Below are 57,671 nucleotides of genomic sequence, written 5' to 3'. Positions count from 1 at the left end.
TCCTTGTGCTTGAAGTTGACCACGCGGGCGCTCTTCGTCTTCACCTCATCGCCGAGGCGTTCGAAGTCCGCCTTGCCGAGCTCCTTCTCGTAGAACTCGAAGATGTCCTTGGCATCGGCCTTCGCCTTGACGACGAGACTGACCTGCTCGGGCAGCTTCTTGTCCTTGTCGTTGTGAGCCTTGACGCTCGACGCGGAGAGCACCTCGGAATCGGGGTACGGCTTGATGTACTCGGGCAGATCCTTCACATCGTTCGATGTATCGGGGTCCGAGCCCGTGGCCTCGGTCGATGCTTCGGACGAGGCAGTCTGGTCCTCGGTCGGGGACGCGGAAGCCGAGGCCTCCTGAGAAGCCGAAGGGGTCGATTCGGCCTTGTCTCCACCGTTTCCCGAACAGCCCGCGAGAGCGAGCGCGGCAACGATGGGCAGTGTCATGACAGCGGTGCGCGATACCATGCTTCAAGAGTACCTGGACTGTTCGGCGGAGCCGAAAGAAACGAGGGCGAGGGGCAGGCGATGAGTCGGAAGCAGCTGGCACGATCCGGAGGTGATCTGACCCGTTTGGGCACGGACGACACCGGTGCCACCATGCTCCACCTCGACATGGACTCGTTCTTCGTCTCCGTCGAGCTGCTCAGCCGCCCGCACCTCGTCGGCCGCCCGGTCATCGTCGGCGGACGCAGCGGACGCGGAGTCGTCGTCTCGGCCAGCTATGAAGCCCGCGAGTTCGGTGTGCATGCGGCGATGCCGATGTCGCGGGCCATGAACCTGTGCCCCGTCGCCGAGGTGATCCCACCGTCCCACGGCCTGTATTCCTCGTACTCCCGCCAAGTCTTCGATCTCGTCGCCGAAGTCACCCCCGATGTGCGGCAGGTCAGCGTCGACGAAGCCTATATCGATGTCTCCGGAGCCGTGCGCCGGCTCGGCTCTCCGGTGGAGATCACCACGCAGCTGCGCGCCCAGATCCAGGAGCGCACCGGTCTGAGCGCCTCGGTCGGCATCGCCGTCAGCCGCGTCGTGGCCAAACTCGCCTCGACCAGGGCGAAGCCGAACGGTCAGCTGCTCGTGCCCTCGGCCGCGACCCAGGAGTTCCTCGACCCGATGCCGGTCGAAGCGCTGCCCGGAGTGGGGGAGAAGACTCAGGAGGGGTTCTTCCGCTACGGAATCCGCCTCATCGGCGACCTCGCCGCAGTCGACGAGGATTGGGCCGCACGTGTCTTCGGTGCGCACGGTCATCAGCTGTGGCGGGCTGCCCACGGTCAGGACTCGTCCGGTTTCGACCACCAGGCCAAGGAGCACTCGATCAGTGCGGAGAACACCTTCGGCGAGGACATCTGGGACATCGCCGTGCTCGAGCACGAACTGCTGCGCCTCGCCGACAAGGTCGCCTACCGAGTCCGTGCGGAGGGAAAGGTCGCCACAAGCCTCGGACTGAAGTACCGCCTCGGCGATTTCACGACTCTGTCGAGGTCGGTGACTCTCTCGGCACCGACTGATCTTGCCCGGGAGATGTACGAGGCGCTGCGCCCGGCTCTGCGCAAGCTGCGTGAGCAGCGTTCCCAAGGAGTCAGGCTGCTCGGCGTCCGCGCCGCCGGCCTCAGCGATTTCGCCGTCACCGGGCGGCAGGCCACCTTGGACGAACCAGTTCGTTCCGGACGCGAAGCCGAGGTCGCCCTCGACGAGGTGAGGCGGCGATTCGGCAGCGAAGCGATCTCTCAGGCCTCGCTTCTGCGCAAGCGTCCCGAGGCCTGAGAGCGGGTGAGCGGGAGCACAGTCTGAAGACCCCGTGGGAATCCGGCTCCTGACGGCCCCCGGAGATGTTTTTTCGGCCCTCAGAGACTATGATTGGGGGAAAGACTTGAGAAGCGAAACGGGGGTTCGAGATGCCACTCTCCGATCACGAACAGCAGCTGTTGGATCAACTGGAGAAGCAGCTGCGCAGTGAAGACCCTCGTTTTGCCCGGAATATCTCGGAAACCCAGGCAGCTGCCACGGGTCCCGGGTTCTCGGCGAAGCGCTTCGTCCTCGGCATCCTCATCGCCCTCGCCGGGCTGGCCGCGACGATCCTCGCGATCTCGCTCGTCTCCAGCTCCGCCTGGTGGATCGCTCTCGGCGTCGTCGGCTTCGGCCTCATGGTCACCGGAATGTACTGGGCGTTCAGCCGTCCCGGCCATGTGCACACGACTCAGACGGACTCCCGGAACTCCGGAGCGAAGACCGAGTCCAAGGGCAACTCCGGATTCATGAGCCGAATGGAAGACCGGTGGGAGAAGCGCCAGCGCGGCGAATGATCCTGCTCTCTGCGATCAAGGCACTCTCGACATGAGGGTGCCTTTTTCAATGCCGGTCCGCGTACTCGCCGGTTCTGCCCTTGCGGTCTTTGCCGGCATCTCCGCCTTCGCCGAGGCAGCGCACTGGCGATCGAGCCACCGTCGGCTGGGAGACTGTGATGCCTCGGGTGGCCAGCGACCACGGAGCGATCGACGGTCGATTCCAGGCGTTCGGGCCCTGACCGCGGCAGGCAGAGACGAGAACACGGCCGACAGCGACCAGATCATCATCGTCCTCGGATATGCCAACCGCGGTCTGCGACCGAACGCAATCAACCGGTTCCGGGTCCGCGCGGGTCTGCGGTCGATCGTTCCGGCAGCCCGGTCGACTCTCCTCATCTTCTGCGGAGGCGCCGTCACAGGACGAACACCGGAGGCCCTCATCCTCGAACGCTTCGCCCGGGACGAACTCGGCTACACCGGCCGAGCTGTGCTGGAGGAGCAGAGCATAACGACGTGGGAGAACATCGCCAACGCGATCCCCATCATCGACCGCGAGCTCACCCCGGCCACGACGATCAGCATCGTCTCGAACTCCCACCATGCCGAGAAAGCCCGTGACCACCTGTGGCAGATGCGCCCGGACCTGGCCAGGCGGTTGGTCCGCGGGGGAGACTACCGATTCGGTGAACAGCCGCTGGTGAAGCCCATCGCCGCCGTGCGCGGCCTGCTCGCCCTGCGTGCACTCGATCGAGAGAACGCGAAACGCGCGGCAGGGCGCTGAGGTCCCAGACTCTCGCACTGAGCGTCCAAACTCTGCGAGACAGCGAAGAGGCGCCCCCGCAGGACCGCCCCTTCGCACATCGACCAGGACCGTCGGGTACCGGCCTGGTTCGTCAGCTCCTCGTCATTTCGGACGATTGAACAGGCTGGCCGGCCAGATCTTCGCAGAGATCCGACTGCCCGGCGTGGTCCTCTCCGACAGGTCCGTCCTCACCTCGTCGACGAGCGCACTTACCTCCGAGTCATCGAGCGACTCGGGAGCGGCACCGTAGCGCTGAGCTTCGAGGGCATCGACGAACGCTCCGAGCGCAGAGTCATCATGACCCGACTCGGACGGACGTGACGGGGCCGGACTGCTCAAGCGCCGCAACCGTTCGTCCGAACGATCGAACGTCGAGGAACCGGCTGCATTTTCACCGGCGGCACCGGAACCGGCTGCCGCCTCGGCGGCGGACTTTCGGATCGGTTCGCCGGTGTCCGCATCGATCTCTGGTGCCGTTGAGCCGGCTTCCGCATCGGTCGGGCTCGAGGCATCCGCAGCCTCGGTGCCACCACCGCCGGCAGCTCCGGCAGCTCCGGCCGCTGGGACGGCACCGGCGAGCACGAGCTCGTTGAAGCGCAGCGTCCGGCTCGAATCCAAGCTCTGCCCGTAGTCGGTGGCCAGAGCACGGACCTCTGTCCACACCGCCTCGAGATTCTGCGGATCCTTCGTCCGGCGCGAGCGCAGGATCGACCGCCAGATCGCGGGCAGTGCGGCGAGCAGCAGCAGGACGAGCACGATGGCTGCGATGCCGAAGACAGTGCCGAAGTTCGAACCGGCCGGCTCTGCGGCCTGAGTGCTCGTCTCCTCCTCGGTGGGTTCCTCGGAGTCACCGGTCGGCGAAGCAGATTCGGTCGGCTCTTCGCTCGGGCTCGCAGACTCCGACTCGTCGCCCTCCTCCTGTTGGTCGGCGCCATCGGCGAGAGTCCACTTCGGCGGATCACCGGCGGGACCGCCGGGGGTGGGTTCGAAGCGCACCCAACCGGCACCTTCGAAGTAGAGTTCCGGCCAGGCATGCGAATCCTGCATGCTCACGTCGACGCCGTTCTCGGCTTCGTCCCCGCCGGCGTATCCGACGCCGATGCGGGCCGGAATTCCCATCGTCCGAGCCATGATCGTCATGGCCGAGGAGAACTGGACACAGTAGCCCTGCTTATCGGCCAGGAAGTCCGAGATCGCGTCGCCGCTGGCCCGTTCGGGGGCATCGAGCGAATACTCGAAATCGCCGCCGCGGAAGTACGCCTGCAGCATGACTGCGGCCTCCCACTGGTTGTCCGCATCGGCGGTGACCCGCTCTGCGGTCTCCTTCACGCTGGTCGGCAGGGAATCGGGGACGGCGAGTTCGGTCTCGAAGTCGCTCTCGGACACCGGAGTCGCCGACTGCAGATCCTTGACGTCGGGATTCGGGGACAGATAGTCCATCGAATACTGCAGTCCACCGGTCTTCTCGCCATTGCCGACGACCGTCAGGGTCTTCTCGTCGAAGATCCACCGACGACTCAGATCCTTCGGCTGCTGCGGAGCATACGGAGACGGCAGGTACTGCTGGTCGTAGTTGTCGCCGACGGCGACGCTGATCGTCTGCTCCTTGAAGTTCTTGTCCCGCGGCATCCCCGCGGGCCATGGCATTCCGTCGGCGGCGATCGCGAACGGATCGAGGCTGAACGGGCTCGGTGCCCAGTTCTCACCGTCGAAGTCGTCGATCGAGGTCAACCGGATCGGATCCGCGTCCTCGTCCGTCGTCTGGTAGCTGAACAGCGTCGTGTCATCCCGGTCGCCGAGGTTCTGGCGCAGGTTGAGGAATGGGTTCGTCACCGTCAGATCGCCCTGACCCTTCGACGCCCGATCGGGCAGCGTGGGCACCGGGGGCAGCAGAATGGGCAGGCCGATGCCGATCGCCAGAGCCAGAGCGCCGGCGAGGATCGCCGTCATTCCTCCGCGCCACCGAGTTGCGGGCAGATAGGGGCTGAGCATGAGCAGCAGGAACGCCGCGAGGATCGCGACGATGTGCCACCACTTCACCTCCTGAGCGGCGAAGTAGACGGGAATCATCCACAGCACCAGCAGCAGCACACCGCCGACCTTCGGCGCCCGCAGATCCGAGACGAGGCCGTCGATGAGGATCGTGATGAGGGTGAAGGCGATCGTGAGCATAGCGATGAAGCCCGGTGTGCTCGCCGCCGGGGGAGCGGTCGCGTAGAGGTCGCTGACCCCCTCGGAGAGCAGATCGATCACCGTTCCGAAGGACTCACCGGTCGGGATGAACCCGAGCAGCAGCGAATCCCCGGCGCAGACGATGAAGACCGCGATGAGACCGGCCACGCACTGGGCGATGACCGCGGTTCCGGTCGAGCGCAGTGCCGGAACGGTGCGGAACACGGCGCCGACGATGACGACGACGGCGACGGCGACCAGGACGGGCGAGACCCAGGCGAAGTCCTTGAACACCGCCGATACGGCGACAGCGGTCAGGGCCATGGCGACGAAGACGACGATCGCCTCGAGCCAACCCGTGCTCGGACGCTCATCGCCCGTCGACACGGGTGCCGAATAGTCGTTCGCCGGAGACTCGGAATCGGCTCCGCGCGGACGTGTGTCAGGAGTATTCAGACTCATCGGCGCACCCCCTGCGGAGTCGAGCTAGCGCCACCCGGGGCCGCGGACGCGCTGCCGGCGCCGGCAGTTCCCGGTCCGGGTTCGGCCGAGGTCCGACCGGCGCCGCTGCGAGAGCGCTTGGACTCGAACGTCGTCCACGACTCCGGCAGGTCCTCGCTGAGACCGAGCATCGTCAGATCGTCGATCTCGCTGAGAGTGCGCAGAGTCACCGGCACGCGGCGGGAGAAGTGCGAGGCGAGTTCCTGCCCGCGCTGATCGCCGACGGAGCAGATGACGATGTGGTTGGGGTTGTCGTGTGAGGGCAGTTCGACCCTGCCCGGGCGCACAAGGGCGGAGAGCAGACGCAGCTTGTCGATCTCGCGAGCTCCTTTGAATCTGATCTGGTGTCCGGGAGCGACGACGTTGACCTCGTAGTCGGCCTTGAGGAACGCGGTTCCGGCCGCGGTCGCCGCGGCCAGCAGGAACTCGATCTCGAGATCGCTCGGCTCCTCGGCGCCCTCATCGGCGACGAGGTCGATGAGGATGAGCGAATGGAGCGTCTCCTCATCGGCTTCGTGTCGGACCATGAGCTCGCCGGACTTCGCCGTCGAGGGCCAATGCACGTGCCGGAGGTCATCGCCGGGCACGTACTCACGTGTGTGGAAGTCCCGAGTGGTATGACCGGTGCGGACCTTGCCGTCGTCGAGGCGGGCGGGCCGGATCGACGAATCCTGCGGGATGCGCGCGGGCAGGATCGGCACGGACACGGCCACGGGGAAGGCCCCGTGAACCTTCTTCTTCATCTTCACCAGGCCGAAGGGGCCGAACACGGTGATGAGGACCGAGTCGATTCCGGAGACACCGCGGCGATTGGGGGTGAACGACGTCAGCACCGTCTGTGATGCCCCGTGGGCCAGAGCCGGAACATCACCGGAGGTGGAGTCGCCGAACCCTTCGGCCGGAGTGAAATCGATCGTCGCGGCAGGGATCGCGAGCTGGCCGATATTGGTCACACGCGCCTGGACTTCGACCTCTTTGCCTTCGGCGGCCAGCGGGTAGCGGTCTCCCGAAGGAGACAGCGCCACCTCGTGGAGGTTCGTGCTCATCGCGATCGACACCCGGCGGGTGCCCCACAGGATGAGCAGAGCCGAGAGCAGGACAAGGCCGAGCAGCAGCAGACCGGCCGGCAGCAGGCCGGGCAGCGCGAAGCGGTAGGCCGTGATGATCAGGGCCGCCCCGGCCAGGACGAAGATGATGCCCGAAGTGCTCAGTCGCATGCGGTCACTGGTTCGCGGAGACGGGCACGCGGGACAGCACCCGACCGATGAGGTCGGCAGCCAGGTCTGCGTCGTCTCCGTCGCGGGGGATGATGCGGTGGGCGAGGATGTACGGGGCCAGGGCCTGCACATCGTCGGGGGTGACGAAAGTGCGACCCGACAGGGCAGCGCGAGCCTTCGCCGCCCGCAGCAGATGGACGCCGCCGCGCGGGGAGCTGCCGAGCAGGATCGCCTGATCGTTGCGGGTGGCGTGGAGGATCGCCACGATGTACTCGCGCAGCTGCCTGCTCGCGGAGACATGGCGGACGATGGTGCGGGCCTGAGTGATCTGTTCGAGGTTCGTCACCGCGGCAGCGGTCTCGAGGGGATCGTTCTGGATCTGGTTGTCCAGCAGATCGACCTCATCGGACGTCGCCGGGTATCCCAGGGAGATGCGGGTGAGGAAGCGGTCGCGCTGGGCCTCGGGCAGAGCGTAGGTGCCCTCCATGTCGATCGGGTTCTGAGTGGCGACGACGATGAACGGTGTGGGCATCGGATAGGTCTGCCCGTCGATCGTCGCCTGGCCCTCGGCCATGCACTCGAGCATCGCCGACTGCGTCTTCGGGGACGCGCGGTTGATCTCGTCGGCGATGACGATGTTCGCGAACACCGGTCCCTGTCGGAACTCGAAGTGACGAGTCTCCTGGTTGAACAGGTTCACGCCCACGACGTCGGTGGGCAGCAGGTCAGGGGTGAACTGGATGCGGCGCACGGAACCGTCGACGACCTTGCCCATGGCACGGGCCAACAGGGTCTTGCCGACGCCGGGGACGTCTTCGAGGAGGACGTGTCCGCCGGCGAGCAGTGCGATGAGCGAGAGCCCTACGGCGTCATCCTTGCCCTCGAGCACCGAGTTCATCGCGGTGCGTGCCCGCGAGGTCAGATTCTGCACCCACTCGATGTGTTCGGCGCCGATCACGGAATTGGTCTGTGTACCTTCTTGGCTGGTCGACATACCCTCCATTGTCCCTTAAAGCCGGCACCCCAGCCACACGAGTTTCTTTCAGCTTCGTCACTGCCTTCCCCTCCCCGCTCCCATTCCCTCCCCGAGGTGCCCCACCCCACTCCCCACCACCTTCCCCACTTTTCTCCACGCGGACCCTCCACTTTCCTCCCCACTCGCCTCCACCTCGGTGCGGGAAATCGCCTGCGATCCCCGGATTCTCGCGGATCTGTGCCGTTTTCATCGTCCTCGCCGAGGCGGCCCACCGCCTCGGCGGACCCTCCGTTCTCCCCGCGACCGACACTCCCGCGACGCGCCTCTGAGAAATTTTCCCCACTTTCCTCCACTTGTCTGACCTGGGAAAACAATTGGTCCGGAGCATCGGTAGGGCGAAAAGCTGGAATCTGTGGAGGGAAGTGGAGTACTGTGGTTGCTATCGGAGCCGATGGGTTTCGAAAGGGGTGAGACGACATGTTCTTGGGCACTCATATGCAGAAGCTCGACGACAAAGGTCGCCTCATCCTGCCCGCAAAGTTCCGCGAGGAGCTGTCGCCCGGACTCGTTCTGACCCGTGGCCAGGAGAACTGCCTCACCCTGTTCCCCACCACGGAGTTCGAAGCCGAGCACGCGCGAATCCAGAACGCGCCGAAGACGAATAAGGAAGCCCGCGATTACCAGCGTGTGTTCCTGTCGGCGGCATCTGCGGAACAACCGGACAAACAGGGACGCATCACGGTCCCGAACATATTGCGGCAGTACGCATCACTTGATCGGGAAGTCGCAGTGATCGGCATGGGCAACCGGGTCGAGATCTGGGATGCACCGACCTGGGAGGACTACCTCGTCGGCGCTCAGCAGGCTTTCGCCGAACGCGAGGAGGAGGTGATCCCCGGAGTGATCTGATTCTGCTCGGGTTTGATCCTTGCCCGCCGTGCTCGAGTTTCGGGGAACTTCCCCGTTTCCGAAGCTCGGACGTCCTGACACACTTCCCCGGTGGCAGGGCCACGGCGGTCAAGGTTCTGGCTCCAGCAGCGCACCCCCGACCACCCCCGTATGAAGGACCCACGAATGACAGCTCAGCACGTACCGGTGCTCCTGACGCGCGTGGTCGAACTCATCGGCGTCGGAGTCGAAGCCGCCAGGGACGCCGGACTCACCCCGGTCGTCGTCGACGGCACACTCGGCATGGGCGGTCACGCCGAAGCCGTCCTCACGGCCTTCGACGATGTCCACCTCGTCGGCATCGACCGTGATCTGCAGGCCATCGACATCGCCACGAAACGCCTGGCCCCCTTCGCCGACCGCGTCGATATCGTCCACGCAGTCGACGACGAGCTGCCCGATGTCCTCGACGATCTCGGCATCTCAGAGATCAGCGCGATCCTGCTCGACCTGGGAGTGTCCTCGCTGCAGCTCGACGAGGACGAACGCGGATTCTCCTACTCCCGACCGGCGCCTCTGGACATGCGCATGGACCGCACCCAGGAGCTCACTGCTGAGAAGGTGCTGGCCACCTACTCGGAATCCGAGCTGCGCCGCATCCTCCGCGAATACGGCGAGGAGAAGCTGGCCGGCAGGATTGCGAAGATCATCGTCACGGACCGGGTCGACACCCCATGGAAGACCTCGGACCAGCTCGCGGCCATGCTCTCGCGGGTGATCCCGCAGACGAAGAAGAAGTCGCATCCCGCCAAACGCACCTTCCAGGCCCTGCGCATCGAGGTCAACGACGAGCTCGGGGTGCTGCGCACCGCACTGCCGGCGGCACTGGAGGCGCTGCACATCGGGGGAGTGGCCGTCATCGAGTCCTACCAGTCATTGGAGGACACGATCGTGAAGAAGACCTTCCGAGCGGCCACGACCTCCTCGGCGCCGCCGGATCTGCCGGTCGTGCCCGAAGAGCACCAGCCCTGGCTGACCGAGATCATCCGGGGCGCCGAAATGGCTGATGAGCAAGAAGCAGAGACCAACCCGCGGGCGGCAAGCGTCCGGCTGCGGGCAGTGCAGAAGATCAGGGAGGCACGATTGTGAAGAATTCCCAGGCGACCGCGGGTCAGCCCCACTTCACCGAACGCTCCCGCCGGCTCGAAGAGGCCGGTGGTCAGCAGGGCGGAGCCAAGCTGCGGCTGCTCAAGTTCGAACTGCCGAAGTCCCGTCTGCCCTTCTCCATGCTGTGCGTGGGGATCCTGCTGGCCACTCTCGTGGCCGTGCTGCTGCTCAACATCTTCGTCGCCAACACCTCCTACAAGGTCGACCAGCTGACGAGTGAGAAGGAAGCCCTGGCCGAACAGAAGGACCGCCTCGTCGAGGACAACTCGTACCGCGAGTCCCCGCAGAACATCGCCCTGGCCGCCGAAGAGCTCGGCCTCGTCCGTGATTCCTCACCGGAATTCCTCGACGCGAAGACCGGGAAGATGATCGACGCCCCGGGGATCGACGTCAGCGGTGAGAAAGAGCCCACAGTCGTGCCCGGCCCGCGCGCCGATACACGCGATGACATCCGACCCAATCTACGATCGGATGAGAAGCTCCCGGTCGTCGGGGGCAGCCCGAGCCAGGACGTGGCGGCTCCCAGCCAGGAGGCGCCGAAGTAGTCCGAGCTCACCGGGACCAGGGAACGGCCTGACCGAAACATTCGCCGACCACACCAAGGACCGAGGACTCCAGCTATGGGCTCAGCCAAGACCCGACTGAAGAAGAAGCGCAAGGGCGGTGGCCCCAATCTGCGTTGGCGGATGGGCTTCATCGCCGCGGTGTCGGTCCTCGTCCTCCTCATCACCTCCGTCCGCCTCGTCTCGATCCAGGGCATGGACTCGATGAAGCTGGCGGAGAAGGCGCTGTCGAATCGACTCGTCACCCGCACTCTGCCTGCCGATCGCGGACAGATCCTGGCCGCCGACGGCACCGTGCTCGCCGACAGCGTCTCCCGCTACCAGCTCGTCGTCGATCAGCAGAATGTCGCCCAGTACGAAGTCGACGGCAAACTCGTCGGAGCCTGGGGTGCGGCCGAAGCGCTGTCGAAGCCGCTGAAGACCGACCCCGGTGTGCTCTATCCGAAGCTCGTCGGCGACAAACGCTGGAACCCCGTCGCCAAGGGGCTGACCTCGGAGACCTGGCGTGCAGTGAAGAAGCTCGAGGTCCTCGGCATCTCCGCCGAGGAGTACTCGGTGCGCTCGTACCCTGCCGGAGGCGTCGCCGGCAACCTCGTCGGGTTCCTCAGCTCCGACGGCACGGCCCAGGCCGGTCTCGAGACTGCCTATGACGAACAGCTGTCGGGCAAGGACGGCCAGCAGCAGTACGAACGCGGAGCACGCGGAGAGATCATCCCGCTCGGCGACAACAACATGAAAGACGCCGTCGACGGCCAGGGTCTGCAGACGACGATCGACCCGGCGATGCAGTACTACGCTCAGCAGGCGATCGAAGAGCAGAGGAAGAAGCACGAAGCCGAATCCGCGTCGATCGTCATCAAGGAGGTCAAGACGGGACGCATCATCACCGCCGCGGATGCTCCCACCGTCGACCCGAACTCTCCGGGCAAGGTCGACGGCCCCGACCGCGGATCGCGCATCTTCACCGACATGTTCGAACCCGGTTCGACCGCGAAGATGGTCACCGCCGCAGCGCTGCTCGACAAGGGACTCGTCACTCCCGAACAGGAGTTCACCGTCCCTGACAAGTGGAAGGCACCGAACGACGAGGAGTTCCGTGACTCCCATGAGCACCCCGATGAGAAGCTCACCTTCGCCGGAATCCTCGCCGAGTCCTCGAACACCGGCACCGTGCTGGCGGGTAAGGAACTCACCGAGGCCCAGCGCTACGAATACATGAAGAAGTTCGGCTTCGGCACCAGCTCGGGCATCGACTTCCCCGCCGAGACCTCGGGCATCCTGCATCCGTATGAGGAGTGGGACGGACGCACGAAGTACACCGTGATGTTCGGTCAGGGTGTGGCCGCGAACGCGATCCAGACGACCGACGTCATCTCCACCATCGCCAACGGGGGAGTCCACGTGCCTTCCCGCCTCGTCGACGGAATGATCTCCCCGAACGGAGGGACCATCTCCACCCCCGCAGGAGAGAAGGAACGGGTCGTCAGCAAGAAGGCTGCCGACGAGACCCTGCGGATGCTCGAAGGCGTCGTCGCCGAAGGCACAGGAAAGTCCGCCCAGGTCTCCGGCTACAGGGTCGCCGGAAAGACCGGCACCGCGCAGGCACCGGCAGCCGAGGGCGGAGGCTATGACGGATACACCGCCTCCTTCGTCGGCGTCCTGCCCGCCGAAGATCCCGAACTCGCGATCTCCGTGACTTTGCAACGTCCTCGGAACGGCTACTACGGTGGACAGGCCGCAGCCCCCGTCTTCTCCGACGTCGCGGGCTTCGCCATGCGGCATCTCAAGATCCCACCGTCGACGCAGAAGCCCGACCTGCCCGCTCGAGAATGGAAATGATGCGCTTTTCACAGCTGCTGCCGATCGCACCCGGCACCCTCCACGGTGACCCCGAGACAGAGGTCGCCGGAGTCTCCCACGACTCGCGTGCGGTCTCACCGGGTCAGCTCTACGCTGCCCTGCCGGGAGCGAACGTCCACGGTGCGAAGTTCGCACCCGAGCTGATCCGCGGCGGGGTCGACGCCATCCTCACCGACGACGCCGGCTGGCAGCTCATCACCGAAGCGCTGAGCACGGACGAGGCGGGCCGGGACCTGCTCGCCGGAGTCACCGCTCTCATCGTCGAAGCACCCCGCGCCGTGCTCGGGTTCGTCTCCGCCGCCGTCTACGGGACCACCTCGGTGCCGGAGCTCATCGGAGTCACGGGAACAAACGGGAAGACGACGACGACCTATCTGGCCGACGGGATGCTCGCGGCACTGGGCCATCGCACCGCCGTCATCGGCACGGTCGCCATCCTCATCGCCGGCGATACGGTGCCCAGCGTGCGCACGACTCCGGAGGCCCCCGAACTGCACGCCCTGTTTGCGAAGATGCGTGCGGCCGAGGTCGACACCTGTGCGATGGAGGTCTCCTCCCACGCGCTCAGCCAGCACCGCGTCGACGGGGCTCATTTCAGCGTGGCAGGGTTCACGAATCTGTCCCAGGATCACCTCGACTTCCACAACACGATGGAGGAGTACTTCGAGGCGAAGGCCCAGCTGTTCACCCGCACTTTCTCCGACAAGGCCGTCATCGTCGTCGAAGACGAATGGGGCGAGCGGATGACAGAGGCCGCGCAGGTGCCCGTGCGCACTCTGGGACGCGACGAACGCAGCCAGTGGCGCATCGAACACACCCCGGGCGAAGCGGACTTCGTGCTCCACCTCGACGCCGGGGAGAGCATCAGGCTCCGCTCACCGCTGCCGGGCGATTTCAACGTCACGAATACGGCCCTGGCGGCCTCGATGCTCATCGAGGCCGGCGTCAGTGCCGAAGAGATCGATGCGATCGGTCGCAGCTTCGCGGCCACGGTGCCCGGACGGATGGAGATCATCGACGTCTCCGGACCGCGGGCGCTGGGCGAATCCCACCCGGAGATCCTGCCGCGGGCCATCGTCGACTATTCGCACACCCCCGACGCGATCGCGAAGGCGCTGGCGACGCTCCACGCCGACTCCGATGAGCTCATCATCGTCTTCGGCGCCGGTGGCGACCGCGACCGCGGCAAGCGCTTCGGCATGGGTCAGGCAGCGGCGCGTGAAGCCGATGTGATCGTTCTCACCGACGACAATCCGCGCACCGAGGATCCCGACACGATCCGGGCTGCCATCAGGCAGGGAATCGACGCCGAGGTGGATGCGGGACGGGCACGTGTGAAAAAGATCATCGAGGTCCCCGACCGCGGTGCCGCCATCGACGAGGCGATTGCCGAAGCAGACGCCTCGGCGACCGTGCTCGTCGCGGGCAAGGGGCATGAGACAGGCCAGACCGTGGGCACCACGGTCACCGATTTCGACGACCGGGCGAGGACACGCTCAGCGCTGTCCATGCGACTGGGCGGCGCACAACCAGGTAAAGTTCACAGATGATATGAAGCGACTGACTGCAGCCGAAATCGCAACCGCCCTGAGCGGCGAGTTGTACGGCATCGACCCCGAGACCCCATTGACCGCCGGTGTGGTGACCGACTCGAGAGAAGTCGGACCCGGCGATATCTACGTCGCCCGCCGAGGCGAGAGCTTCGACGGCATCGAATTCGCCGCCGCCGCCGTCGAGGCGGGAGCGGCCCTGATCATCGGCGAATCCGTCCCCACCATCGACGACGACCCGCTGCCGGTCGTCGTCGTCGCCGATGCCACCGAAGCGCTTGGCCAGCTGGCCAAGCACAGCATCGAAGGCCTGCGCACAGATGGCGAACTCACCGTCATCGCGATCACCGGATCCGTCGGCAAGACCACGGTGAAGGACCTCGCCGCGGATCTGCTCTCGGGTGAGGCAGAGACCGTGTGGCCGCCGAACTCCTACAACAACGAGGTCGGAGTCCCGCTGACGGCTCTGCGGGCGGTCGAATCCACCCGCTTCCTCGTCCTCGAGATGGGGGCTCGGTCGATCGGCAACCTCGCCTATCTGACGAGCCTCATCCGCCCCGACATCGCGGTCGAACTGGCCGTGGGCACCGCCCACTCCGGAGTCTTCGGTTCGATCGAGAACACCGCACGGGCTAAGGCCGAACTCGTCGAGTCACTGACGGCCGGATCCACTGCTGTGCTCAATGCCGACGACACCCGCGTGTCGGCGATGCGCGAGGTGCTCGCTCCGGATGTCACCACCCTGTGGTTCTCACAGCGTGAGTCCCTGCCCGAATGGGTCGGCGCCGACGACCTCGTCGTGCGCGGCACCTCGGTGTCCACGGATTCCTCCGGTCATCCGACGTTCACCCTCGCCCTGCCCGGTGAGGAGCCCCGCGATGTGCGTCTGGCGCTCATCGGCGAGCACCACGTCGGCAACGCTCTGGCGGCAGCAGCCATCGCCCACGCCTGCGGCGTCGCGGCCAGGTCGATCGTCACCACCCTGTCGACCTCCTCGGCGGCCAGCCGCTGGCGGATGGAGCTCATCGATTCGCCGTCGGGCGTGACCGTGCTCAACGACGCCTACAATGCGAACCCCGAATCCATGCGGGCCTCGCTGAAGACCCTGGCCTCGATGGGCCGCGGTGATGAGGAGACCAGCCCGCGACGCACCTTCGCCGTGCTCGGCGAGATGCTCGAACTCGGGTCCGAATCGGTGTCCGCGCACTCGGATATCGGCGAACTTGTCGTGCGCCTCAACATCACTCGCACCATCGTCGTGGGAGAAGGCGCGAAGCCGATCTTCAACGCCGCGAACCTCGAAGGCTCCTGGGGCAACGAGGCGGCCTGGGTCGCCACAGCGGCTGAGGCGAAGGACTTGCTCAACGCCGAACTCGCTCCCGGCGACATCGTTCTGTTCAAATCCTCCCGCGACGCCGGTCTGCGCTACCTGGGAGACGAAATCGCCGGAGTATCGGGGGCCCAATGATTGCCGTACTGCTTGCAGCCTGCCTGGCTCTCATCTTCGCCCTCGTCGGGACCCCGCTGTTCATCCGGGTGCTCGTCAAGAAGGGGTACGGCCAGTTCGTCCGTGACGACGGTCCGACCTCGCACGCGACGAAGCGCGGAACCCCGACCATGGGCGGAGTCGTCATCATCGGCGCCGCAGTGCTCGCCTACCTGCTCGGACACCTGTTCACCGGTTCCGTGCCCACGGCGTCGGGCCTGCTCGTGCTGTGGCTGGCTGCGGGACTGGCTGTCGTCGGATTCCTCGACGACTTCATCAAGATCAAGAAGCAGCGGTCACTGGGTCTGCGCCCGATGCCGAAGCTCATCGGGCAGGCCTTCGTCGGAATCTCGTTCGCCGTGCTCGCGCTGCAGTTCCCGAACTCCTTCGGCGAGACCCCGGCGTCGACGAAGGTGTCGTTCATCCGCGACACGAACCTCGATCTCGCGTTCGGCTCGGCGATCCTCGGCCTCATCCTGTTCGTCATCTGGGCGAACCTCATCGTCACCGCCGTCTCGAACGCGGTGAACCTCACCGACGGTCTCGACGGACTCGCCGCCGGCGCCTCGGTGGTCGTCTTCGCCGCCTATGTCGTCATCGGCACCTGGCAGTCGACCCAGAACTGCAACCTCATGTCCGAGGCCACGAACGCCTGCTACTACATGCGCGACCCCCGCGACCTCGCCATGGTCGCCGGCGCCATGGCCGCGGCCTGCTTCGGCTTCCTGTGGTTCAACACCTCGCCGGCGAAGATCTTCATGGGCGACACCGGTTCGCTGGCCATCGGCGGTGCCTTCGCCGGACTGGCGATCATGTCGCGCACCGAGCTGCTCCTCATCGTCCTCGGCGGACTCTTCGTCATCATCACCCTGTCGGTGATCATCCAGGTCGCTTCCTTCAAGACCACCGGCAAACGCGTGTTCCGCATGGCACCCCTGCAACACCACTTCGAACTCAAGGGCTGGGCCGAAGTGACGATCGTGGTGAGGTTCTGGATCATCGCGGCACTCTTCGTCATCGCCGGAATCTGCCTGTTCTACGCCGATTGGGTGGCGCGCATTGGCTGATGAACCGACCACCAAGGAGATCCCGGCCGCACTGCACGGGCCGAGTTCATCCCTGGCAGGACTGCGGATCCTCGTCACCGGTCTCGGGGTGACGGGATTCCCCGCTGCAGTCCACCTCGGCGAACGCGGAGCCGATGTCATCGTCATCGACGGCGACGCCACCGCCGATGTGAGCGAGAAGGCGCAGATCCTCGAGGTCTTCGACGTCGACATCCGACGGGGACCCGAACACGTCGAAACGCTGCCCGAGGGCGAACTCGACCTCGTCGTCACCTCACCCGGATGGCGTCCGGACCAGCCCGTGCTCGCGGCCGCAGCGAAGGCCGGCATCCCGGTCATCGGCGAAGTCGAACTCGCGTGGCGGATCCGCGGCACCAACGACGCCAAATGGCTCGCCATCACCGGCACCAACGGCAAGACGACGACCACGACGATGCTCGAATCGATGCTGCTGGCCGCCGGGCTCAAAGCCAAGGCCTGCGGCAACATCGGCACCCCGCTGCTCGAAGCCGTGCTCGAACCCGGGCTCGAGGTCCTCGCGATCGAACTCTCGAGCTTCCAGCTGCACTGGCAGGAGTCGATGAGCGCCGACGCCGCAGCCGTGCTCAACATCGCTCCCGATCACCTCGATTGGCACGGCAGCGCCGAGGCCTATGCGGCAGACAAAGCGAAGATCTTCCACAACGCGAAGCTCGCCTGCGTATACAACTGCGCCGACGAGGTGACTCTGCACATGGTCGAGGACGCCGACGTCATCGAAGGGGCAAAGGCCATCGGCTTCACCACCGGAGTGCCTCGCCCCGGCGAGCTCGGCGTCGTCGAGGACCTGCTGGTCGACCGAGCCTTCATTCCGCAGCGCTACTCATCGGCCGCCGAACTCGCCTCGCTCGACGACGTGGCGACGGCCACCGGCGTCGCGGGTTCGCGGCCCGCCCCGCACCAGGTCGCCAATGCTCTGGCCGCAGCGTGTCTGGCCCGCGCCATCGACGTGCCCGGTCAGGCGATCGCCGCGGGACTGCAGAACCATTCGCTCGGCGCCCACCGCATGGTCACCGTCGCCGAGGCGGACGGCATCCGCTGGGTCGACGATTCGAAGGCGACGAACACCCACGCGGCGAATGCCTCTCTGGCCGCCTTCGACTCGATCATCTGGATCGCCGGCGGACTGCCCAAAGGCGCCGACTTCACCTCGCTGTTCGCCGACCACCGCGAACGGCTGAAGGCACTCGTGCTCATCGGCTCGGACGATTCGGCCTACCGAGAGGCCATCGCCGCGACCATCCCCGACCTCGAAGTCGTCCGGATCGAACCGGCCCTGGCAGTGGACTCCGGAGTCCCGAAGCGCCGCGGAGAGGCCGTCGCCGCAGCCGCCGTCGACGCGGCTGCGCGGTTGGCCGAAGCCGGAGACACCGTTCTCCTGGCACCGGCGGCCGCGAGCATGGACCAGTTCCTCAACTACAACACTCGCGGCGAACTCTTCGCCGAGGCCGTCAACTCGCACCTGGAGCGCTGAGATGGGACGGCAGACCACCGCGAAGGCGGATGAACGTCGCCGTCGCAAGCTTGCGAAGACGACTGTATCCGCATCCGCTCCGACGACGTCGAAGACGTCCGGAGCGTCGACCGCGACGAAGTCCTCGACAGTGAAGACCGCCGAGAAGACCAGCGTCCCGAAGTCCGCCGCACGTGACTCCGCGTCGAAGACCGCGGGCGTCAGGACGTCGGCGAAGAAGCCCGCGAAAGCCAAGGGAACGCAGAACCCGGCGAAGAAGCCCGCAAAAGCCGCGGGGAAGAACAAGACCGCCTCGGTGCTCAAGAAGGCATGGACCCATCTGCGCGGTGACATCTCCAGCCTCTCCGCGCACCCGCTGACGACCTACTTCCTCATCCTCGCCTCCGTCGTCCTGCTCACGGGACTCGGCCTGGTCATGGTGCTCTCGGCCTCATCGATCACCTCCTACGACGGGGGAGCGGGCTCCTCATTCGCCTACTTCAACAAGCAGGCGATGTTCGCCGGGGTCGGTCTCGTCCTCATGTACATCGCCAGCCGGATGCCGCTGCAGTTCTGGAAGCGGATCGCCTGGTTCGCCCTCATCGGCGGACTCCTCATGCAGGCGGCGGTCTTCGTCCCCGGGCTCGGCAAAGAGACGAAGGGCAATGCGAACTGGATCGGGTTCGGCGGATTCCAGATCCAGCCCTCGGAGTTCCTCAAGGTCGCCCTCGCCGTGTGGCTCGGCTTCATCCTCGCCCAGAAGGCCGGGAAGATGACCACCTTCGGCCACGCCATGATCCCCGTCGTGCCCGGCGTCCTCGGCGCCGCCGGACTCGTCGTGGCCGGCAACGACCTCGGCACCGGCTTAGTCATCATGGCCATGGCCGTCGTCTGCCTGTTCGTCGGCGGATTCCCGGCGAAGTACTTCATCCTCCTGGCCGGCGTGCTGGCCGCTGCGGTCACCTTCTTCGTGCTCAGCTCCCAGAACCGGCTCGACCGCATCCAGGCGATGCTCACCGGTCACGCGGATCAGAGCGCCGCGGACACCATGGGCCAAGCCTGGCAGTCCAACCACGGACTGTTCTCGCTGGCCTCCGGCGGATGGCTGGGGGTCGGGCTCGGCGCCAGCCGTGAGAAATGGTCCTGGCTGCCCGAAGCCCACAACGACTTCATCTTCGCCATCATCGGAGAGGAGCTGGGCCTCGTCGGCACCCTCGTCGTCATTCTCATCTTCGCCGTCCTCGGCTTCGCCATGGTCCGCGTGGTGATGCGTTCGAACAGTCTCATGGTCCAGGTCGCCACTGCCGGCTTCTTCGCCCTCATCATCGGGCAGGCCGGAATCAACATCGGCGTCGTCACCGGACTGCTGCCGGTCATCGGTCTGCCGCTGCCGTTCGTGTCCTACGGCGGCTCCTCGATCATCGCCTCTCTCCTCGCCGTGGGAGTGGTGCTGTCGTTCGCTCGCACCGAACCGGGCGCCGAGGCGGCCATCGCCGCCAACAGGGATCGCCTGCGATCCTCACTCGCCGTGCTTGCCCGCAAGAAAAGGAAATGAGATGACGAGTATCCTCCTCGCCGGTGGAGGCACCACCGGCCATATCTCGCCGATGCTGGCGATCGGCCGTGAGCTGCGCCGGCAGCACCCCGACTGGGACGTCGTGGCGTTGGGCACCCCCGACGGACTCGAAGCCGAAATCGTTCCACGCGCCGGGTTCGAACTGCTCACCATCGACAAGGTGCCCATGCCGCGGTCGATCAGTCCCGCCCTGCTGAAATTCCCGGGACGCTTCCGCGGCAACATCTCCGCCGTCAAGCAGATCATCGCCTCCCGCAGCATCGATGCCGTCGTCGGCGTCGGCGGCTACGTCTGCCCGCCGGCTTTCCTCGCCGCCAAACAGGCGAAGATCCCGCTGATCGTCCACGAAGCCAATGCGAAGCCGGGAATGGCCAACCGTCTCGGCGCCCGACTGACCACCACCGGGCGCGTCGGGATCACCTTCCCGGACACGGAGCTGCCGGGCTCCACCCTCGTCGGCATGCCCATGCCCACGGAGATCACGGATCTCGACCGCAGCGACGACGATCAGCGTGCCGGCTTCCGTGCCGATCTCGGGCTGCGCGACGACCGTCCGGTCCTCGTCGTCACCGGAGGTTCCTCCGGTGCGCAGAAGATCAACGAAGCGTTCCTGGCCACCGCGACCGCGTGTCAGGAGGCCGGCATCCAAGTCCTCCACATCACGGGAGCCGGGAAGGGCGAGGCCCTGCGGGAGGCCGCGGCCGAACTGCCCGACTACCACGTCGTGGACTACGTCGACGGAATGCACCGAGCCTATGCGGTCGCCGATCTGCTCGTGGCCCGCTCCGGCGCCGCCACGGTCTCCGAAGCCACGGTCGCCGGAGTCCCGGCGGTATACGTGCCCCTGGCCATCGGCAACGGCGAACAGCGCCTCAACGCCTCCGGAAGCGTCTCGGCCGGTGCCTCGCTCATGGTCGACAATGCCGAATTCTCACCGTCGACGGTCGTCGACACCATTCTGCCGCTGCTGGCCGACGAGACCCGTCTGACGCAGATGAGCCAGGCGGCTCTGCATCTCAACTACCCCACCGATGCCGCGGCCCGCATGGCCGCCATCGTCAACCGCGCGCTGGAAGGCTGATCATGACCTCTGCGAACACGAGCCCCGCGAACATCGTTCCCGTCGGCGAACTCGGAGCCGTCCACTTCATCGGCATCGGCGGTTCGGGAATGTCCGGAATCGCCCGGATCATGGTCATGAACGGAGTCACCGTCTCAGGTTCGGATGCGAAGGAATCCAACGTCGTCGACGTCCTCCGGACCCTGGGAGCCACGGTCACGATCGGACATTCGGCCGACAACCTCGGCGAGGCCGATACCCTCGTCATCTCCTCGGCCATCCGCAAGGACAACCCCGAACTCGTCGAAGCCCAGCGCCGGGGACTGCGCATCCTCCACCGCTCCGGAGCCCTCGCGTCCCTCATGGTCGACCGGCGGGCCGTGGCCGTGGCGGGCACTCACGGGAAGACCACGACCACGTCGATGACGACCGTGGCGCTGCAGGCCTGCGGTGTCGACCCGTCCTTCGTCATCGGGGGAGTGCTGTCGACGACGGGCACGAACGCCCACCTGGGCACCGGTGACGTCTTCGTCGCCGAAGCCGACGAATCCGACGGATCGTTCCTCCTCTACGAACCGGCCATCGGCATCCTCACGAACGTCGAAGCCGACCACCTCGATCACTACGGAACCCCGGAGAAGGTGCGCGAAGCCTTCATCGAATTCTGCGACGGCATCCAGACCCGGGGCGGAACGATCATCGCCTGCGCCGACGATCCCGGATCCCACGACGTCGCCCTGCACTCCCGCCGCCAGGGAGCCGATGTCGTCCTCTACGGCACGTCCGAGGATGCCGATATCGTGCTGCGCGACCTCGACTCCGGAATCGGCTCGACCTTCGTCCTCGACCTGCCCGGCCGGGACGACGAGCTGCGAGTCGAACTGCGGCAGCCGGGAATGCACAATGCCCTCAACGCCACCGCCGCGATCGCCGTGGCGCACAGCCTCGGTGCCGATGTCGAACGCGCGGCCACGGGTCTCGCCGGCTACGGAGGCACCCGCCGTCGCTTCGAGGAACGCGGAATCGCCGCCGGCGTGCGCGTCATCGACGACTACGCCCATCACCCGACCGAGGTGCGCGCGGTGCTCAGCGCCGCCCGCGGAGTCGTCACCGACGAAGGACGGGTCTGGGCCGTCTTCCAGCCCCACCTGTACTCGCGGACGATGGAATTCCGGGAGGAATTCGGACAGGCCCTCGGTCTGGCCGATGAGGTCGTCGTCCTCGACGTCTTCCCCGCGCGCGAAGATCCCGTGCCCGGAGTCACCGGCGCGCTCATCGCCGACCGGGTCCCGCACGAGAACGTGACATTCCTGGAGTCCTTCGCCGAGGCGGTCCCCTTCGTCGCCGCTCGAGTGAAGCCCGGCGACCTCGTACTCACCGTCGGAGCCGGTGACGTGACCATCCTCGGGCCCGAGCTGCTGAGCGCACTGGAGGGCTGACACCCATGGTGCCGCTTCCCCCGGCCCAGGCCGGTGACAACTCCACCGCGGATCTCACCGGAGTCATCCGGGCCCGCCGCCTCAGGACCTGGCGTCGACGCCTCTTCGCCATCGGCATCGTGGCTGCCCTCATCGCCCTTGTCGCCGTCGCCTGGTTCTCGCCCCTGCTGTCCCTGCAGAAGGTGCAGGTGAGCGGCAGTCGACTGGTCGACACCGATAAGGTCAGCAATTTCGTGCTCGACGACCAGGGCAGCCGACCGCTGCCGCAGGTGCGCCCCGGCAGCGTCGAGGACGCCGTGCTGAAGGAATTCCCGAAAGCCGAAGCGGCCTCCGTCCACTACGCGGGACCCCGGTCGCTGAAGATCGAGATCACCGACCGCACCCCCGTTATCGCCATCAGAGGCGAATCCGGCTATCGCCTCTACGACTCCGAAGCCGTCGACCTCGGCACGGTCGACACAGCACCGAAGAAGCTCACGGTGCTCAGCGGCGGCGGACACCAACCGGACAGAGAGACCGTCTCCGCGGTCATCCGATTCATGGGCGAACTGCGACCGGAGCTGAGGCGTCAGCTGGTGACGATCGAGGCCAAGGACGCCATGAGCCTCAAGGGACGGCTCGACACCGGAAAGCAGAAGGCCACGGTCGTCTTCGGCGATTCCTCCGACTCCAGCCTCAAGGTGCGCACCGCCGCCCAGCTGGCCGCCGAGGGCCGCACCGAGATCGATGTCTCCGTGCCCTCGGTGCCCGTGACCGACTGAGTCCCGCCCGACCAGTCGTCGGCCCGAACCGGTCTCGAACACCCCGCCGCGGCCGGACCGGGCCTCAAAGAGCTGCCCAGGATGGGCCAGCCGCTGCGATTGCCTCCGTTTGGCCCCGACACACCGGGTGTGAAGTTTGGCCGAACCCCGACACTCCGGCGAGAATGGTTGCAGTGAGATTGCCCCGCCCAATAGCCTCAGGGCAGAGAACACAGACCGAATGCGCACGCAGACCCTGCGGAGCGCAAGCGCTTGAGACGAGGAACCGACTTGGCTGAATTCCCACAATCCGGAGCGGACATCAAAGTTGCCGGAACCGGCGGCGGCGGCGTCAACGCTGTACAGAGGATGATCGACGTCGGCCTGCGCGGCGTGGAGTTCATCGCGATCAACACCGACGCCCAGGCACTCGTCCTCTCCGACGCCGATGTCAAGCTCGAGATCGGCCGTGACCAGACCCGAGGCCTCGGCGCCGGCGCAGACCCGGAGATCGGCAAGAAAGCCGCCGAATCCTCCGAAGACGCCATCCGCGACGCCCTCGAGGGCGCGGACATGGTCTTCGTCACCGCCGGCGAAGGCGGCGGCACGGGAACCGGCGCCGCCCCGGTCGTGGCCCGCGTGGCCCGGTCGCTCGGCGCACTGACGATCGGCGTCGTGACCCGCCCCTTCACCTTCGAGGGACGCCGTCGTTCCGCGCAGGCAGAAGCCGGAATCGCGGCGCTGCGCGAAGAGGTCGACACCCTCATCGTCATTCCCAACGACCGTCTGCTCTCGATCTCCGATCGCAGCGTCTCCGTCGTCGAAGCATTCCGCTCCGCCGATGAGGTCCTGCGCTCCGGTGTCCAGGGCATCACCGACCTCATCTCGGTCCCGGGTCTGATCAACCTCGACTTCGCCGACGTCAAATCGGTTATGCAGGATGCCGGGACCGCGCTCATGGGCATCGGTGCGGCAACCGGCGACGACCGTGCCGTGCAGGCCGCCGAATCCGCGATCGCGTCCCCGCTGCTGGAAGCCAGCATCGACGGCGCCCACGGCGTGCTCTTCTGCATCACCGGCGGCGGCGACCTCGGACTCTTCGAGGTCAACGAGGCCGCACGCCTGGTCCAGGAAGCCGCGCACCCCGAGGCGAACATCATCTTCGGCGCCGTCATCGACGACAACATCGGCGACGAATGCCGAGTGACCGTCATCGCCGCCGGATTCGACAACACCTCTCCGAATGCGGAGGTCGCCGGATCCGACCAGGTCCCTGCACCGATCCCGGCCGCCGCTCCGGCCGAGACCGAGTCCGAGTCGCCCGTCATCGCCGAGTCCCCCGAAGCCGACGAGCCTGCGCCTGCCCCGCGCCGCAGCGAGGAACACCAGATTCCCGCTTCGCTGCCGGGCGAACGCAGCAGCTCGAATTTCGACTCCGACCTCGATATCCCGGACTTCCTCAAGTAATATGCTGCGCTCGAGGTTCGTCATCCCGGGCGGGCGCACCGCCCACGTCGCCTTCACCGACCGGCACGGCGGATACTCGAGCGGGGACTTCTCCTCGTTCAACCTCGCCCGCCACGTCGGAGACGATGCCGAACTCGTCGCAGCCAACCGAGCCGCTCTCGCTCAGGTCATCGGCCTGAGCGGCGAGCGGCTCTCGTTCGTCTCCCAAGTCCACGGCACCGATGTCCACATCATCGGCGACGAAGCTCAGCTGCGGCAGACTCCGGTGGAGGCCGATGCCCAGCTGACGGCCGTCCCGGGACTCGGGCTGGCGATCATGGTCGCTGACTGCACCCCGGTCATGCTCGCCGATGCCGACGCCGGAGTCATCGCCGCCGTCCACGCGGGTCGCCCGGGAATGGCCGCAGGAATCGTCGGCAGAACGGTGGCCGCGATGCACGACGCCGGTGCACGGGACATCCACGCGGTCATCGGTCCCTCGGTGTGTCCGCGCTGCTACGAAGTCCCAGCCGAGCTGAGGAGCGAGGTCGCGGCGATCGAGCCGACAGCCGCCTCGGTGTCGGTGACCGGAACACCGGCACTCGATGTCGCCGGGGCCGTGGCCGAACAGCTGCGCCGGGCGGATGTGACCATCGATCATTTCTCGCGCACCTGCACGAAGGAATCCGAGGACCTCTTCTCCTACCGCAGGCAGAAGCGCACGGGCCGTTTCGCAGGGATCATCTGGCTGCAGGAAGAAAACACCGCGACACACCCATAGGACTCACAGGCCCAGATGCTCGCGTGCGATAGTTTGGGCGACAGGTGAGCAAGTGCCGAAGTCCGAGGAGCTTTAGACATGTCAGCAATCAAGAAGACGCTGGAATACCTGGGTTTCGTCGAAGAAGAGGACGAGACCACCCAGCACACCGACCGTCGTGAACCCGCCCGCCGGGACCGCGAGGTCGTCGAGACCTTCGACGAGGACGACCAGTACGACGAACCGGCCGCAGCCGAGGAACGGACTCCGGCTCCGGTGACACCGATCCACCCGTCACCGATCCGTCCCGTAGACACCCCGGCGCCAGGAACCTCAATGAACCGCATCAGGACCATCCACCCCCGCAGCTACAACGACGCCATGGTCATCGGTGCCGCCTTCCGTGAGGGCACCCCAGTGATCATGAACCTCTCGGAGATGGACGAGAACAACTCCAAGCGCCTCGTCGACTTCTCCGCGGGTCTCATCTTCGGCCTCCACGGGTCGATCGAGCGCGTGACGAACAAGGTCTTCCTGCTCACCCCCGAGAACATCGAAGTCGCCGGCGAGGGCGAAGCCGATTCGGATACTCAGGCCAGCTTCTTCAACCAGAGCTGAGTGCGCTGGAGAATCTCTCAACTCGTCCTCAGCTGGAGCCGATAGGCTGAAGCCTCAGAACTCAAGCAACAACGAAAGGCGCGGGGGACCCACGTGGCCATCATCTTCTACATCCTCGGTACTGCTCTGAGCCTCTACGTCTATGTGCTCCTGGCGCGAGTCGTGCTCGATCTGGTCCAGGTGTTCTCCCGCGATTGGAGGCCCACCGGTTTCCTCCTCGTTCTCGCCGAGATCGTGTACACACTCACCGATCCGCCGCTGAAGCTGCTGCGCAAGATCATTCCGCCGCTGCGTCTGGGACAGGTGTCGCTCGACCTGGGATTCATCGTCCTGCTCATCGGCATCCAGATCATTGCGTCGGTGTTCTTCAACCTTTCGCACACCACCGCCTGATGCCCGCCAACACAGTGTTCTCCGCGGAAGAACCACTGTGAATGGATATGGGGAACGGCGTGAAGAATGTGCCGGTCGATTAAGGGTATTCGATTGATCGAATACCGGATAAATGGTGAATATGCTCACCAGAATTGGCTGTCTGTGTGCTCGAGTTGTTAGCCTCGAATGCGGAAAACTTCGTCATTGAATGCGAGACACGCCATTACTGCGGGACAAAACTGCAGGTGTTACGCTAATGTGACGTTGAAGCCGTCCTTCTGGGCGGCAGCGTAATGAATGTAGATCGACCGAAGGTGACCTCATGGCGCTCACGCCTGAAGACGTAGTAAACAAGCGGTTCCAGCATGTGAAGTTCCGCGACGGGTACGACCAGGACGAAGTCGACGATTTCCTTGATGAGGTCGTCGTTGAGATTCGCCGTCTCTACCAGGAGAACGACGAACTGCGTCAGAAGCTCTCCACCGCCGAACAGCGTGTGAAGGAACTCGAAGCCGGCGGCGCCTCCGCCGCACCGGCACAGGACATCGACGCCACTCAGGCGATGCCCGCCGCTGTTCCTGCTCCCGAAGAGAAGGAAGAGGCTCCGGCTCCGGCCGAGGCACCTGCCGCCCCGGCACCGGTCGAAGAGACCCCGGCCCCGGTCGTCAAGGAAGCTGCTCCCGCACCCCAGGACAACTCCGCTGCACCAGCGATGGCCGCAGGTTCTGCCGGTGGAGCCGCGGGTGCCGGTCTCGGTGCTGCCGCGGTCGGCGGCGACGGAGACGCTCATGGTCTCATCGCTCTGGCCCAGCGTGTCCACGACGAGCATGTTGCCGAAGGTGAGCGCAAGCGCGACGAGCTCATCAAGGGCGCCGAGAAGGAAGCCGCCGACATCGTCGGCAAGGCCGAAGCCAAGCGCGACGAAACGCTGTCGACTCTCGAATCGCAGAAGTCGACCCTCGAGCGCTCGATCGACCAGCTCTCGAACTTCGAGCGCCAGTACCGCACTCGACTCAAGAGCTACCTCAACGATCAGCTGCGTGACCTCGAGAACTCCACGAGCCTGGCTCCGGAGACCCTCGACGGAAACGGCCCACTGGGCGGTTCCTCGAACCACAAGCTCTGATCTCATCGCATCACCGACCGAGGTCCGGGAACTCTGCGGAGTACCCGGGCCTCCGTCGTGTTCGCACACTGCATCGTCGTGCGGCTGAATCCCGCAGCCTCGGCGGTGGTCTAGAATGAACCAAATGAACGATCCTGCCTCACGGGTGAAACGACCTCGCGCCGCCATGATGGCCCTGCTGTTCACAATCGCGGCAGTCGTGCTCGTGATCGATCAGTTCACCAAATTCCTCGCCGTCAGTCTCCTTGAAGACCAACCTCCGGTGCCTGTGATCGGATCGCTGGCCGGATTCACCTTCTACCGCAATCCCGGAGCCGCTCTCGGCCTCGGGTCGAGCGTGACGTGGATCTTCCCGATCATCGCCATCGGCGTCTTCGTGGCGATCCTCGTGATCTCGCGCAAGCTCGGATCGAGAGCCTGGGCGATCGGTCTCGGTCTGCTCTTGGGCGGACTCTTCGGCAACCTCGTCGACAGGCTCTTCCGTGAACCCTCGTTCCTGCACGGAGCAGTCGTCGACTTCATCGATCTGTCGCTGTTCATCTGCAACGTCGCGGACATCGCGATCTCCGCCGCCGCAGTGACCTTGGTCATCGTCAGCCTCAGAGGCATCGACATCGACGGATCGGACTCCACCCGCGTGAAAGAGGACTCTCATGACTGAACGCTCCATCCTCGTCCCTGAGGGACTCGACGGTCAGCGCGTGGACGCTGCGATGTCGAAGCTGCTCGGCCTCTCCCGAACCGCCGCCGCCGACATCTGTGCCGACGGGGGAGTGGAGATGTCCGGGCGTCCGGTCATCAAGTCCGATCGCGTCATCGCCGGCGAACGGCTCGACATCATGATGCCCGAACCGAAGAAGCCTCTGGAGGTCGTTCCCGACCCCGTGCCGGGAATGCGCATCGTCCACGACGAAGACGCATTCGTCGTCGTCGACAAGCCCGTGGGTGTGGCAGCACACCCGGCTCTCGGCTGGACCGGACGCACCGTCGTCGGCGGACTCGCCGCTGCGGGATTCCGCATCGCGACTTCCGGCGCTCCCGAACGTCAGGGCATCGTGCAGCGACTCGACGTCGGAACTTCGGGGCTCATGGTCGTGGCGAAGAGCGAATACGCCTACAGCGTGCTCAAACGCGCCTTCAAGGAACGCACGGTGGAGAAGACCTACCATGCGGTCGTACAGGGTCTGCCCGATCCAGTGCTCGGCACCATCGACGCCCCGATCGCCCGACACCCCAAGCACGACGGACTCTACGCGGTGCGCACCGAGGGCAAGAACGCGATCACCCACTACGAGGTGATCGAAGCCCACCGACGTGCCGCGCTCGTCGAGGTCCACTTGGAGACCGGACGCACCCACCAGATCCGCGTCCACTTCTCCGCGACCAAACACCCCTGCGTCGGTGACCTGCCCTACGGTGCCGATCCGGTGCTGGCGAAGGAACTCGGTCTGGAACGCCAATGGCTGCATGCCGTCAAACTCGGCTTCCACCACCCCGACACGCAGAAGTGGGTCGAATTCGAAAGCGGGTACCCCGAGGACCTGCAGACCGCGCTCGACCGCATCCGGCCGAACTGACGCCGCGCCTACGCGCTGCCGCTGTCCGATGGTGTCGGAGACTGACGGCTGAGCGACGCGTCGACGGGACCTGCGCGAACCGGAGGCTCGTCGGCAAGTGCCCGGAACAACAGGCGCGGGAACCCTCCCTGCGGGTGCCGATGGACTAAGCTGGAACGGCAACACCGGCAACTTCAGGAAGGCGGCGCCCAGTGCCGAACGAGGACTTCGTCCACCTCCACGTCCATACCGAATACTCCATGTTGGACGGTGCGGCCCGCCTCGCCGATCTGATGGCGGCGACGAAGGCATCGGGAATGTCCGCGATCGCCACGACCGACCACGGATACCTGTTCGGCGCCTTCGACTTCTGGTCGCAGGCGACAGCCGCCGGAATCAAACCCATCATCGGCGTCGAAGCCTATGTCACGCCCGGCACGGATCGCCGGGACAAGACCCGCGTGAAGTGGCGCACCGACGAATCGCAGAAGAGCGACGACCTGTCCGGCGGTGGTCTCTACACGCACATGACCCTGCTGTCACGGAACAACACGGGCATGCGCAACCTGTTCAAGGCATCGTCGTATGCCTCCCTGGACTCGGTGACGGCGAAATGGCCCCGACTTGACCAGGATCTGCTCGAGAACTACTCCGACGGACTCCTCGCCACCACCGGCTGCCCGTCGGGAGAGGTGCAGGTGCGGCTGCGCCTGGGACAGTACGAAGAGGCCAAGGCGGCCGCCGGGAAATACCGTGAGATCTTCGGCAAGGACAACTACTACGTCGAACTCATGGACCACGGTCTGTCCATCGAGAAGCGGGTGACGAAGGATCTCATCCGGCTGTCGAAGGAACTCGACATTCCGCTGGTCGCTACCAACGACCTCCACTACACGCACGAATCAGATGCGAAGGCGCACGAAGCGCTGCTGGCCATCCAGTCCGGCTCCAAGCTCATCGAACCCACGTACGATCAGGGCGGTTCGCGATTCGCCTTCTCCGGCTCCGGCTACTACCTCAAGACCCCCGCAGAGATGCGGACCCTGTTCAAGGAATTCCCCGAAGCCTGCGACAACACCCTCGAAATCGCCGAGAAGTGCGAAGTCTCCTTCGACACCTCGGCGAACTACATGCCGAAGTTCCCGTGCCCTCCCGGTGAGGACGAGACCTCGTGGCTGATCAAGGAAGTCGCGAAGGGGCTCGACTACCGGTACCCGAACGGCGTTCCCGACGACGTCCGCCGGCAGGCCGACTACGAACTCGACATCATCATCTCGATGGGCTTCCCCGGCTACTTCCTCGTCGTCGCCGACTTCATCAACTGGTCGAAGGACAACGGCATCCGCGTCGGACCCGGCCGTGGTTCGGGAGCCGGCTCCATGGTCGCCTACGCTATGCGCATCACCGACCTCGATCCGCTGCAGCACGGACTGTTCTTCGAGCGCTTCCTCAACCCGGACCGTGTGTCCATGCCCGACTTCGACGTCGACTTCGATGATCGTCGCCGCAGCGAGGTCATCGACTATGTGACCGAGAAGTACGGCGATGAGCGTGTGGCGATGATCGTCACCTACGGCACGATCAAGACGAAGATGGCGCTGAAGGACTCCGCGCGGGTGCTCGGCAAACCCTTCTCGATGGGTGAGCGGCTGACGAAGGCGCTGCCGCCGGCGGAGATGGCCAAGGACATTCCGCTCAAGGACATCGAGGACCCGGAGTCCAAGCGGTACAAGGAAGCCGGGGAGTTCCGCGAACTCGTCGACACCGATCCGGAGGCTCGAGAGACCTTCGAGACTGCGAAGGGCCTGGAAGGGCTGAAGCGTCAGTGGGGCGTCCACGCCGCAGGTGTCATCATGTCCTCGGATCCGATCATCGACGTCATCCCGATCATGCGTCGGTTCCAGGACGGCCAGGTCATCACCCAGTTCGACTATCCGACATCTGAGGGCCTCGGGCTCATCAAGATGGACTTCCTGGGATTGCGGAACCTCACGATCATCTCCGACGCGGTGGAGAACATCAAAGCCAACCGGGACTTCGATCTCGACCTCGAGCACCTCGCCCTCGATGATCCGGCGGCGTACGAGCTGCTGACCCGCGGTGACACCCTCGGCGTGTTCCAGCTCGACGGCGGCGGTCTGCGTGCCCTGCTGCGGATGATGAAGCCGGATAACTTCGAGGATATCTCCGCGACCCTGGCGCTCTACCGCCCCGGTCCGATGGGTGCGGATTCGCATACGAACTATGCCCTGCGCAAGAACGGTCTGCAGGAGGTCACCCCGATCCACCCGGAGCTCGAGGAGCCGCTCAAGGATATCCTCGACACCACCTACGGCCTCATCATCTACCAGGAGCAGGTGATGGCGATCGCGCAGAAGGTCGCCGGCTACTCGCTGGGCCAGGCCGATATCCTCCGCCGTGCGATGGGCAAGAAGAAGAAGTCCGAGCTCGACAAGCAGCAGGTCGGCTTCTTCGGCGGAATGAAGGAACGCGGGTTCTCCGAAGCCGCCGCTCAAGCCCTGTGGGACATCCTGCTGCCGTTCTCGGACTACGCGTTCAACAAGGCGCACTCGGCCGCCTACGGCGTCGTGTCCTACTGGACCGCCTATCTCAAGGCGCATTACACGGCCGAATACATGGCGGCCCTGCTCACCTCGGTCGGTGACAACAAGGACAAGCTCGCGATCTACCTCAACGAGTGCCGTCGCCTCGGAATCACCGTGCTGCCTCCGGACGTCAACGAATCCGCCCTCCACTTCACCCCTGTCGGTACGGACATCCGCTTCGGCATGGGAGCGGTGCGCAACGTCGGCGCCCACGTCGTCGAGGGCATCGTCGAGGCCCGCGGAGAGAAGGGCTCCTACACCTCGTTCACGGACTTCCTCGACAAGGTGCCCAGCCATGTGTGCAACAAGCGCACGATCGAATCGCTCATCAAGGCCGGCGGCTTCGACTCGCTCGGCCACAGCCGCCGCTCACTCGTCGAAGTCCACGAGGAGGCCGTCGACTCGGTCATCGGCGTCAAGAGGCAGGAAGCCAACGGTCAGTTCGACCTCTTCGCCGGACTCGGCGGGGGAGATGACTCACCGGGATTCTCCGTGACCATTCCCGATCGTCCGGAGTGGGAGAAGAAGGAGAAGCTGTCCTTCGAGCGCGACATGATCGGCCTCTACGTCTCCGATCACCCGCTCAACGGACTCGAAGGCGTGCTGGCCGCCGAATCCGATGCCTCCATCGCCGAGGTGGTCGATCCGGAGTCGCACCGTCATGACGGATCCCAGATCAAGGTCTGTGGAATGATCACACAGGTCACCCGCAAGGTGTCGAAGAACTCCGGGCGCCCCTATGCGATCGTGACCTTGGAGGACCTCGAAGCCGAGATCGAAGTGATGTTCTTCGGCGACACCTACGAACCGGTGGCGAGCCTCCTGGCGACCGACCTCGTGATCTCCCTGACCGGTCGCATCCGCACCTCCGATGACCGTCCGACCTCGCTGATGGCGATGTCGATGACGATTCCCGATGTCACCGACCCCAACGATCGGCCGCTCAACCTCATCATGCCGATGGAGAAGGCGACCGAGGAGATGGCGACGAAACTCAAGCAGATCCTCGAGTCCAACAAGGGCCAGACCGATGTCCACATCACTCTGTCCCAGCCGGGACGGCAGACGGTCATGCGTCTCGACCGGTCGATCCGGGTCGACCCGAACCCGAGCCTCTACGGAGACCTCAAGGCGCTGCTGGGATCCCGCTGCCTGAGCGTCTGATGCGCGAACGCCGAGCCCGCCTCCCGTCCGCACTTCGGGCCGGAGGACAGCGGTGCTGCTGTGGAGACTAGAATGGTGCGGGTGAACATTCTGGACTTCCGTGGTGAGACCCTCAACAAGCGATTCCTGGCGCAGAAGCTGCCTCGGGCCGCCGAGACCCATGCCGATATCGAACGACGGGTGGCTGAACTCCTCGACACCATCGCCGGTGGGGGAGCGGCCGCGGTGAAGGACTTCACCGAACGCTTCGACGGAGTGCGCCCCGAAACGCTGCGGGTACCGGGATCCGCGCTGGCCGAGGCCGCGGCAGAACTCGATCCCGCGGTCAGGGCCGCGCTCGAAGAATCGATTGCCCGCGCCCGGAAGGTCGCCGCCGATCAGCGTCCCGTCGATGTCCGCACCGAACTGGCCTCAGGCGCCTTCGTCACCACCCGGCATCTGCCGGTCGAACGCGTCGGACTCTATGTGCCCGGCGGACTGGCCGTCTACCCGTCGACGGTGATCATGAACGTCGTGCCTGCACAGACGGCCGGTGCACGCTCGCTGGCGATCGCCAGCCCGCCGCAGAGCAATGGTCTGCCGCACCCGATCGTGCTCGCCACCGCACACATCCTCGGCATCGACGAGGTCTGGGCGATGGGCGGGGCACAGGCGATCGGCGCTCTGGCCTATGGCTTCGATGACGGTGAGGAACTCGAGCCCGTCGACCTCATCACCGGTCCCGGAAACGCCTATGTGGCTGCGGCGAAGTCGCTCGTCCGCACCCGGGTCGGCATCGACGCGGTCGCCGGCCCCACAGAGATCATCATCCTCGCCGACGAACAGGCGGATCCGCGCTTCGTCGCCGCCGACCTCATCAGTCAGGCCGAACACGACGAACTGGCCGCCTCGGTGCTGGTCACCGACTCCGTCGATCTCGCCGAAGCGGTGCAGAAGGAGTTGGACGTGCAGGTGCCGTCGGCGATGCACACCGAGCGGATCGGGGCGGCTCTGGCCGGACGGCAGTCGGCGATCGTCCTCGTCGACGACCTCGACGCCGGGATCACCGTCGTCAACGGCTATGCCGGTGAGCACGTCGAGGTCCACACGGCCGATGCTGCAGCCGTCGGGGCGCGGATCACGAACGGGGGAGCGGTCTTCCTCGGCGATTGGGCTCCGGTGTCACTCGGTGACTACTGTGCCGGGTCGAACCACGTGCTGCCCACGATGGGCACAGCAGCTCACGGCTCGGGACTGGGTGTGCACTCATTCATCAAGGTCAGCCAGGTCATCGACTATGACCGACAGGCACTGTCCGCGGTGGCGGAGCACATCGGTGTTCTCGCCGCCGGCGAACAGCTGCCGGCCCATGGCCGGGCTGTCGACATCAGGTTCGAGGAGTAGAGATGCGCTGTCCGTTCTGCCGTGAGTCCGATTCGCGGGTCGTCGATTCGAGGACCAGCGAAGACGGCGCTGCTATCCGCCGGCGCCGGCAGTGCCGTCATTGCGGTCGCCGCTTCACCACGATGGAGGCCACGAGCCTGTCGGTGATCAAACGCTCCGGTGTCACCGAGGAGTTCTCCCGTCAGAAGATCATGTCGGGTGTGCGCAAGGCCTGCCAGGGACGTCCGGTCAGTGACGATGATCTCGCGAAGCTCGCTCAGCGGGTGGAGGAGAACATCCGGTCGCGCGGAATCGCCGAGATCGACGCCGACGAGGTGGGACTGTCGATCCTCGAACCGCTGCGCGAACTCGACCAGGTCGCCTACCTGCGATTCGCCAGCGTCTACCAGGGGTTCGACTCGCTCGAGGACTTCGAGGCGGCGATCGATTCGCTGCGCGCAGACGCGCTGCTGCAGTCCGGTCAGACTCGGGAACCCACCCCCGACGACTTCGCCGACTGAGCTGCTCGGGGGTCCGGCCGACCGGATCCTGAGACTGCTGGGATTTCTGTCAGAAATCTTCGTTTCGAGTACCGCGGTACAGAAATAGTTGTGTAGTATTGAACGTGCGCGCTACGGCGCGCGGCCGCTTGCGGTTCGGAGGGGAAGCCGAACCCAAGCGGCCTTTCACATTCACCCCTCAATTACTACCTGACGGCGGCCCAGCAACCTCGCGCGAGGTTGCTGGGCCGCCGTCAGGTAGTAATTGGGTTTTGGTCAGCCGGCTTGGCGGATCGTGTCGGCGGAGAAGAGCTCGGTGAGCTCCGCCGACACGGACGCCAGGACACGCAGACGTTCCGTCGTGCGTGTCAGCGCCACATAGAGACCGCCGACGCCCTGCTCGCCGCCGATCGGGGCGATGCGTCCGGGTTCGACGATGACCACCGCATCGAACTCGAGGCCTTTGGCCTGCTGCGGGGTGATGAGGGCGATCTGGTGGTCCAAGCCCGTGACCGATCGTCCGAAATCGAAGTCCGCGATCGCCTCGGCGACGGGTTCGATGAGCTCCTCATCAGCGATGACGGCGATCTTCCCACCTTCGGCGGCGGACACCTCGGCCGCCACCTTCTCGGGGAGGGCGGCCAGCAGCTCCGATTCGTCGGCGAAGGAATCCAGGCGCGGATCCGATCCTCCCTGGCGCACCGACTCGACGAGCTCGAGCTGCGGGAAATGCCGATGCAGGTAGCGGTTGGCCAGATCCATCACCGACTGCGGGGTGCGGTACGAGACCGTGAGCACCTGGAGAGCGAACCGATCGCCGACGAACTCGCTGAGGATCGAGGACCAGGTGCGGGCATTGTCGGCCTGCGAAGACTGGGCGAGGTCGCCGACGACGGTGGCCGACTTCGACGGCACGCGGCGGAAGAGCACCCGCCACTGCATGGGGGAGAGCTCCTGCGCCTCATCGACGACGAGGTGGCCGTACGTCCACTCCCGATCCTCGAGAGCACGTTCGGCCAGAGTCATCGCCGGTCCCTGCTCCTCCCAGCGGGCAGCGAGGGTCTCGGCTGAGACCATCCCGCCGGTCTCGGTCATATCGACGACGGCTTCGGCGTACTCGCGTGCCGAGTCATCTCGCGCCTGAGTCTGCTGCGGGGCCGAACCGAGAAGCTCGGCCAACTCGTCGAGCAGCGGCACATCATCGACCGTGAACTCGTCCCGACGCTGCTCGAGCAGAATCGACTGCTCGGCAGGAGTGAGGAGCTTGCGTGCGGCGGCCCGCAGCTTGTGCGGCCTGCCCAGCAGAGAACGCAGAGCTGCGGCAGGGCCGATGGGGAACCACGCAAGGTTGAGGGCGCGACGAACGTCGACAGAGGAACGCAGGTCTTCGAGCAGCTCGGGCAGGCGTTCGCCGGCCGCATCCATCCCCATCTCACGGGCGAGATCCTCGGCGAGGATCTTCAGCAGACCGGTGACGAAACCGGTGCGGGCGGCATTGTGCGGGTCCCCGCTGCGACGAGCCCGATCGCGCGCGGACTGAACATCCCTGCGACGCAGCACGATCGTGTGCGAACGCACCCGCATCTCGACATCGTGATCGGGAATGCGCTGATAGTTCGCAACATGGTTCTTCAGCACCCGAGCCATGATGGAGCGGCCCTTGATCTCGGCGACAGCCGGTGCATCTGCGGCATCCGTGTCGAGTCCCGGATACAGCTGACCGGGAGTGAGCAGGACGGCCCCGGTTTCGCCGAGGCTGGGAAGAACCTTCTCGATGTACTTGAGGAACACCGTCGACGGGCCGACGAGGAGGACACCGGACTTCGCGATGCGCTCCCGGTGACGGTAGAGCAGGAAAGCGGCACGGTGGAGCGCAACGGCGGTCTTGCCGGTTCCCGGCCCTCCCTGGACGACGAGCACGCCGGAGAGCGGGCGGCGGATGATCGCATCCTGTTCGGCCTGGATGGTCGCGACGATATCGCCCATCCGTCCGGTGCGATGTGTGGTGAGGGCGGCGAGGAGGGCGCCTTCGCCCTGGAGGTTCGATCGCTGAGCGTCATCGAGCGCGTCGATGTCGAGCACATCGTCTTCGATGCCGGTGACCTTCCGGTTCGCGGTGACGAGGTGACGGCGGCGAGCGATCCCGTCGGGGTTGGCAGCCGTCGACTGGTAGAAGCGCTCGGCGGCCGGCGCCCTCCAGTCGATGAGGATCTGCTGACGCTGTTCGTCGGTGAGTCCGATGCGGCCGATGTAGGTGGGGTCGTCTTCGTCGATGATGTCGAGGCGACCGAAGCACAGTCCCTCCTCGGCGCCGTCGAGACGGATGAGCTGATCTTCGTACATCGTCGCGAAGGCATCGCGTTCGGTGCGGTGCTGGTGGTTGCCTCCGACCTCGGAGACCCTCACCGTGCCCAGGCGGGCCGTCGTCTCCTCCCGGAGCTCATCGAGGCGGGCATAGAGCTCGTCGAGCTTGGTCTGCTCGACACGAATTTCTGAAGTTTCGGTCATCTCACCTTCTTGGGTCGGCATTCAATTATGCCGAACTTTCCCCGGCGTCTGTAGTCGCATCGTCATTTCGGACCGGGGCGTACCTCACATTCCGGCTGTCTCGGTGGTAGGCAGAGGCATCTGGGTCGGGACGTGCGAGGGCAGAGAGCCAGCTGAGTCGGGATGTGCGAGGGCAGAGAACCAGACGGGTCGGAAGGTGGAGGAGCTTGGGACTGCAGGGCCAGCCCGGGCCGGCGGGAGGGTCAGAGACCCAACCGGGAGCGCAGATCTGCTCCCGCCAGGAAGGTCGCTGAGGAGGCGGCGGTGCGCAGACTGCGGTCGAGCGCGCCCGTGTCGAGGGGAGTATTGGAGGCGAGGACGACGACGTTGCCGCGTCGACGTCCCTTGAGGATCGCCGGTTCCGTGGCGGCGGCACGATGGGCGAAGTGGTCGCCGAGGCTGCGGAGTTCGGCCCGGAGGAGGTGGTGGTCACCGGAGTCAGGCACATTGGCGACGTAGATGCCGGAGTCCTTGACCGCCTCGGCGCAGGCGGCGAAGAACTCCGAAGTCTGCAGAGACGCAGGAACCGAGTCGTGGTCGAAGGCGTCGCGGACGAGGACGTCGAGGGTATCGGGCCGGAATTTTCCTATCTCCACCGCTCCGTCGCCGGCGCGCAGAGCCAGGGCGGGGGAGCGGGGCAAGTCGAACCAGTCGCGGGCGAAGTCGAGCAGCTTGGCATCGATGTCGATCGCCGTCTGCTTCGATCCCGGTCGTGCCGAGTCCAGCGCCCGGGCCAGAGCACAGCCGGCGGCACCGATGTGTGCGGCCCGCAGCGTCCGGTCAGGGAGCTGAACGTCGATGATGCGTCGCATCCAGTCCAGGTACTCGAAGTCCAGTCGCTGCGGATCGCTGAGGGTGATCGACGAAGAAGGGACCCCATTGACGTGGAGCACATAGGAATCTGCCTCACCGTCGAGCTTCTCCAGCCGGGCTTCACCCGTCGAGACGTCGACCACTTGAGAACCAGGAGCTGTGTATATCCGTCTCTTCGCCACCCCTCACTTGTATGCCAGTAAGGCGATTGAGGCAATTCGCCCCGGATTCTCGTGGGGATGACGGGCCCGACTCGCCCATCAGAGCGCTGTGGACCCGTGCGGTCCGTCCACAGGTGCCGACCGGAACCTGGAGGAGCGGCTGCCTGATCGGTTGGAGTGGGTACCCAGACGGGCGGCTCATCCCAGGCATGGGCCTCGCCTGAGGCACGGGAACCGCTCCAGACGGCCGGTTCCGAACCGCTCAAGGAGGACGCAGTGAAGACACCGGCCCGCACACCCGAGGACATCATCGGGATCATCCCCCACACTCTCGGGTACACCCCGCGTCGCAGCCTCGTCGCTGTCATCGTCGGCACCGAGCACAACGGCTCACAGACCAGTTCGACCACGTTGCGCATCGACTTCGACCGTGAGAGCGCGGCGCAGACGCTGTCCGAAGGCGGCGGCTGGTACGCCGACCTCGTCATGCGCTCCGGTACGGTCTCCGGGGTCTTCCTCGTTCTCTACGATGACGACTATCAGCCGGTCAGCGCTTTCGGCGCCGGTGCAGACGCCGAATACGCAGAGGTCCACCGTGGTCTCATCCGAGCGGCGATCGACGAACTGGCCATCACCTTCGCCGCCAGAAGCGTCGACACCCTCAGCGCATGGTGGGTCAACCAAGAGCACTTCGGCCGCATCGACGAGGACGGCTATGACTGCACACCGCTGATCGAGGCAACCACCTCGGCGTGTGCCACGGAACTCGTCGCCGGCGGCTCCAACCCCGTCACCGATCCGGAGGACCTCGTCATCACCCCGATGCCCGCCGAAGCCTTCGCCGACAGCCGCCGCGGACACGCCGAGGAGTGGATGGGCACGGACGAAGCGTTCGCGATCCTCGCCGAGGTCTACCCGCGCCTGGACGCCATGCGGTGTGAGGAAGACGCGATCGACGAGGCGCGCATCCACGACCTCATGGACCTGCCGACCGTGATGGCGCTCGATACCCTGCTCGTCGAGAAATGGTCGCGCGACGCACTCGAGATGATCCTCAGCTTCGACCACCCGGACTTCCCACCCTCCGTGGTCAAGGGACTCGACGGTGACGAACTCATCGTGATGAGCCGCCGTGTGGTCTCCCAAGCACGGGCGGCTCAGCAGCTCGTCGGGCTCTCAGCGCGTGCGCCCAGGCCGCGGGACATCATGCTCACGATCGCCTTCCTCAAGGACTACCTGCAGGCAGGCCACCCACGGGCCAGAGCCAACACCTATGCCGTCATCGCCTGGTTCGAATGGTCTCTGGGCGGGTCGACGATGGCGCTGAACTATGCGCGCGCCGCCCTCGGGCTCGAAGTCGGACACGGGCTGGCCGAGCTCATCGTCAGCGCGGTCGATATGGGATGCCTGCCCCGCTGGCTGACGGAGACTCAGCGTTCGACCATCTGATCGGGCCGGGATGTGGGGCTGTCCGATTGTTCGGTGCCAATTATGAGGGATCGGGGCCGCCATTGATAGGGCTGGTCCGTCGCAGATGGGCCGGGGCCACGCGATCGGGGTGGGCGGTCGGCCGCCTCGGCGAGATCGACGTGAGAATGAGGCAGGAGGAACAGATCCGCAGGTCACGTTGTTGTCGGGGACAGGCCGGACGGATCGTCCCGGAGTCATCGACGGCCGATTCGCAAAGCGGGGAATAACGTGAGAAAATTAAGCGTTGACCCAGTCATTGCATGATGGGCGGACTCTGCGTTCGCCCGGGACCGCACGCGGACCACTTGACTTGGGTCTTAGTACTGTCCGAATGCATGGGGAAGTTTCAACGCTCGCGAAAGGTGAACACGTGCCCAGAGTCGACAAGGAATCCACAACGGTGACGGAGAAGTCGGAGGGAACGGCCGGCACGACCTCGACCGGTGGATCCAAGACCACTGCGGCGTCGAAGACCACTGCGAAGAAGACGACCGCTCCCGGCACCAAGAAGGCAGCGACCGCGAAGTCGGCGACTGCGAAGTCGACTGCCGCAAAGACCGAGACGGCTGCGTCGAAGAAGACGACTGCTGCGAAGAAGACAGCCGCCGCGAAGTCGACGGCTGCTCCGGCGAAGACCACGACGAAGGCCACCGCCGCCAAGGAAGCCAAGAAGGCGACCAAGGCGAAGAAGGCCGACGACGATATCGACACCACCGAGGAAGTCGAACCGGCCGCGGACGCTCTGGCCACAGAGGAGAGCCCCGCCGAGGCGACCGAGACGAAGAACTCGGAAGAGAAGGAGAAGAACGCCGCCGTGGCCGAGGCCGGTGGCTTCATCGTCTCCGATGCCGACGAGGAGGACGCGCCCGCTCAGCAGGTCGTCTCCGCCGGTGCGACCGCAGACCCGGTCAAGGACTACCTCAAGCAGATCGGCAAGGTGGCTCTGCTCAACGCCGCCGAAGAGGTCGATCTCGCCAAGCGCATCGAAGCCGGAATGTACGCCGAGCACCTGCTCGACGGCGGAGAGGTGACCGACCCGCGCGAGACGATGGACTACAAGTGGATCATCCACGACGGCCGCATCGCGAAGAACCACCTGCTGGAAGCCAACCTCCGACTCGTCGTGTCCCTGGCCAAGCGCTACACCGGCCGCGGAATGCTGTTCCTCGACCTCATCCAGGAAGGCAACCTCGGCCTCATCCGCGCCGTCGAGAAGTTCGACTACACGAAGGGCTTCAAGTTCTCGACCTACGCCACGTGGTGGATCCGCCAGGCCATCACCCGCGCGATGGCTGACCAGGCTCGGACGATCCGCATCCCGGTGCACATGGTCGAGGTCATCAACAAGCTCGCCCGCGTGCAGCGCCAGATGCTGCAGGATCTCGGTCGCGAACCGACCCCGGAGGAGCTCGCGAAGGAACTCGACATGACGCCCGAGCGTGTCGTCGAGGTCCAGAAGTACGGCCGCGAACCCATCTCGCTGCATACCCCGCTGGGTGAAGACGGTGACTCGGAGTTCGGCGACCTCATCGAGGACTCCGAGGCAGTTGTGCCCTCAGACTCGGTGAGCTTCACCCTCCTCCAGGAGCAGCTGCACTCCGTCCTCGACACGCTCTCGGAACGTGAAGCGGGAGTGGTGTCCATGCGCTTCGGACTCAACGACGGTCAGCCGAAGACCCTCGACGAGATCGGCAAGGTCTACGGCGTCACCCGTGAGCGCATCCGTCAGATCGAGTCGAAGACGATGGCCAAGCTGCGTCACCCGTCCCGCTCGCAGGTGCTGCGCGACTACCTCGACTGAGTCTCACTTCGGCCGGTCCATGATCGGATCAGTCTGATGCGAACGCCCCTGGGGAACTTCCCAGGGGCGTTTCGCTTATCCGGGTCAGAACCAGTCGACGATGCCGTCGAACAGGGCGTCGGCGTATCTCCTCTGCCCGGACTCCGACTCCATGAGCTTAGCCTCCGACGGGTTGCGCATCTCTCCGCATTCGACGATGACGGCGGGAACCGATGCGTTGTTCAACCCGGCCAGATCCGGGCGACGGCTGATCGCATCTTTTCCATAGGCCTTGTTCGGGGTGAACTCCTCACCCATCGAACTCCCCACGGATTTCGCCAGGTCCCCGGAGGCCGTCTCGGTCTTCTCATCCTCACCGGGGTCGGCGACGATGATGTGGAAGCCCTTCACCGAACTCGACTCGCTGCCGTTGGCATGGATGCTCACCAGCACGTCCACGTCGTCGGCGAACTTTCCGCGCTCGTCCACGCACGGTCCGACTCCTGTGTTGTCCTTCCGGCTGAGCACGACCTCGGCTCCGGCGTCGGTCAGCGACTTCTCCAGCTTCTGCGCCACGGCCCAGGTGAAATCGGCTTCCGGATAGTCGGAGTTCGTCGAGGTGCCCGTGGTGTTGCAGGCCTTCGTTCCGCCGCGTCCGTCCGGAACCTGGCGGTTGATCTTCTCCGGATGGTCCGCATTTCCGCCGTTGTGTCCCGGATCGATCGCAATGACCTTCCCTTTGAGATCAGCCTCCTCCTCCTTCGCCGAGGCGGTCCCTGACTTCGCGTCGTCGCCTCCTCCTGCACCGTTGCCGGCAGTCGGAGACTCGCCGGTTGTCTCGGCCGCCTGAGTCGTTCGTCCGGGGGCACCTGCGTCCTGGGAGCAGGCCGCCAGGCCGGGCAGGCTGAGAGCGGCGGTGAGAAGGAGACTCGGGACGAGGAGGCGATGCGGCATGACTCCATTGTTTCAGCTCAGGAGTGCCCATGGTCGGGGTCGACCGGATGGATTCCCGACACGAGCCCGAGGGAATAGGGTCCTGAGCGTGCAGCGATTAGAATTTAATCGAACGAGAGGAATTGTGTGGAAGACGAAAGCTACGGCGCCAGGCACCTGTCCGTCCTGTCCGGTCTTGAGGCGGTTCGCAAGCGACCCGGCATGTACATCGGCACGACCGATTCCCGTGGTCTCATGCACTGTCTATGGGAGGTCATCGACAACTCCGTCGACGAGGCGCTCGGCGGACACGGTTCCGAGATCCTCATCGAACTCGCCGCTGACGGATCGGTGGCCGTCACCGACAAGGGCCGCGGCATCCCCGTCGACATCGAACCGAAGACCGGACTGACCGGAGTCGAAGTCGTCATGACCAAGCTCCATGCCGGCGGAAAGTTCGGCGGCTCCTCCTACGCCGCTTCGGGCGGACTGCACGGAGTCGGCGCCTCGGTCGTCAACGCCCTGTCCGCTCGCCTCGACGTCGAGGTCACCCGCGGATCGAAGGTGCACAAGATGTCCTTCCGCCGAGGCGTGCCGGGCCGCTTCGACGACTCCTCCGGCACCCCGAGCCCCGACAACCCCTTCGAGGCCTTCCAGGAGCCGACCGGTCTCGACATCGTCGGCAAGGCCAAGCGCGGCGCCACCGGCACTCGGGTCCAGTACTGGGCCGATCCGCAGATCTTCCTGTCCAAGGCCCAGTTCGACTACTCGCATCTGGTCGAACGCGCCCGTCAGACCGCCTTTCTCGTGCCCGGCCTCGAACTGCGCATCGTCGACCGTCGCGGCGTCGCCCGGGACGAGACCGGAGCCGTCATCGAGGAGCGCGAAGAGGTCTTCAAATTCGACGGCGGAATCACCGAATTCGTCGACCACCTCTCCATCGACCCGCCGATCACCGACACCTGGCGACTGCAGAACACCGGAACCTTCAAGGAGACCGTCCCGGTCCTCAACTCCTCGGGTCACCTCGAGTCCAAGGAAGTCGAACGCGAGGTCGGCGTCGATATCGCTCTGCGCTGGGGGACCGGCTACGACACGAAGCTGAAGTCCTTCGTCAACGTCGTCGCCACCCCCCAGGGCGGCACACACCTCGCCGGGTTCGAACAGGCCTGCCTGAAGGCGATGCGCAAGGCAGTCGACGCCAACGCGCGCAAACTCAAGGTCGGCAAGGACAAGCTCGAGAAGGACGATGTGCTCGCCGGCATCACCGCCGTCGTCACCGTGCAGCTGGCCGAACCCCAGTTCGAAGGGCAGACTAAGGAGGTCCTCGGCACCGCCGCAGTGCGACAGATCGTGGCGAAGACCGTCGAGTCTCAGCTCGGTGAGGTGCTTGCCTCGACCAAGCGTGCAGAGAAGCAGCAGGCCGCTGTGCTCATGGAGAAGGTCGTGGCCGAGATGAAGTCGCGCATCTCCGCCCGCACCCACAAGGAGAACCAGCGACGCAAGACCGCGCTGGAAGCCTCGTCGCTGCCGGCGAAGCTCTACGACTGCCGTGACAACGGGGTGGAGAACACGGAGCTGTTCATCGTCGAGGGGGACTCGGCGATGGGGACGGCGAAGGCCGCCCGCAACTCCGATCACCAGGCGCTGTTTCCCATCCGGGGGAAGATCCTCAATGTGCAGAAGGCGACCTTGGCCGACATGCTCGCCAATGTCGAATGCTCAGCGCTCATCCAGGTCATCGGCGCCGGCTCCGGACGAAGCTTCGATATCGACGCCGCCCGATACGGCCGAGTCATCATCATGACCGACGCCGATGTCGACGGAGCGCATATCCGCACTCTTCTGCTGACTCTGTTCTTCCGGTACATGAAGCCGCTGGTCGAGGCCGGTCGCGTATTCGCAGCCGTGCCGCCTCTGCACCGAGTCGAGGTCGTGACGAAGCGCGGAACGCCCAACGACATCGTCTACACCTACACCGAAGCCGAGCTCCATGCTCTGCTGAAGAAGCTCGAGAAGCAGAAGAAGACCTACAAGGAGCCCATCCAGCGGTACAAGGGCCTCGGTGAGATGGATGCCGACCAGCTGGCCGAGACGACCATGGACCCGGGCATGCGCACCCTGCGTCGGGTGACGATGGCCGATGCCGAGATGGCGGAGAACACCTTCGAACTTCTCATGGGATCCTCGGTCGGGCCGCGCAAGGAATTCATCGTCTCCGGCGCTGCCGTCCTCGACGCCGAACGCATCGACAGCTGACCTCGATTGCTGAGTCGGCACCTATGCTGAGTCAGCACCGCCTCATCTGAGCCCGGACCGATTCTCGGTCCGGGCTCAGATGCCGAATGCGGACGGTGTGACGATGAGCAAGGTCGGCAGGAGCAGCAGCAGAACGGCCAGTCCGATCGACATCAGCCGCACGGGGATCCGCGCCGGATCCAAGGGGTGCAACAGTCGGTGGATGCGCTGAGCGGAGAGATCACTGCGGTGGTCGGGGCTGATCGCTGCTGCCGAGCTGACTGCCTGAGCCAGGATCTGCGGATCCACACGGTCGCGGGCCTGATCATCGGCCATGAGTTCGATGAGCCGATTCACCGAGTTCAGTCCGATCGCCGTGGCCGAGAAGTACGGCAGGGCCCGATGCCAGGCGGCGAAGGGAATGACGAGCACATCGTGACGGAAATCCAGATGCGCCCGCTCATGGGCGATGACGGCGGTGCGCTCATCCTCGTCGAGGGCCTTGAGCAGACCGGTCGACAGGACGGCAGTGCCCTTCCGCGGCCCCTTGGGCAGGCAGTAGGCGACGGCCTCATCGGTGGTGATGATGCGCGTATCGGGGTAGGCGACCGACGGTTCGCTGAGCAGATGCAGGATCTCGTCGTGGCGCAGGCGGGTCTGCCGTGCCGAATAGAGGGTCAGTACCAGGCAGCCGAGCAGACGAGCGATGAGGAGCACGGCGATGATGAGGAAGATCCAGGCCACGAGTGAGAGCTGAGTGTGGTCCTTGCCCCGGATGAGGTCGAAGAGTCCCTGCGGGAGACTCGTCGTTCCCGGGGCGACAGCAAAAGCGAGGGCGGCGCCGATGAGGGAGAGGCCGCCGGACAGTCCGACTGCCTGCCAGAGGACGACCTCGGAGATCGGGTCACCGCGGAAACGCGCAAGGGCCGCAGGAATAGGCCATGCCAGCAGAAAAGCCAGCACGGCCAGAACGATTCCCACGATGGTCATTGAGGTGACCGGCCTGGGTCAGGACTGCGTCGAGTGATTGCGCCCGAGCAGATTGCGCAGCGCCTTGGTATCGGCCTCCGAGACGGTGCCGAGGAAGCGAGCGAGGACAGCCTGACGGTCCGGTGCCTGAGACAGCATCTCGGTCATCAGCTCCGCCACGTGGTCTTCACGGGTCGAAACCGCGACGTAGCGATGCGGACGGATGCTGCGATCGCGAGTGACGAAGCCCTTCTTCTCGAGTCGAGAGAGGACGGTATGGACCGTTGTCAGCGCGAGCTCGCGATCCGAGAGGACTTCGCGGAGTTCGGCGGCGCTCAACCCGTCGTCGTGGACCCAGATGGCGTCCATGACGCTGCGTTCGAGTTCACCCAGTGTTCCCACAGTTCTTTCGCCCTCAATTTCTTTGTCGGTCTGATCGCTCCAGTATATCTCTACAGGCTGTCGAATTCCACATAGACACGTGAGCACCGGCAGAGGGACGACCCTGGTCAGGGGAGCTTGCCCGAGAGCATACTTGGAACCGGGAGTCTTGAATGATGAAACCGCTCGGGCGGCGTTTCTACGAACTGTAGAATTCTACGTGACGTAGAAACACTGCTCGCGTGAAACCTGAATGGAGCACCCATGGAGCTGGACCCGGTCCTCATCGGACGGTGGCAATTCGGAATCACAACGGTCTACCACTTCTGGATGGTGCCGTTGACCCTGGGACTCGGCATGCTCGTGGCGGTCCTGCAGACGATCTACCACCGCACCGGCAACGAGGTGTACCTGCGGAGCACGAAGTTCTTCGGCAAGCTCTTCCTCATCAACTTCATCATGGGCGTGGCCACCGGCCTGGTCCAGGAGTTCCAGTTCGGCATGGCTTGGAGCGAATACTCCCGATTCGTCGGCGACGTCTTCGGCGCACCCCTGGCGTTGGAGGCTCTGCTGGCCTTCTTCCTCGAATCGACCTTCCTCGGCCTGTGGATCTTCGGCTGGGGCCGACTGCCTCGTGCGGTCCACCTCGGCTCGCTGTGGCTGGCCGTCATCGGCACATGGATCTCGGCTTACTTCATCATCGTCGCGAACTCCTGGATGCAGCATCCCGTCGGCGTCGAGATGGTCGACGGCCGGCCCGTGATGACCGACGTCTGGGCGGTGCTCGGCAACAACACCGCCATCGCCGCCTTCACGCACACGATTTTCGGTGCCCTGGCAGTGGGCGGATCCTTCCTCCTCGGCATCTCCTGGTACCACCTCTACCACCGGCGCAAGGCCGGAATCGACACCGTCGGTGCCGACGGCAAGGTCATCGTCGGCTCCTCGAAGGAGCTTCCCGGACGGGACAAGACGGACCATGCGGTGTGGATCAAATCCCTGCGCATCGGCGCGATCGTCGGCGTCCTCGCCTTCGCCGGAGTCTCGATCACCGGTGACGTCCAAGCCAAGCTGATGTTCGATCAGCAGCCCATGAAGATGGCCTCCGCCGAGGCGGCCTGCCACGACGGCACCCAATTCTCCGTCCTCACGATCGCCGACCCGTCGTCGAACGACTGCGACGGAGTGCAGAACATCTTCGAGATCCCCGGACTGCTGTCCTTCCTGGCCAACGGCGACTTCGACACCCCGGTCCACGGAGTGACGACGCTGCTGCCCGAATATCAGGAGCGCTACGGCACGCATATCCCCGACGACCCGCGGTACGGCGAGCATGCCGGCGAACCCATCGACTACCAGCCGATCATGATCGTCACCTACTGGGGCTTCCGCATGATGATCGGATTCGGCGCCCTGGCCGCCGGAGTCTGCGTCATCGGACTGTGGCTGGCCCGCAAGGGCACGGTGCCCGAGTCGAAATGGCTCAGCCGCGGATTCGTCCTGGCCATCACGGCGCCGTTCCTCGCGAACTCGGCCGGATGGATCTTCACCGAGATGGGGCGCCAGCCCTTCGTCGTCGCACCGAATCCGGCTCAGCTCGATGGAGTGTACATGTACACCCAGGCGGCGCTGTCGCCCGAGGTGACACCGGCGATGCTGCTGTTCTCACTGATCAGCCTCGCTGCCGTCTACGGAATTCTGATGGTCGTCGAACTGCGGCTGATCACGAAGTACGTGAAGGGGGGAGTCGCCTCGGCGATGCCCGAACTCGACCAGACGAATACGAAACCCACGATCACCGACAACGGCGACGACGTCCTGTCGTTCGCGTACTGAGGGAAGGTCACGATGGAAATCCTCGCCACAATCTGGTTCGTCCTCATCGTCGTGCTCTGGATGGGATACCTGTTCCTCGACGGCTTCGACCTCGGCGTGGGCATGATGATGCCCTTCCTCAGCCGCAGCGAACGCAGCAAGCGCGTTCTGCTCAACTCGATCGGTCCGGTCTGGGAAGGCAACGAGGTCTGGCTGATCACCGCGGCCGGAGCGATGTTCGCCGCCTTCCCGCACTGGTACGCCTCACTGTTCTCCGCGCTCTACATTCCACTGACCATCTGCCTGCTCGCGCTGATCTTCCGCGCCGTGGCCATCGAATACCGCGGAAAAGGGCACTCGGAGAGGTGGAAGTCCTTCTGGACCTGGGCCCTGGCCGTGGGATCGGCGGGAACAGCCTTCTGCATCGGTGCGATGCTCGCACTGACGACCGTCGGGCTGCCGCTCAATGATCATGGCGACATGATCGGCGGTGCCTTCGCCTGGATGTCGTGGCCGGCGCTCGTCGGCGGACTCGGCGGCCTCGGGTTCTCCCTGGCCCACGGGCTCATCTTCCTCGGTCTGAAGACCCAGGGCGAGGTCCGGGCACGGTCGCGGCGCTGGGCCGGTCGGATCATGCTGCCGGCCGCGATTCCGTTCCTCATCTGGTTCGCCTCCTCGATCACCCAGCGGACCTGGCTCATCGTCCCGGTGCTCATCGCGATCGCCGCCCTCATCTTCGCGTTCGTTGCGGTCCGCGCCGGTGCCGAAAAGCGCGCCTTCCTCCTGCATGGGATCTACCTCATCGCCGGTCTGGCCGCGGTCTTCGCCGGTGTCTTCCCGAACGTCCTGCCCTCGACGATCGACCCGGCGAACTCGCTGACGATCGCTGCGGCATCCTCGTCGGACTACACCTTGAACGTCATGCTCATCGTGACGATCGTGATCCTGCCGATCATCATCGCCTACCAGATCTTCAGCTACCGGATGTTCCTCGGCCGCATCGCCGAGACCCACATCCCCGAAGCTCACAAGCTGCCGGTGGCGATCCGATCGTGAGCTCGCCCCTGTCGATCCTGCTCGAGCTGCCGACCGGTCGGCGGGGGTTGGCACTGTCCGTGCTCTCCGCCCTGTGCCGGTCGGTGGGAATCGTCCTCATCGCCGAAGCCCTGGTGAGAGCCATCATCGGCCACAGCGCGCCCGGACTGTGGGTGATCCTCGGAGCCCTCGGCGCGCTGCTGCGCGGCGGCGGCCTCTGGCTCGACCGCAGTCTGGGCACCAGCCTGGCAGTCGTTTCGAAACAGGGTCTGCGGCGCTCGATCCTCTCCGGTCTGCTGCGCGGCCGGGGACGCCCGCGGACGAATGCGGCGGTCACAGTCACCCGCGGAATCGACGATCTCGACGACTATTTCACCACGGTGGTGCCGGCCCTGACCGCGGCCGCGGTGGTGCCCATCGTGCTGCTGGTGCGCATCGTCTTCAGCGATGTCCTCTCGGCGGTCATCATCGCGGTGTGCCTGCCGTTGGTGCCGATGTTCATGGTGCTCATCGGCCGCTATACGGCAGAGTCGACCTCGGAGACCATGGCCGCTCTGGAGCGGCTGTCGGATCACCTGGCCGAACTCGCCGAGGGGCTGCCCGTCCTCATCGGTCTCGGCCGTTCACGCGATCACGCGCGCCGGCTGCGGGAACTGGGGGAGCGCTACCAACAGGCGAACCTCTCGACGCTGCGCATCGCCTTCCTCTCCAGCTTGGCCCTCGAACTCATCGCCACGATCTCCGTGGCACTCGTGGCCGTGGTCATCGGCCTGCGCCTGGTCAACGGGTCGATGGACCTCGGCGATGGCCTGCTGGTCCTGCTCATCGCACCCGAATGCTTCATCCCGCTGCGGGAACTCGGGGCCGGCTACCATGCGAGCGAGAACGGACGCGAAGCCCGGGAGAGAGCTCGGGCGCTGCTGTCGGAGACACAGGCGGCCGGTGCGGAGGCACACGCACTCGACACCCCCGTCCGGCCGGGGGAGCAGAGGGTCCTCTACGCCGACGGCACACTCATCACGTGGTCGGGGGTCATCGACACCCGGCCGGGAGTGACGACGATCAGCGGCAGGTCCGGAACCGGCAAGACGACCGTGCTCGGTGCGTTGGTCGGCAGCCTGCCGGCCGATGCACACACCGCCGTCGATCCGATGAGCGCGGCCTATGTGCCGCAGGCTCCACGGATGTTCGCCGAGACCATCGGTGCCGAACTGGCACTCTTCGGTCTCGACGACGACCAAGCTCGGACGGCCCTGTCCGCCGCTGGACTGCCCACTGATCTGCGGGTGCAGACGACGGCGCTGAGCCCCGGCCAACAGCGTCGGCTGGCCCTCGTGCGAGTGCGGCCCCGCCTCGGTGACGGAGCGCAGCTGCTCGTCCTCGACGAACCGACCGCCCACCTCGATGCCGATAATGCGGCTATCGTCATCGACATGATCGCCGAGGCGGCCGCCACCCACCGCGTGATCCTCGCCAGTCATGACGAACAGGTTCGCGCACTGGCCGACACAGAGATCCGCCCGGAGAAGACGCACGTCGAAGCGGCAGAGAACGTTGTACCAGCGGACTCAAAGGCGACCGTGACCGCGGATCAGGCCCGAACCGACGCCGCCGACGCGCCTGCAACACAGGCGCGCGCTGAAGCTCCGGCTTGGGCGGAATGGACGGGTTCGGGTCTCGAGCCCGGGCCTCGGTCCGGCGCCGAGCCGAGCCCGAATACCTCGGCGCAGCACTCCGGAGGCGAATCCTGGGCAGCTGCACTGCGACGTCGCTGGTCGATTCTGGGCTCGAGCCTGCCGCTGTTCACCCCGACCATGCTGGTAGCCGCGCTCACCGCCTGCGCGTCCAGCCTCGCGGCCATCGCCCTGACCGCCGTCTCCGCATGGCTCATCGTCGAAGCCTCGTACCAGCCGCCGATCATGCTGCTCATGGTCGCCATCGTCGGAGTGCGCTTCTTCGGGCTCAGTCGCTCCGTGCTGCTCTACGTCAGCCGGCTGAGACTCCACTCGGCGATCTTCGCCGCGCTCACGAAACTGCGCACCCGGCTGTGGAAGCGCTTCGAACGCGTCGGCATGAGCGATCGGCGTCTGCTGACCTCGGATTCGGCGCTGCGCGCCATGGTCGCCGACGCCGACGACGTCCGCGACCTGGTGCCCCGGACCCTGTTCCCGCCTCTTGTCTCCACCATGGTCGTCATCGGCGTGAGCATCACCGCGGCACTTCTCGACGTGAGGTCGCTGGGTTGGTTCGTCCTGGTGGGCGCCATCAACCTCGTCATCGTCCCGATGCTCGTCATCCGGGCAGAGAGCCGGTTGGCGCACGGAATCAGGGAGGACCGCAACCGGATCCTGTCCGTGCTCACTCGCGCCCTGCATGCCAAGGACGATCTGCGCACGAACCGGGTCGACTCTGCAGTTCTCGGCCTGCTGGCCGGCTTTGAGGCCGACCTCGAGAAGAAGCAGAAGGCCTCTGCCCGCAACTTCGGGCTCGCCCAACTGTGGCTGCAGCTGAGCACGTTCACCACCGCAGTCATCCTGGCCGTGTCCACGGATGCTCCGACAGAGATCGTCGCGGTGCTGTCCCTCATGGCACTGGGACTAAGTGAAGTGTTCGCTTCGGCGCTCGACGCATTTCGCCAGCTGCCCGCCCTGGGATCGGCACTGGACTGTCTGCCAGATGCAGACAGTGCGGAGGACCGCGAAGCCGAGGCCTCGGGGCACGACGTCGTCGTGCAGGCACCCGCCGCCGGAACGACGGTCGGAGAGATCGACGACTCGTCGCTCCGGTCCGGCCCCGAGAACGAGCTCGCCGACGTCGACGCCCTCGCATTCGACGACATCACCGTCGGATGGGACGACCAGGCTGTCGTCGCAGGACTGGACCTGAGAGCCGAACGCGGCGGATGGACCGTGCTGTGCGGTGACAGCGGAACCGGTAAGACGACGAGCCTGAGTGTGCTCCTGCGGTTCCTCGACCCCTGGTCCGGCCGCTACCGTGCCTGTGACCGGAGCGGGACCGACCACGATATGCTCACCTACTCACCTGAGGGTCTCGTCGGCCGCATCGCCTGGTGTCCTCAGGAGGCACACGTCTTCCGCTCCACCGTGCGCGGCAATCTCGCACTCGCCGGGCGGTCGGTTCCCGGGGACGACGAGATGATCTCCGTGCTGAGAGCGGCAGGGCTGAGCGACTGGGCCGACGCCGAGGGGCTCGACCGGTGGGTCGGCGACCACGGAGCGGAGATCTCCGGCGGTCAGCGACAGCGATTGGCGGTGGCCAGAACCCTGCTGACCGGAGCCGACGTGATCGTCCTCGATGAACCGACAGCACACTTTGACGATGAGACGGCTCGGCTGCTCATCGACGATCTCCGTGGGAGCCTGGGCGACCGCACGGCCGTCATGGTCACCCATGACAGGAGACTGATCGCGGACGGTGATGAGGTCGTCGACCTCGGCACAGTCGAACCGGGAGCAGCGGACCTCGGCTCACGCGGTTCCGAGGCCGAACGCTCGAGAGTCTGAGGTCAGTCCCGCTTCGACCCGAACATGATCTCGTCCCAGCTCGGGATCGAGGCACGTGAGTTCTTCTTCGACTTCGGCTTCGGATCCTTCGCCGAGGCGGAGTCCTTGAACTGGTCGTCGTGATCGCTCACTCCGGGCTCATTGAGCAGGGAGAGCTGATTCTCGTCGTCGAAGACACCGACCTTCTCGGTCGGCTCCTGCGGCTCCTCGGGAGATTGAGCCGCATCTTCGAAGGCGAAGACTTCGTCATCGGTGGCGGCTTCGGGCTGGCCCGGAGCGGTGTGCGCTCCCTGCGGGTGAGTCTCGGGATCCTCAGTGACTGCACGCAGACGGGTCCGCGGCTCCTCCTCGGCGTGGCGGCGCTTGCGCAGGTTCTCCAGAATCCGGCCGGTCTCGGCCTGATGATCGCGGGCCTGCTGCGACGGAGCCGAACCGGCGGTGGGACGGACCGGTCCGTCTGCGGCGATCGCCGCAGACGACTGATCGGTCGCCGGGAGGACATCGACCTCCTCGGTGTTCCTCTGTCGTTCGGCACCGCTGCCGTAGTTCGGGATCGGGCCCGTGTCGGTGGGACCGGAATCGGCGAGCCACTTCGCCTCATCGTCGATCGGGGTCAGCGAACGGCGGTAGTAATGCCAGCTGGCGGTACGGACGCGATCGGCGGCAGTGAAGCTGAGTTGGATGTACCAGTTGCCGTCCTGCTGCTTCCAGGAATCCCACTCCATCGTCTCGATATCGACGTCGCGCATCGCCAGACGTTCCTGACACAGCTCGATGAGCGGAGTCGGTTCACCGTTGGGATCATGATCGGAATAGATGGGATGACGGCTGGCGAGGTAGGCGGTGCGTTCGCGTTCGGCCATCGCGGGACCTTCATAGGTGCGCACATATTCGATGTCGGCACCGGTGGCGGCCACGACCTCCTCGGCGTCCATGCCGCCGCGGATCATGGCCTGGATCTCTTTCGGGCGCACGGGAGTCTCGGACTTGGGCTGGGAGCGGTCCCTGCGGACCGCGGCGAAGAGAGCCTCATCGAGGACGACTCGGTACTGAAGCCCGTTCTCGTCGTTCAACAGCAGATGGGTGCCGTCTGCGTTGACTCCGTTCAAGATCAGTTCACGCATTGCCTTAAGCTCCTTTGTCGCGTCTCTTAAAGATCGTGTCACGTTCGGCGCGTCGTGCCGGGCAGATTTCCGCGCGAGTCGCGAAATCACGGGGCGGATCGACCGTCAGGGGTGCGAATCTGTGAGACCGGCCACGAATGTGCGGGAAGGGAACCCGTGCGTCGGCTCGGACGGCGTCGCCACGACACCGGCGAGGGAGGGCGACAGACCCTCCGCCAGGCGTCTGCACCGTGAGTGGTCGCGGCTCACTGTGCGGACAGCGGGCCGGGTGGTTCTGCAGTCTGTAAAATCGGGTACGTGAATACGACTGCACCCATCGACGCCCTGATCCTCATGTCATTCGGAGGACCGGAGGCCCCAGAAGAAGTGGTTCCATTCCTGCGCAACGTCACCGCCGGCCGCGGGATTCCCGAGGAACGGCTCGAGGAGGTGGGGGAGCACTATTTCGGTTTCGGAGGCAAGTCGCCGATCAACGATCAGAACAAGGCGCTGTTGGCCGCGCTGCGCGGCGAACTTGATCGCCGCGGAATCGAGACCCCGCTGATCTGGGGCAACCGCAACTGGGATCCCTATCTCACCGATGAGGTGCGCAAGCTGGCACAGGAGGGCGCCACGCAGTTCCTCTCGATCGACACCTCCGCGTACTCCTCCTACTCGTCGTGCCGGCAGTACCGTGAGGACTTCGCGAAGACGATCGACACTCTCAAGGACGAGGGTCTCACCGTCTCGATCGACAAGATCCGTCAGTTCTACAACCACCCCGGCTACGCCGACGCCTGCGCCGACTGCCTGGGCGACGGCCTCGCCGATTTCCGGTCGAAGGTCGGGCAGATCGATTCGGCCAAGCATCGGATCCTCTTCGTCACCCACTCGATCCCGAACGTCATGCAGGACGCCTCAGAGGCGACCACCAACGGATACCGGGCCCAGCACGAAGAGCTCATCGACCACCTCATGGGGCGCATCGATGAGGCCGATCGAGTTCCGTCCGAACTCGTCTACTGCTCACGTTCCGGCTCACCTGAGGTGCCCTGGCTCGAACCCGATGTCAACGACCGGATGACCGAACTCGCCGAGGAGGGGGTGACCGGTGTCGTGCTCGTGCCCATCGGCTTCATCTCCGACCATATGGAGGTTGCTTTCGACCTCGACACCGAAGCGAAGGAGACCGCTGCAGAACTCGGTCTCGACTTCACCCGGGTCGACACCGTCGGCACCCATGACGCCTTCGTCAGGGGACTCGTCGACCTCGTCGAGGAGCGCGTGTCTCAGCTGCGCGGAGAAGACGTCGACGCACCGGCTCTGCCCGGGACGAAGGCTCTGGTGCCCGGCAGCGGAGCCTGCAGCATCGACTGCTGCCGCGGCCGCATCGAACGCGCAACCCACCCGAACTGGGCGATGGCGAACTGATCCCCGGAAACGAACGAACCCTCCCTCACCGAAGCGGTGGGGGAGGGTTCTTCTCTGTGTTCTCTCTCAGTGATCCTCGGGGCTTGGGATGACCGGCAGGGCCCCCGTCTCGGCCTGGATCACCTCGGCGATGGGACCGGTGTCGACATCGTTGCGTCCGGCCAATTCCATCAGGTTCTGCAAGTCGTCGATGAGATTCTCGACGAGGAAGTCGTCACCGGCGGAACGGGCCTCGTGAATGCGATGACGGACATCATCGATTCGGGTGTCGAGCTGATCAGCGAATTCACTCATTGTGGATCCGTCCTTCCTCGGGCCGCCTCCACAGGGGACGAGCCCGGTATTCGACCGACAGAGCGTGCTGTCGGTGCTGTCCATCACAAGCATTCTTGCAGAGCATTTCGTGAACTCTATGTGTGCTCTGTCCATGCGGACAAGCTGGTGACGAGAATCACCGCATCAGGTGCTCATTCCATCTTGCCAACGGCAAGCATACAGTGCACAATGCTGGGGACACATCTCGGAAGAGGAGAAGATGCTCCTCTTCGGCACCCCCTCCGGACAGAGAGCGATGAGGCCATATGGCAACAGACTACGACGCACCTCGCAAGCAAGACGATGAGATCAAAAGCGATTCGATCGAGCAGCTCAAGGCCCAGCGTTCCCAGGATCAGGCGAGCAAGATCGACGAAGACGAGACTGCAGTAGCCGAAGGCTTCGAACTTCCCGGTGCGGACCTGTCGAACGAAGAGCTCTCCGTTCGGGTTCTGCCGAAGCAGAACGATGAGTTCACCTGCATGGAGTGCTTCTTGGTCCGCCATCGTTCGCAGCTTGCGACCGAAGAAGGCGGTGTCCCCATCTGCACGGACTGTGCAGGCTGAATCGCCTCTCTTCGCGAAATCCCGAAGACGGACCGCGCCCTCGAAAGGGTCGCGGTCCGTTTTTCTCCCCTTACTACCTGACGGCGGCCCAGCAACCTCGCGTGAGGTTGCTGGGCCGCCGTCAGGTAGTAATCAGGGGGTGAGGGCGGCGGCTAGTTTGTGGGGGTGACGGCTCGAGACGAGCCAGTAGGGGGTGGGGTCCGAGGCATCGTCGAGATCGATGCGGACGACGGATTTCGCCCACGGGCGGATCTTGAGGAATGCGCGGGCGTCGAGATCGACTCCGCGGGCCTGCCGGGCTTCCTCGCCGTCGAAGGCGACCGCACCCGGAACGAACGTGCGATCGATATGAGCTTCGCCGACGAACAGCTGCCGTTCGGTGACGATGATCGTCAGCGTCAGCGAATTCAGCCACCAGGCGAAGAGGACGAAGCTGACGACGGGAAGGATGATGGTGCCGAGCTGCCAGACGGGCATGACCATGAGCGCCGTGGACAGAGCGGCCACCACGACGAGGATCCACATGCCGACCGAGGGGCGGACCTTCTCCTGATAGACCACATGGGTTCCGGATTGAGTTGTTGCCATGCGGCCATTGTCCCATAGCGAGAAGTTTGGCCACGCTCAGGCTGGAGCGTTAGAGTGCATCTTTGTGACGGAAACCGTGAAGATCAACCTCCAGCTCCTCGACGCGGGCATGAGCGCGCCCGGCTACGCGCACGCGAGCGACGCCGGTGCAGACCTGCATTCGGCGATCGACTTCGTGCTCGAACCGTTCGAGCGCCGTGTCGTTCCGACCGGAATCGCGATCGCCCTGCCAGTGGGCTATGCGGCCTTCGTGCATCCGCGTTCGGGTCTGTCGAGCAAGCACGGAGTCACGGTCGTCAATGCGCCGGGCACCATCGACGCCGGCTACCGCGGCGAGATCAAGGTGCCGCTGATCAACCTCGACGCGAAGACCCCTCTGCGCGTCGTGCGCGGCGACCGCATCGCCCAACTCGTGATCCAGAAGATCGCCCACGCCGACTTCGACATCGTCGAATCCCTCGAAGACAGCGCCCGCGGCGCCGGGGGATTCGGATCCACCGGCGGAATCGACGCCGGCCTCAGCGAAAAGGAGAAGTGAGGACTCATGGGACTGTTCTCCCGGTTCAAGAAATCCACACCGACGACCGATGACGACGTCCGCGCCGACGACGAACTCACCGACGACGATGAGGTCGACGCTCAGGACACCGACACCGAGGCGGCCGATCGTGCAGACGACGACGCCGATGCTGACGAGGCCGAGTCCGCAGAGGCGGCCGAGACCGATGACGACATCGACGAGGAAGAAGCGCTGCTGGAGAAGTCCGCACCCTTCGACCGGTCCGAGAAGGGCCCCTTCGACATCTCGGAAGAGTATCCGGAGCATGACCGTCTCGACCTCGGTGCGCTCAAGGTGCCCGTCGTCGACGGCATGCAGGTGCGCCTGGACACGGACGACGATTCGCAGCGCGTGCTGGCCGTCACCCTCATCCACGATGGTGGAGGCATCCAGCTGCAGGCGTTCGCGACACCACGCTCCGAGGGCCTGTGGAACACGGTGCGCGGTCAGCTCGCCGAATCCGTGACCAAACAGGGTGGGGAATCGACCGAGCTGCACACTTCTCTCGGCAAGGAACTGGCCATCGAGGTTCCGGCGAAGACGGAATCCGGCCGCCCCGGCAAACGCGCCATGCGCTTCGCCGGCATCGACGGACCTCGCTGGTTCGTCCGCGCAGTGTTCTCCGGCAAGGCCGTGACCGATGACGAAGTGCGAGCCGAACTCTCCGCGCTCTTCCGCGGAGTCGTCGTCGACCGCGGTGAGGAAGCGATGGCTCCCCGCGAGCTCATCGCACTGACCGCACCGCAGGTCGACCAGGACGAGGCAGAGGAGAAGAAGGACGAGGACGAGCTCAACCCCTTCGAACGCGGCCCCGAGATCACAGAGGTCCGCTGAGCGCTGATGCGGAACCTCATCCCTCGCCTCGTGCGCGACTTCGGATCCCGTGAGGCCGAGGCCCGGGCCGACCTGCGACTGGTCAGCCAGATCCCCGGGGTCATTCCGGTCGAAGAGCTAGAGGCGCGAAAGACCTCACGCATCGCCGGAGTCGTCTCAGCGACCACTCAGTCGTGCAGCGCGGACAGCCCCAGGCTCGACATCACCGTCGCCGACGGCACCGGCGAAGCCCGTGCCCAATTCCTCGGACGCCGAGAGATCAGCGGCG

The 57,671-nt window shown here is 65.3% G+C and carries 48 protein-coding genes (2 of these 48 running past the window's edge); 36 read left to right on the top strand and 12 right to left on the bottom strand.

Annotated features, from left to right (window positions below; translation table 11 throughout):
- Positions 1-455 carry the 5' portion of a hypothetical protein gene (locus tag SB749_RS18305; protein WP_410711556.1) on the bottom strand. It extends 91 nt beyond the left edge of the window, so 455 of the gene's 546 nt are visible here — the first part of the coding sequence; its start codon is at positions 453-455; the stop codon falls past the left edge of the window.
- A gap of 60 nt (positions 456-515) precedes the next feature.
- Between SB749_RS18305 and dinB the strand changes: the two genes are divergently transcribed.
- The 3 genes from dinB (at position 516) to SB749_RS18290 (ending at position 3,053) form a co-directional block, all read left to right on the top strand.
- Positions 516-1,751, top strand: a complete 1,236-nt coding sequence (gene dinB, locus SB749_RS18300; RefSeq protein WP_410711555.1) for a DNA polymerase IV — start codon at positions 516-518, stop codon at positions 1,749-1,751.
- 131 nt (positions 1,752-1,882) lie between these two features.
- The gene (locus tag SB749_RS18295; RefSeq protein WP_410711554.1) at positions 1,883-2,290 is read left to right on the top strand and encodes a DUF3040 domain-containing protein; all 408 of its coding nucleotides are present in this window, start codon (positions 1,883-1,885) and stop codon (positions 2,288-2,290) included.
- A gap of 49 nt (positions 2,291-2,339) precedes the next feature.
- Positions 2,340-3,053, top strand: coding sequence for a YdcF family protein (locus tag SB749_RS18290; RefSeq protein WP_410711553.1), 714 nt, complete (start codon positions 2,340-2,342; stop codon positions 3,051-3,053).
- 123 nt (positions 3,054-3,176) lie between these two features.
- On the opposite strand, the gene SB749_RS18285 is transcribed toward SB749_RS18290, so the two are convergent.
- From SB749_RS18285 to SB749_RS18275, 3 genes are read right to left on the bottom strand one after another with little or no spacing between them, the layout of a single operon-like run.
- Positions 3,177-5,708: a transglutaminaseTgpA domain-containing protein gene (locus tag SB749_RS18285; RefSeq protein ID WP_410711552.1), complete on the bottom strand. Its 2,532-nt coding sequence runs from the start codon at positions 5,706-5,708 to the stop codon at positions 3,177-3,179.
- A complete protein-coding gene (locus tag SB749_RS18280; RefSeq protein ID WP_410711551.1) occupies positions 5,705-6,964 on the bottom strand; it encodes a DUF58 domain-containing protein in 1,260 nt (419 codons plus the stop codon). The genes SB749_RS18285 and SB749_RS18280 overlap by 4 nt, the downstream gene beginning before the upstream one ends.
- 4 nt (positions 6,965-6,968) lie before the next feature.
- Positions 6,969-7,958 carry an AAA family ATPase gene (locus tag SB749_RS18275; RefSeq protein ID WP_410711550.1) on the bottom strand — a complete coding sequence of 330 codons (990 nt, stop codon included), beginning with the start codon at positions 7,956-7,958 and terminating at the stop codon, positions 6,969-6,971.
- A gap of 459 nt (positions 7,959-8,417) precedes the next feature.
- Between SB749_RS18275 and mraZ the strand changes: the two genes are divergently transcribed.
- The 22 genes from mraZ to nrdR all read left to right on the top strand — a co-directional run bounded on the left by mraZ (position 8,418) and on the right by nrdR (position 34,362).
- The gene (gene mraZ / locus SB749_RS18270) at positions 8,418-8,849 is read left to right on the top strand and encodes a division/cell wall cluster transcriptional repressor MraZ (protein ID WP_025777975.1); all 432 of its coding nucleotides are present in this window, start codon (positions 8,418-8,420) and stop codon (positions 8,847-8,849) included.
- A 165-nt stretch (positions 8,850-9,014) separates the two neighbouring features.
- The gene (gene rsmH, locus SB749_RS18265) at positions 9,015-9,977 is read left to right on the top strand and encodes a 16S rRNA (cytosine(1402)-N(4))-methyltransferase RsmH (RefSeq protein WP_410711549.1); all 963 of its coding nucleotides are present in this window, start codon (positions 9,015-9,017) and stop codon (positions 9,975-9,977) included.
- Positions 9,974-10,540: a hypothetical protein gene (locus SB749_RS18260; RefSeq protein ID WP_410711548.1), complete on the top strand. Its 567-nt coding sequence runs from the start codon at positions 9,974-9,976 to the stop codon at positions 10,538-10,540. The genes rsmH and SB749_RS18260 overlap by 4 nt, the downstream gene beginning before the upstream one ends.
- A gap of 75 nt (positions 10,541-10,615) precedes the next feature.
- A complete protein-coding gene (locus tag SB749_RS18255) occupies positions 10,616-12,397 on the top strand; it encodes a peptidoglycan D,D-transpeptidase FtsI family protein (RefSeq protein WP_410711547.1) in 1,782 nt (593 codons plus the stop codon).
- Complete coding sequence (locus tag SB749_RS18250; RefSeq protein WP_410711546.1) at positions 12,397-13,968, top strand: UDP-N-acetylmuramoyl-L-alanyl-D-glutamate--2,6-diaminopimelate ligase; 1,572 nt, start codon at positions 12,397-12,399, stop codon at positions 13,966-13,968. Before SB749_RS18255 ends, SB749_RS18250 begins: the two co-directional genes overlap by 1 nt.
- A 1-nt stretch (position 13,969) precedes the next feature.
- Positions 13,970-15,436 (top strand): UDP-N-acetylmuramoyl-tripeptide--D-alanyl-D-alanine ligase, encoded by a 1,467-nt coding sequence (locus SB749_RS18245; RefSeq protein WP_410711545.1) that lies wholly within the window; start codon positions 13,970-13,972, stop codon positions 15,434-15,436.
- Positions 15,433-16,521 carry a phospho-N-acetylmuramoyl-pentapeptide-transferase gene (mraY, locus tag SB749_RS18240; protein ID WP_139469765.1) on the top strand — a complete coding sequence of 363 codons (1,089 nt, stop codon included), beginning with the start codon at positions 15,433-15,435 and terminating at the stop codon, positions 16,519-16,521. Before SB749_RS18245 ends, mraY begins: the two co-directional genes overlap by 4 nt.
- Positions 16,514-18,034: a UDP-N-acetylmuramoyl-L-alanine--D-glutamate ligase gene (gene murD, locus SB749_RS18235; RefSeq protein WP_410711544.1), complete on the top strand. Its 1,521-nt coding sequence runs from the start codon at positions 16,514-16,516 to the stop codon at positions 18,032-18,034. The genes mraY and murD overlap by 8 nt, the downstream gene beginning before the upstream one ends.
- Position 18,035: 1 nt before the next feature.
- Positions 18,036-19,568: a putative lipid II flippase FtsW gene (gene ftsW, locus SB749_RS18230; RefSeq protein ID WP_410711543.1), complete on the top strand. Its 1,533-nt coding sequence runs from the start codon at positions 18,036-18,038 to the stop codon at positions 19,566-19,568.
- A 1-nt stretch (position 19,569) separates the two neighbouring features.
- Complete coding sequence (gene murG, locus SB749_RS18225) at positions 19,570-20,670, top strand: undecaprenyldiphospho-muramoylpentapeptide beta-N-acetylglucosaminyltransferase (RefSeq protein ID WP_410711542.1); 1,101 nt, start codon at positions 19,570-19,572, stop codon at positions 20,668-20,670.
- A gap of 2 nt (positions 20,671-20,672) precedes the next feature.
- Entirely contained in the window at positions 20,673-22,088 is a 1,416-nt protein-coding gene (murC, locus tag SB749_RS18220; protein WP_410711541.1) for a UDP-N-acetylmuramate--L-alanine ligase, read from the top strand.
- 5 nt (positions 22,089-22,093) lie between these two features.
- Positions 22,094-22,849, top strand: a complete 756-nt coding sequence (locus tag SB749_RS18215) for a cell division protein FtsQ/DivIB (RefSeq protein WP_410711540.1) — start codon at positions 22,094-22,096, stop codon at positions 22,847-22,849.
- A 270-nt stretch (positions 22,850-23,119) separates the two neighbouring features.
- The gene (gene ftsZ / locus SB749_RS18210; protein WP_410711539.1) at positions 23,120-24,295 is read left to right on the top strand and encodes a cell division protein FtsZ; all 1,176 of its coding nucleotides are present in this window, start codon (positions 23,120-23,122) and stop codon (positions 24,293-24,295) included.
- 1 nt (position 24,296) lies between these two features.
- Positions 24,297-25,055, top strand: coding sequence for a peptidoglycan editing factor PgeF (pgeF, locus tag SB749_RS18205; RefSeq protein ID WP_410711538.1), 759 nt, complete (start codon positions 24,297-24,299; stop codon positions 25,053-25,055).
- A 78-nt stretch (positions 25,056-25,133) separates the two neighbouring features.
- Positions 25,134-25,652 (top strand): cell division protein SepF, encoded by a 519-nt coding sequence (locus SB749_RS18200; RefSeq protein ID WP_410711537.1) that lies wholly within the window; start codon positions 25,134-25,136, stop codon positions 25,650-25,652.
- A 93-nt stretch (positions 25,653-25,745) separates the two neighbouring features.
- A complete protein-coding gene (locus SB749_RS18195) occupies positions 25,746-26,045 on the top strand; it encodes a YggT family protein (protein WP_264798881.1) in 300 nt (99 codons plus the stop codon).
- Between the two features lie 304 nt (positions 26,046-26,349).
- The gene (locus tag SB749_RS18190) at positions 26,350-27,153 is read left to right on the top strand and encodes a DivIVA domain-containing protein (protein ID WP_410711536.1); all 804 of its coding nucleotides are present in this window, start codon (positions 26,350-26,352) and stop codon (positions 27,151-27,153) included.
- A 124-nt stretch (positions 27,154-27,277) separates the two neighbouring features.
- Positions 27,278-27,814 (top strand): signal peptidase II, encoded by a 537-nt coding sequence (locus tag SB749_RS18185; protein ID WP_410711535.1) that lies wholly within the window; start codon positions 27,278-27,280, stop codon positions 27,812-27,814.
- Positions 27,807-28,730 carry an RluA family pseudouridine synthase gene (locus SB749_RS18180; protein WP_410711534.1) on the top strand — a complete coding sequence of 308 codons (924 nt, stop codon included), beginning with the start codon at positions 27,807-27,809 and terminating at the stop codon, positions 28,728-28,730. The genes SB749_RS18185 and SB749_RS18180 overlap by 8 nt, the downstream gene beginning before the upstream one ends.
- A gap of 239 nt (positions 28,731-28,969) precedes the next feature.
- Positions 28,970-32,479 carry a DNA polymerase III subunit alpha gene (gene dnaE / locus SB749_RS18175; RefSeq protein ID WP_410711610.1) on the top strand — a complete coding sequence of 1,170 codons (3,510 nt, stop codon included), beginning with the start codon at positions 28,970-28,972 and terminating at the stop codon, positions 32,477-32,479.
- Between the two features lie 72 nt (positions 32,480-32,551).
- A complete protein-coding gene (gene hisD / locus SB749_RS18170; RefSeq protein ID WP_410711533.1) occupies positions 32,552-33,862 on the top strand; it encodes a histidinol dehydrogenase in 1,311 nt (436 codons plus the stop codon).
- Positions 33,863-33,864: 2 nt separating this feature from the next.
- Positions 33,865-34,362 carry a transcriptional regulator NrdR gene (gene nrdR / locus SB749_RS18165; RefSeq protein ID WP_025777954.1) on the top strand — a complete coding sequence of 166 codons (498 nt, stop codon included), beginning with the start codon at positions 33,865-33,867 and terminating at the stop codon, positions 34,360-34,362.
- Positions 34,363-34,617: 255 nt separating this feature from the next.
- Here nrdR and SB749_RS18160 read toward each other — a convergent pair whose 3' ends face one another.
- Together SB749_RS18160 and SB749_RS18155 are read right to left on the bottom strand one after the other, a co-directional pair.
- The gene (locus SB749_RS18160) at positions 34,618-36,849 is read right to left on the bottom strand and encodes a HelD family protein (protein ID WP_410711532.1); all 2,232 of its coding nucleotides are present in this window, start codon (positions 36,847-36,849) and stop codon (positions 34,618-34,620) included.
- Between the two features lie 242 nt (positions 36,850-37,091).
- The gene (locus tag SB749_RS18155; protein WP_410711531.1) at positions 37,092-37,844 is read right to left on the bottom strand and encodes a spermidine synthase; all 753 of its coding nucleotides are present in this window, start codon (positions 37,842-37,844) and stop codon (positions 37,092-37,094) included.
- 294 nt (positions 37,845-38,138) lie between these two features.
- Here SB749_RS18155 and SB749_RS18150 point away from each other — a divergent pair, with 294 nt between their 5' ends.
- Positions 38,139-39,311, top strand: coding sequence for a DUF4192 family protein (locus tag SB749_RS18150; RefSeq protein ID WP_410711530.1), 1,173 nt, complete (start codon positions 38,139-38,141; stop codon positions 39,309-39,311).
- 352 nt (positions 39,312-39,663) lie between these two features.
- Complete coding sequence (locus tag SB749_RS18145; RefSeq protein ID WP_410711529.1) at positions 39,664-41,133, top strand: RNA polymerase sigma factor; 1,470 nt, start codon at positions 39,664-39,666, stop codon at positions 41,131-41,133.
- Positions 41,134-41,217: 84 nt separating this feature from the next.
- On the opposite strand, the gene SB749_RS18140 is transcribed toward SB749_RS18145, so the two are convergent.
- A complete protein-coding gene (locus SB749_RS18140; protein ID WP_410711528.1) occupies positions 41,218-42,066 on the bottom strand; it encodes an N-acetylmuramoyl-L-alanine amidase in 849 nt (282 codons plus the stop codon).
- Between the two features lie 126 nt (positions 42,067-42,192).
- Between SB749_RS18140 and SB749_RS18135 the strand changes: the two genes are divergently transcribed.
- Positions 42,193-44,304 (top strand): type IIA DNA topoisomerase subunit B, encoded by a 2,112-nt coding sequence (locus SB749_RS18135; RefSeq protein ID WP_410711527.1) that lies wholly within the window; start codon positions 42,193-42,195, stop codon positions 44,302-44,304.
- A gap of 75 nt (positions 44,305-44,379) precedes the next feature.
- Here SB749_RS18135 and SB749_RS18130 read toward each other — a convergent pair whose 3' ends face one another.
- Positions 44,380-45,273, bottom strand: coding sequence for a M56 family metallopeptidase (locus SB749_RS18130; protein ID WP_410711526.1), 894 nt, complete (start codon positions 45,271-45,273; stop codon positions 44,380-44,382).
- 18 nt (positions 45,274-45,291) lie between these two features.
- A complete protein-coding gene (locus SB749_RS18125) occupies positions 45,292-45,654 on the bottom strand; it encodes a BlaI/MecI/CopY family transcriptional regulator (RefSeq protein WP_092013109.1) in 363 nt (120 codons plus the stop codon).
- A gap of 243 nt (positions 45,655-45,897) precedes the next feature.
- Between SB749_RS18125 and SB749_RS18120 the strand changes: the two genes are divergently transcribed.
- From SB749_RS18120 to cydC, 3 genes are read left to right on the top strand one after another with little or no spacing between them, the layout of a single operon-like run.
- The gene (locus SB749_RS18120) at positions 45,898-47,469 is read left to right on the top strand and encodes a cytochrome ubiquinol oxidase subunit I (RefSeq protein WP_410711525.1); all 1,572 of its coding nucleotides are present in this window, start codon (positions 45,898-45,900) and stop codon (positions 47,467-47,469) included.
- A 12-nt stretch (positions 47,470-47,481) separates the two neighbouring features.
- Positions 47,482-48,504: a cytochrome d ubiquinol oxidase subunit II gene (cydB, locus tag SB749_RS18115; protein ID WP_410711524.1), complete on the top strand. Its 1,023-nt coding sequence runs from the start codon at positions 47,482-47,484 to the stop codon at positions 48,502-48,504.
- Positions 48,501-52,007, top strand: coding sequence for a thiol reductant ABC exporter subunit CydC (cydC, locus tag SB749_RS18110; protein WP_410711523.1), 3,507 nt, complete (start codon positions 48,501-48,503; stop codon positions 52,005-52,007). The genes cydB and cydC overlap by 4 nt, the downstream gene beginning before the upstream one ends.
- Positions 52,008-52,009: 2 nt before the next feature.
- Here the strand turns inward: cydC and sepH are convergent, their stop codons facing one another.
- Positions 52,010-53,131, bottom strand: coding sequence for a septation protein SepH (gene sepH / locus SB749_RS18105; protein WP_410711522.1), 1,122 nt, complete (start codon positions 53,129-53,131; stop codon positions 52,010-52,012).
- Positions 53,132-53,428: 297 nt separating this feature from the next.
- Between sepH and SB749_RS18100 the strand changes: the two genes are divergently transcribed.
- The gene (locus tag SB749_RS18100; protein ID WP_410711521.1) at positions 53,429-54,541 is read left to right on the top strand and encodes a ferrochelatase; all 1,113 of its coding nucleotides are present in this window, start codon (positions 53,429-53,431) and stop codon (positions 54,539-54,541) included.
- Positions 54,542-54,607: 66 nt separating this feature from the next.
- Here SB749_RS18100 and SB749_RS18095 read toward each other — a convergent pair whose 3' ends face one another.
- Positions 54,608-54,835, bottom strand: coding sequence for a hypothetical protein (locus SB749_RS18095; protein WP_173152927.1), 228 nt, complete (start codon positions 54,833-54,835; stop codon positions 54,608-54,610).
- 287 nt (positions 54,836-55,122) lie between these two features.
- Between SB749_RS18095 and SB749_RS18090 the strand changes: the two genes are divergently transcribed.
- The gene (locus SB749_RS18090) at positions 55,123-55,422 is read left to right on the top strand and encodes a DUF4193 domain-containing protein (protein WP_101546971.1); all 300 of its coding nucleotides are present in this window, start codon (positions 55,123-55,125) and stop codon (positions 55,420-55,422) included.
- A 132-nt stretch (positions 55,423-55,554) separates the two neighbouring features.
- Here SB749_RS18090 and SB749_RS18085 read toward each other — a convergent pair whose 3' ends face one another.
- Complete coding sequence (locus tag SB749_RS18085; protein ID WP_410711520.1) at positions 55,555-56,010, bottom strand: DUF3093 domain-containing protein; 456 nt, start codon at positions 56,008-56,010, stop codon at positions 55,555-55,557.
- Between the two features lie 64 nt (positions 56,011-56,074).
- Here SB749_RS18085 and dut point away from each other — a divergent pair, with 64 nt between their 5' ends.
- The 3 genes in view from dut to SB749_RS18070 are tightly spaced (at most 6 nt apart) and all read left to right on the top strand, a layout consistent with a single transcriptional unit that may run on beyond the window.
- Complete coding sequence (gene dut / locus SB749_RS18080) at positions 56,075-56,548, top strand: dUTP diphosphatase (protein ID WP_410711519.1); 474 nt, start codon at positions 56,075-56,077, stop codon at positions 56,546-56,548.
- Positions 56,549-56,554: 6 nt separating this feature from the next.
- Positions 56,555-57,403 carry a DUF3710 domain-containing protein gene (locus SB749_RS18075; RefSeq protein ID WP_410711518.1) on the top strand — a complete coding sequence of 283 codons (849 nt, stop codon included), beginning with the start codon at positions 56,555-56,557 and terminating at the stop codon, positions 57,401-57,403.
- A gap of 6 nt (positions 57,404-57,409) precedes the next feature.
- A protein-coding gene (locus tag SB749_RS18070; RefSeq protein ID WP_410711517.1) for a DNA-binding protein crosses the window boundary here: on the top strand, positions 57,410-57,671 show its 5' portion. It continues 116 nt past the right edge of the window; only the first 262 of its 378 coding nucleotides appear in the window; the start codon lies at positions 57,410-57,412; its stop codon lies off the right edge, out of view.

This window comes from Brevibacterium sp. SIMBA_078 (assembly GCF_046534565.1).
In the GTDB taxonomy this organism is placed as follows: Bacteria; Actinomycetota; Actinomycetes; order Actinomycetales; family Brevibacteriaceae; genus Brevibacterium.
Note: the sequence above shows the minus strand (reverse complement) of the source record. Positions and strands in the feature narration are given on the sequence as shown.

Bases quoted from the DNA above. Each gene is read 5' to 3' on its own strand.
- pgeF (WP_410711538.1), top strand. From the start codon at position 24,297: ATGCTGCGCTCGAGGTTCGTCATCCCGGGCGGGCGCACCGCCCACGTC.
- SB749_RS18200 (WP_410711537.1), top strand. From the start codon at position 25,134: ATGTCAGCAATCAAGAAGACGCTGGAATACCTGGGTTTCGTCGAAGAA.
- SB749_RS18255 (WP_410711547.1), top strand. From the start codon at position 10,616: ATGGGCTCAGCCAAGACCCGACTGAAGAAGAAGCGCAAGGGCGGTGGC.
- mraZ (WP_025777975.1), top strand. From the start codon at position 8,418: ATGTTCTTGGGCACTCATATGCAGAAGCTCGACGACAAAGGTCGCCTC.
- SB749_RS18130 (WP_410711526.1), bottom strand. From the start codon at position 45,273: ATGACCATCGTGGGAATCGTTCTGGCCGTGCTGGCTTTTCTGCTGGCA.
- SB749_RS18280 (WP_410711551.1), bottom strand. From the start codon at position 6,964: ATGCGACTGAGCACTTCGGGCATCATCTTCGTCCTGGCCGGGGCGGCC.
- SB749_RS18095 (WP_173152927.1), bottom strand. From the start codon at position 54,835: ATGAGTGAATTCGCTGATCAGCTCGACACCCGAATCGATGATGTCCGT.
- SB749_RS18090 (WP_101546971.1), top strand. From the start codon at position 55,123: ATGGCAACAGACTACGACGCACCTCGCAAGCAAGACGATGAGATCAAA.
- hisD (WP_410711533.1), top strand. From the start codon at position 32,552: ATGGTGCGGGTGAACATTCTGGACTTCCGTGGTGAGACCCTCAACAAG.
- dinB (WP_410711555.1), top strand. From the start codon at position 516: ATGAGTCGGAAGCAGCTGGCACGATCCGGAGGTGATCTGACCCGTTTG.
- SB749_RS18085 (WP_410711520.1), bottom strand. From the start codon at position 56,010: ATGGCAACAACTCAATCCGGAACCCATGTGGTCTATCAGGAGAAGGTC.
- rsmH (WP_410711549.1), top strand. From the start codon at position 9,015: ATGACAGCTCAGCACGTACCGGTGCTCCTGACGCGCGTGGTCGAACTC.
- SB749_RS18245 (WP_410711545.1), top strand. From the start codon at position 13,970: ATGAAGCGACTGACTGCAGCCGAAATCGCAACCGCCCTGAGCGGCGAG.
- murC (WP_410711541.1), top strand. From the start codon at position 20,673: ATGACCTCTGCGAACACGAGCCCCGCGAACATCGTTCCCGTCGGCGAA.
- ftsW (WP_410711543.1), top strand. From the start codon at position 18,036: ATGGGACGGCAGACCACCGCGAAGGCGGATGAACGTCGCCGTCGCAAG.
- SB749_RS18290 (WP_410711553.1), top strand. From the start codon at position 2,340: ATGCCGGTCCGCGTACTCGCCGGTTCTGCCCTTGCGGTCTTTGCCGGC.
- SB749_RS18160 (WP_410711532.1), bottom strand. From the start codon at position 36,849: ATGACCGAAACTTCAGAAATTCGTGTCGAGCAGACCAAGCTCGACGAG.
- SB749_RS18190 (WP_410711536.1), top strand. From the start codon at position 26,350: ATGGCGCTCACGCCTGAAGACGTAGTAAACAAGCGGTTCCAGCATGTG.
- dnaE (WP_410711610.1), top strand. From the start codon at position 28,970: ATGTTGGACGGTGCGGCCCGCCTCGCCGATCTGATGGCGGCGACGAAG.
- SB749_RS18075 (WP_410711518.1), top strand. From the start codon at position 56,555: ATGGGACTGTTCTCCCGGTTCAAGAAATCCACACCGACGACCGATGAC.
- nrdR (WP_025777954.1), top strand. From the start codon at position 33,865: ATGCGCTGTCCGTTCTGCCGTGAGTCCGATTCGCGGGTCGTCGATTCG.
- SB749_RS18295 (WP_410711554.1), top strand. From the start codon at position 1,883: ATGCCACTCTCCGATCACGAACAGCAGCTGTTGGATCAACTGGAGAAG.
- SB749_RS18275 (WP_410711550.1), bottom strand. From the start codon at position 7,958: ATGTCGACCAGCCAAGAAGGTACACAGACCAATTCCGTGATCGGCGCC.
- SB749_RS18140 (WP_410711528.1), bottom strand. From the start codon at position 42,066: ATGCCGCATCGCCTCCTCGTCCCGAGTCTCCTTCTCACCGCCGCTCTC.
- SB749_RS18180 (WP_410711534.1), top strand. From the start codon at position 27,807: ATGACTGAACGCTCCATCCTCGTCCCTGAGGGACTCGACGGTCAGCGC.
- SB749_RS18250 (WP_410711546.1), top strand. From the start codon at position 12,397: ATGCGCTTTTCACAGCTGCTGCCGATCGCACCCGGCACCCTCCACGGT.
- mraY (WP_139469765.1), top strand. From the start codon at position 15,433: ATGATTGCCGTACTGCTTGCAGCCTGCCTGGCTCTCATCTTCGCCCTC.
- SB749_RS18145 (WP_410711529.1), top strand. From the start codon at position 39,664: ATGCATGGGGAAGTTTCAACGCTCGCGAAAGGTGAACACGTGCCCAGA.
- SB749_RS18120 (WP_410711525.1), top strand. From the start codon at position 45,898: ATGGAGCTGGACCCGGTCCTCATCGGACGGTGGCAATTCGGAATCACA.
- SB749_RS18215 (WP_410711540.1), top strand. From the start codon at position 22,094: ATGGTGCCGCTTCCCCCGGCCCAGGCCGGTGACAACTCCACCGCGGAT.
- cydB (WP_410711524.1), top strand. From the start codon at position 47,482: ATGGAAATCCTCGCCACAATCTGGTTCGTCCTCATCGTCGTGCTCTGG.
- sepH (WP_410711522.1), bottom strand. From the start codon at position 53,131: ATGCGTGAACTGATCTTGAACGGAGTCAACGCAGACGGCACCCATCTG.
- SB749_RS18185 (WP_410711535.1), top strand. From the start codon at position 27,278: ATGAACGATCCTGCCTCACGGGTGAAACGACCTCGCGCCGCCATGATG.
- SB749_RS18285 (WP_410711552.1), bottom strand. From the start codon at position 5,708: ATGAGTCTGAATACTCCTGACACACGTCCGCGCGGAGCCGATTCCGAG.
- murG (WP_410711542.1), top strand. From the start codon at position 19,570: ATGACGAGTATCCTCCTCGCCGGTGGAGGCACCACCGGCCATATCTCG.